Raw genomic sequence first — 56,100 nt, forward strand, 5'->3', positions numbered from 1 at the left:
CGTCGGCTCCGTCGTCGCCTCCCTCGTCGCCTCCCTGCGCGCCCAGGGCGACGGCGGCCTGGACCACTCCGCCCTCCTGCGCGGCGTGGAACGCCTCTCCGGTTACGACCTCAAGGGCTGAGACCCGATCATGGGGGCACGTCGCCTTCCCGCCGTACGGGCGGCCGTTGAGATCATGAAGGACGAGGGCGTCGACACCGTCTTCGGTTGCCCCGGCTCCGCGCTGCTGCCGCTGTACGCGGCGATGGAGCGGACCGGTGGCATCGCCCACCTGTCGGCGGGCCACGCCGAGGGCGCCACGCACATGGCCGACGGCTGGGCCCGGACGACCGGGAAGGTCGGCGTGGCCGCGGTGGCGGCCGGACCCGGGGCGGTCCGGTTGCTCAGCGGCCTGTACGCGGCGCAGCAGGACGCCGTCCCGCTGGTGTGCGTCACCGGTCGGGAGGCGTCCGCACCGCAGGCCCCCGCCGTACCGCTGCGGCACGCGGGGTACCGACCGCCGGACCTGGTCCGGCTGGCCGGTGCCGTCACCAAGCGTGCCGAGCGGATCGAGGACCCCGCGCGGATCCCGGGCGCTTTCCGTGAGGCGTTCCGCATCGCGCGGGAGGGCCGGCCCGGGCCCGTACTGATCGACATCCCGGCCGATCTGGCCGCGGCGGAGATCGTGTGCGGCCCCGTTCCGGTCCCCCCCTCCGCTCCCGGTGCCGGCCCGGCCCTGGTGGACGGCGTCGGGTCTCCGGCACCGGGAGCGGTGGTTCCCCTGGTCGTCCCGCCCGACCCGGCGGACGCCGGGACCCGCTGGGCCCTGGCGGAGCTCGCCGAGGTCTTCGCCGCCCGGCCGGCGGCGGACACCTACGTCGTGAGCGGTCTGCCGGAGGTCGGTGCGGTCGGCGGCGACGCCGCGCAGCGGCACCGCGTGCCCCGTCGCAGCGGCCCGCCGGGCTGGGAGGTGCCGACCGCGATCGGGGTCCGCACGGCCCTGGACTCCCGGGGCGAGCGGTCGGCGGAGGTCGTGGTGGTCGTGGACGGCAGCGGTTTCCCGCTGACGGCCGGCGAGCTGGCCGCGGCGGCACAGTACGAAGTGCCGTTCTTGGTGGTGCTGCTCGGGGACCCCGCGGAGGCCGATCCGTTCACCGACCCGGTGAAGCTCGCCGAGGCGTACGGCTGCGCGGGCCGGGACGTGCTGGACCCGGCGGAGTTCCGCTCGGCGGTCGAGTGGGCCCGCAAGGAGGCCGCCTCCACCCGCCGCCCGGTGCTGGTGGAGGTCCGCACCGCACACGCGGCGGACGCGTACGACCCAGTGCCGGTGGACCCGGTGCCGACTCGCGCGTACGGGACCTGAGCCCGTCGCCGCAGGGTTCTCCCGGGCCCGCGAAAACAAGCTTCCGGGCGGTGGTCGCGCTGACACCTGTCCTGTCGCGCCCAGGCGCGGCCGCCGTCCGGAATACCCGCACCTCAGCACCACAGATTGTTTCAACAAACTGTTGACGTTTGGTCGGAGCGCTTTCTACGCTCCGACATGCGGAAGCCAACTTCCGCGCTCTCGTACGGAAGGTCACCATGTCGAAGCCCACGCTGACGGCGCGCTTTCTCACTACGGAGGCTGGCGCCCCCGTCGCCGACAACCAGAACTCCGCCACCGCCGGCGTCGGCGGCCCGATCATCCTCCAGGACCAGCACCTGCTGGAGAAGCTCGCGCGCTTCAACCGCGAGCGCATCCCGGAGCGCGTCGTCCACGCCCGTGGCTCCGGCGCGTACGGCTACTTCGAGGTGACCGACGACGTCACCGGCTTCACCCGGGCCGACTTCCTCAACACCGTCGGCAAGCGGACCGAGCTCTTCATCCGCTTCTCGACCGTGGCCGACAGCCTCGGTGGCGCGGACGCCGTCCGGGACCCGCGCGGCTTCGCGGTGAAGTTCTACACCGAAGAGGGTAACTACGACCTCGTCGGCAACAACACCCCGGTGTTCTTCATCAAGGACCCGATCAAGTTCCCCGACTTCATCCACTCGCAGAAGCGCGACCCCTTCACGGGCAAGCAGGAGGCGGACAACGTCTGGGACTTCTGGGCGCACGCCCCCGAGGCCACCCACCAGGTCACCTGGCTCATGGGCGACCGCGGCATCCCGGCCTCCTACCGCCACATGAACGGCTACGGCTCCCACACCTACCAGTGGACCAACGCCGAGGGCGAGGCGTTCTTCGTCAAGTACCACTTCAAGACGAACCAGGGCGTCCGCAGCCTCTCCGCCGACCAGGGCGCCGAGCTCGTCGGCAAGGACGCCAACAGCCACCAGACCGACCTGCTGCAGTCCATCGAGCGGGGCGTGTACCCCTCCTGGACCCTGTACGTGCAGGTCATGCCGGCGGCCGAGGCGGCCAACTACCGCTTCAACCCGTTCGACCTGACGAAGGTGTGGCCGCACTCGGACTACCCGCTGCAGCGGGTCGGCCGGATGGTCCTGGACCGCAACCCCGACAACGTCTTCGCCGAGGTCGAGCAGTCCGCGTTCTCGCCGAACAACTTCGTCCCCGGCATCGGTCCCTCCCCGGACAAGATGCTCCAGGGCCGGCTGTTCGCCTACGCGGACGCGCACCGCTACCGCCTGGGCGTCAACCACACCCAGCTCGCGGTCAACGCCCCCAAGGCGACCACCGCCAACAACTACGGCCGGGACGGCCTCATGGCGTCGAACGCCTACGACCGCCACGCCAAGAACTACGAGCCCAACTCGTACGACGGTCCGGCCCAGACCGACCAGCCGCTGTCGGCCCCGCTGGCCGTCTCCGGCTACGTCGGCACCCACGAGGCCCCGGCGCACACCAAGGACGACGACTTCTTCCAGGCCGGTGAGCTCTACCGCCTGATGTCCGAGGACGAGAAGAAGCGCCTGGTGGAGAACATCGCCGGCGGTCTCTCGCAGGTCAGCCGCGACGACGTGATCGAGAAGAACCTCGCGCACTTCCACGCCGCCGACCAGGACTACGGCAAGCGCGTCGAGGCGCGCGTCCGCGAGCTGCGCGAGGACTGACGGGAGGTCAGTCACCTTGCGCACCCGTACCGGTCGGCCCGTTGAGGGGTGGTCGGCCGGTACGGGGAAGTAGCGCGGAGCTCCGCGGGATCCCGGGGAGATTCCAGTGCGGTGGCAGGCTCGCCCGTCAAGGAGGGCGAGCCGCCTCCCCGCCGCGGAGCCCGCCTGCTGCCCACCCCGCACCATCCACCCCTCCCACAGACTCCGTCCGACGGTGCGGGGGTATCTCCCAGCGGTAGCTGGGGGAATGTCCCGTCGCGCCCAGCTCCCGTACTGTCGGACGGGAACCACTCACAGGGCCCGGAACTCCGTACGGTCACGGATTCCGGGCCCTGTGGCATGTCCGCGCCCCCCACGCGCCCCCTCCCCCGCGCCCCACCGTGACCTCTCGGCGCATTCCCGCCCCCGGCAGGCGCCCGGGGCGAGACCATGGACGGCAAGCAGAGCCGACCGACAGCCTGCCCGACCTGCCTGGAGCCGACCATGGCCGACAGCGTGCCGGTGCGGTGCCCTACGTGCCGCCGCGAGAACGCCTTCACCCCGCCGACCTTCCCCTGCGCCTGCGGCGCCCCACTGACACTGCCGGTGCTGCGCGGTGGCGTGCCGGTCGAGATACTGCACCGCACCTGGGAAGCGTCCTGGGTGGACGTGCGGTGCGAGGTCTGCGGGCGCCAGGACGCCTGGCCGGCGCCGGAGAGCGGGTGCGCCTGCGGCACGGTCGTGCGGGTACCGGTCACCCCGACGCCCGTCGCACCGCTCCCGCCCGAACTGCCCGAGGCGGCCCCCGCCGCCGCGCCGCCGGCACGCCCCCGACCGGCCACCGGCCCGCCGCCGCAGCGCCCGGCGTTCCGCCCGGTGACCATCCGGACCGCGCGGGACTGCATCACCGCGGCCGCGCAGTACCTGAAGTGGCTGGGCTTCACCGACGTCGCCCGCGCCCAGGAGCGGACCGCCGCCGGCATCGACCTGCGGGGCAGCGGCGTGGTCGCCCAGGTCGATCCGACGACGCGGGCCACCGCCCTGCGCGAGATCGAGTGCGTCTGGCTCAACGGCCTGGCGGACTCCGCGGTCGCGGTCTTCTTCTCCCTGGCCGGCTACGCCCGCGACGCCCGCTCCCGCGCCGACGAGCTGCACGTCCCGCTGTTCGTCATGGACCTCACCGGCACCCCGCAGCCGGTCAACGACGCGGCCGACGAACTGATCACCCAGGGCGCCCGGCCGCCGGGCTGAGCCCGGCGTTCCGCCGCGGCGCCCCCGCGGCGGAAACCCGTTCGCCCCGGGCGCCGCGACCCGCGACACTGGCCTGATGATCATCCGTGTTCCGGACTCCGCCGACCTGCCCGCCCTGCGCGCCCTCGAACGCGCCGCCGGGGAGCCGTTCCGCGCACTCGGCATGGCGCGGATCGCGGACGACGAACCGCCGCCGCTGGACGTGCTGGCGCAGTACCAGCGGGCCGGTCGGGCCCTCGCCGCGTACGACGGCGCGGGGGCGGGCGAGGTGCCGCGCGGCTACCTCCTCTGGGACCCGGTCGACGGCTGCTGCCACGTCGAGCAGGTCTCCGTCCACCCGGAGCGGTCCCGGCGCGGCATCGGCCGGGCGCTGATCGACCGGGCCGAGCGGGACGGCGCCCTCCCCGCGCTGACCCTGACCACCTTCGCCGACGTGCCGTGGAACGCCCCGTACTACGCCCGGCTCGGGTTCCGCCGGCTCGCCGACGCCGCGTTGACGCCGGGCCTGCGGGCGATCCGCGCCCACGAGGCGGAGCTGGGGCTGGATCGCTGGCCGCGGGTCTGCATGCGCCGGGAAGCGGTCGCACCGGCCTGATATGACGCCCCGTCAACGATGTCGGTGGCCCGGGCCATAATGTGCCGGTGATCGATGCGAAAGCCCTCCGCGCCGCCTGTCTGGAGTTCAACGGCGCGACCGAGGAGAACCCCTTCCCCCGGCACCCCGAGGTCTCCACGTTCAAGGTCGGGGGCAAGGTCTTCGCGCTGACGTCACTGGACGCGGCGCCGCTGACCGTCAGCCTCAAGTGCGACCCGGAGCTGGCCCAGCGACTGCGGGCTGCACACCCCGAGGTGATCCCCGGCTACCACCTCAACAAGCGCCACTGGAACACCGTTTCGCTGACCGGAACGCTCCCGGACCGGATGGTGCGGGAGCTGATCGAGGACTCCTACGACCTGGTCGTCGCCTCGCTCCCGCGCGCCCAACGGCTCCTGCTGGACTGGCCGGGCGAGCGCCGCTGACCGGGCCGCGGCCCGCCAGGCGGCACGGTGCCCCGCGGTCACTCCTCCCACCGGGACCGGTCCGGCGCGGTCGCCCGCGCGGGCGGCCGTGCCGGACCGGTCAGAGGCGACCGCGGGGCACCACTGCGGACGGTCCGTCAGACCTGGGGCGGCAGGACGGCGCGGATGCCGCCCTGCGCGGTGGCCCGGGCGACGGTGTCATAGCCGCCGTTCACCGCACCGTTGCCGGCGTACTCGGCGGTGTAGCCGCCGCTGAGCACCTCGGCACCCGAGCGCGGCCGGTCGGCGTCACAGGACGCCCGACCGGCGACGTCCGTCTTCGCCACGCACAGCACCTTGCCGGTGGTGTCCTTGAAGGTGATGGTGGCGTTCCAGATCGCGTCCTGCGGGCCGGCGGCACGGGCCCGCACCAGGGTGGCGTGCAGTCCGATGACCTTCAGCGGCTTGGTGGACAGGGTGGCCTTGCCGGCGGTCAGCCGGGTCGCCATCTCGGGCACCGTGGCGGCCGGTTCGCACAGCCCCCGGTTCCAGTCGAAGAGACCGCCGGGCGCGCAGGTCGCGTGCCCGTCCTGGGCCGCCACCCGGTGCGTGACCGGGTCGCAGCGGTAGAAGCTGGCGGCACTGTCGGCGTCGACCACGGTCGGCGCCACGGTCGCCGCGTCCTCGCCGCTCGCGCAGCCGGCGGTGAGCACCTCGCGGGTGGGACCGTCCGGAGTGCCGGGCTGGACGACGTCGGCGTAGGCGGGGGCGGCGAAGCTCCCCAGGGCGGCGGCCACGGCGGCGGCAGTGGTCGCCCAACGTGCGATACGGGTCATGAATGTCCCCTCTTGACGGGAATCCCGCGGGATATCCGTCCTGGTGAACGGCCTTGAATTTTGGCCTGGTTGACGGCCTTTTGCCCCTCCCCGGAACCGGGAACGGGCCAGGTCAGGACCCTATCGGCCGGTCCGGCACGGGCCGACGGCGGCCCGGCCACCGCGGGCCGACGGCCGGATCTGGTCGAACTGCCCGTGGGACAGGGCGCGTTGGGTCCCGCACCGCTCAACGCGTCACACCGTGTCCAGGGTGTCCTGCCGGGCCGACGCGGCGGCGCTTCCCGGCACCGCCGGCGGGGGCGCCGTCCCCCACTTCGCCGCGAGCCTCTCCCGGAGTTCGACCTTGCGGACCTTGCCGCTGACGGTCATCGGGAAGGCGTCGGTGATCTCCAGGTAGCGCGGCACCTTGTAGTGCGCCAACCGGGAACGGCAGTAGCGGGCCAGTTCGTCGCGGGTGAGGGGGTCGGCGGGGTCGCGGAGGATGACGCAGGCCGCGATCTCCTCCCCGTACTTCTCGTCCGGGACACCGACGACCTGGACGTCGGCGATCTTGGGGTGGGAGTAGAGGAACTCCTCGATCTCCCGCGGGTAGACGTTCTCACCACCCCTGATGATCATGTCCTTGCTCCGGCCGACGATCCGGACGTAGCCGTCGTCGTTCATCACCGCCAGGTCCCCGGTGTGCATCCAACGCGCCCGGTCGATGACCTCGGCGGTGCGCTCGGGGTCCTCCCAGTAGCCGAGCATCACGCCGTAGCCGCGGGTGCACAGCTCGCCCGGGGTGCCGCGGGGTACCGTCGCCCCGCTCGTCGGGTCCACGACCTTGACCTCGATGTGCGGCAGCACCCGGCCGACGGTCGCGGTGCGGTGGACGAGGTCGTCGTCCCGCCGCGTCTGGGTGGAGACCGGGGAGGTCTCGGTCATGCCGTAACAGATCGACACCTCGGCCATGTGCATCTCGGAGACGACCCGCTTCATCACCTCCTCCGGGCAGGGCGAGCCGGCCATGATGCCGGTGCGCAGCGAGGAGAGGTCGTAGTCGGCGAAGTCCGGCAGGTTCAACTCGGCGATGAACATGGTGGGCACGCCGTAGAGCGAGGTGCAGCGCTCGTCCTGGACGGCGCGCAGGGTGGCGGCCGGCTCGAAGGAGGGCGCCGGGATGACGATGCAGGCCCCGTGCGTGGTGATGCCGAGATTGCCCATCACCATGCCGAAGCAGTGGTAGAAGGGCACCGGCAGGCAGACCCGGTCGTGCTCGGTGTAGCCGAGCGTCTCGGCGACCCAGTAGCCGTTGTTGAGGATGTTGTGGTGCGAGAGGGTCGCACCCTTGGGGAAGCCGGTGGTGCCCGAGGTGTACTGGATGTTGACCGGGTCGTCGGCGGTCAGCGTCTTCTCACAGGCGGCGAGCCGGGTGTGCGGGACCGCCGCACCGGCGGCCAGCAGCCCGCCCCAGGTCGGGTCGCCGAGGTAGACCACGTCGCGCAGCGCCGGGCAGTCGGCGCGCACCTGCTCGATCATCCGCCGGTAGTCGCTGGTCTTGTGCGTGACGGCGGAGACCAGCACGGTCACCCCGGCCTGCCGCAGGACGTACGCCAGCTCGTGGACCCGGTAGGCGGGGTTGACGTTGACCAGGATCGCGCCGATCCGGGCGGTGGCGTACTGGACGAGGACCCACTCGGCGCAGTTCGGTGCCCAGATGCCGACCCGGTCGCCCTTGCCGACGCCCTTGGCGAGCAGCCCGAGCGCCACCTCGTCGATCGCGCGGCCCAGTTCGGCGTAGGTCCAGCGGCGACCGCCGGCCACCTCGACCAGCGCCTCGCGAGCGCCGAAGCGGGCGATGGTGCGGGCCAGGTCGGCGCCGATGGTCCGGCCGAGCAGCGGCCGGTCCGCCGCCCCGCTCGCGTACGACAGCTCGCCGTGCGGGTGATCGGTCACCGGTGCTCCCCCTCCAGAACGGCACGGGTCTGCGGGGCGGGCGACGCGACGCCCTCACCGCCCCCACGGAACGTCAGCCGGGCCTCGCCGCGCCCCCTCGTCACCGAGGGAGCCGCCGACCCGCCGCCCTCCGGCGGCGCCTGCCCCGACAGATCCACCAACACCTTCATCAGCCGCTCCCAACGAGCCCGTCTTCAGCCATCGCTGCCGTCCACCCGCACGATGGCCCACGGCACGGGAGAACCACCCCGCGAGCCACCGGTGCGCGCCAGGTACAGCATGGCGTCGAACGGCCCCGCGTGACCCCCGGCCCGCCCACCCGTTCGCCGCACGAAGAAAGACGCGACGGGGAGGGCACGGAGACCGAAAAGGGTCTCGGTGCCCGGACCAGTGGCCCGGGCACCGAGACCCGTTGCGGTGACCTGCGCGGCTACCCGATGTGCTCAGTCGCCGTGACCACCACAAAAGGTGCCCATGGGACTGATCTGCGCGCCCGGGTTTCCCTGACCGTTGAGGGCGTTGCCCAGCAGCCCGTTGAGAATCCCGACCTGGCCGAGAATGTCGAGGTTCAGGTCCTGGCCGTAGCATCCATGGCCGCCCATTGCCGTAGCGCCCTGGGCATTGGCGGTGCCGACGCCGAGAAAACCGAGACTACCGAGGGCGGCCGCCACCACAGCAGCCTTGTGAAGCTTGCGCATTTCTCCTCCTTGGGTCGAGTGCCGCGAGCATCAAAAGATCCACATCGCGCTAATATCGGAGGTTAATCCGATATGCCGGACACCGCTCATCGGCGCTGGCATCCGTGACCCGAGACCGCCCGCCACCCCGCGCTCCGCAGGGCGAAGAGCGCAGCCCACAGGCGTTGCGGCCGGCGGCGGAGGGCCCGCCTCACGTTTGCAGTAGCCGAGGTGACGCCTCGTCGGCTCCGCCGGCCGAACGCCCGGGCCCGCCGCGCGAACCTTCCGAGACCGCTCCCCCGACCCCACTGCCGCACCGTCAGCGACACCGGGCGGACCGGGCCTTCCACCGCCTCACCCGTATGCCGCGCGACCGACCGGCCGAGGTCACCGGCCTGACGTCAGCGACCCGACGTCTCGGGCGGCGGCAGCCGGCGGACCGCGACCACCGCGGCGTCGTCGGCGAGGCGGCCACCGGCGTGGGCGAGGAGGTCCTCGCGCAGTCGGCGGAGCACGTACCGGGGGCTGCTGCCGCTCCAGGCGCCGGCCCGTTCGCTCAACGGATAGAAGTCACCGTTCGCGTTGCGCGCCTCGATCACCCCGTCCGTGTAGAGGAGCAGCAGGTCACCGGGGAGGAACGGGAAGGTGTCGACGTCGTAGTCCTGCGGGCCGTCGAAGGTCCCCAGCCCGAGGGGCAGGGCGCAGCGCCCGGGAGCAAGGCTGTGGGCCCGGCCGTCCCGCAGCAGCAGCGCGGGCGGGTGCCCACAGCTGATCGCACTCAGCTCGGGACGCCCGTCGGGAATGTCGAAGAGCGCGACCGTGGCGAACAGTTCCCCGACATCGCAGTCGGCATCGACATCGGCATCGACATCGGCATCGACATCGGCCGGGGCGGCATCCGACGTGCAACCGGCGGCCGGCCGCGCGGGAGCCGTGTCCCACTGACTGCTGTCCCAGCGGACCGCGCCGTCCAAATGGCGCGCGAGCCGGGGCAACGTGGCCTGACGGTGCGCCGCCGCCCGGAAGGCACCGAGGATCAGCGCCGTGTGACTGTACGCCGGGAGCCCCTTGCCACGGACGTCCCCGACGATCAACCGGGTGCTGACGGCCGTCCGCACCGCGGCGAACAGGTCGCCCCCCATCGCCGCCTCCTCCTCCGCCGCCACGTACAGCGAAGCGAACTCCAAGTCCCCACTGCGCACCGGCAACGGCCGCAACAGCACCTTCTGCGCCACCGCCGCCACCGAACGACTCCGCGACAGCCGCCGCTCGCTGCGCTCCCGCACCACCGTGAACAGGAACACCAACCCCGACACCACGATCAGGGCGCTGATCTGCGCGACGAAGTTCCCGGTGCCCAGGGCTCCCTGGCCCGCGGCGACGCCGAACTCGGCCGCCACCGCCAGACCGCCCATGAGTGCGGTCGGACCGGGACCGGCGAAGGCGGCGGTGAGGGCGGGGGCGGCGACCAGCAAGGGTCTGAGGTGGACTTCCGCCGGCGAAAGGGCATCCGCCACCAGGACCGCGGCGATCAGTCCGAGCGGAATCAGCATCAGCGCGCGCCCCGACTCAGGTCGTCGATGCAAGCGCGTCAGCCGTCGAATGGGCATGCATCATGCTCCCATTCGCCCGGACGATATCCGCGACACCACAAGGACGGCCCCCACCGGCCACGACACGGAACTCCCGGAAATTCCTCCCCGCCACCGCACCACCCGCACAACAACAGACTGAATTCCTTGGCCAGTTGGACAAGAACACCACACGAAAACCTGCACGAGCCCGGCTGATCATCCTCGGCTCCCCCGCCACACGCATCCGCCCGCAGCCAGCTCCGCGAGCACATCCGTGGCTTAGGATGACGGCGTTCTTTCAGGTGGGAGAACAGCGACGGTCAGCGTGTTGTCAGCCCTTCCACGCTGACCGTCACCTCCCCTGGCCGCACTCCCCGACCACCGCAATGCCGGGCCGGCCCCTCTCCATTCCTTCCCCGCGTCGAACACGACGGCTTCGGAACGTCATATAAACCATTCAGCCCACCCCTGCGGGTCGAGAACACCTCACCGCACGAAGGCAAGGGCGCCACCGCCTCGAAGGTCGCACACCGGTGGGCAAATGGGTGACCGTGCCGTGATTCCCGTTACCGGGAGCGGGGATTCACCGTTCCTCGCTGGGAGAGAACAGCGAATGGACCTCGTGGGTCCGCCGGCCGGGACGGCCCTTTCCTCCCCGGTGGTGGGCGTCCCGCGGAATCGATGTCGACAGGCGTTCGGCGCGAATCGAAGGAGTGGCGGTGGTCCGGTCCATCGACTCCTGGACCGCGTGGGCGACTTCACGATCGGCGTGGCCACGGTCCCTCGGGAGACTTCCCCCGTGGTTCACGCAGGGCACGCACACGTCGAATCCCGGGGAATTCACGTTCGCGCACTCAACACAGCGATAAATAATCAGTTTTCCATACAGGCAATGAAGGGCCGAGGGTTCCATGCGCAAGCTTCAGCAGATCGCGCTGGTCGTCGCAGCGGCTGGCGGTCTGTCCACCATCGGCGCCGGCGCCAGCCAGGCCGACGCGCCGGCCGGGTACAACGGCGCCGCGACGCCCACCGCTCCCCAACCGGACAGCCCCCAGGCCGCCGCCTGGACCGCCTCGGGCGCCACCGCCCACACCTACGGGACGCACGGCGGCCCGCAGCAGGCGGCCCCGCAGCAGCCCGCCGGTCCGCAGGCCGGCCCGCAGGTGTCGCCACAGCTCAACCCGCAGCTCAACCCGCAGCTTTCGCCGCAGGTGGCACGGCTGCTGCCGCAGTCCGGTCCGCAGGACCAGAACAACCTCTTCCGCCCGTACCAGGAGTGCAGCCCGCAGTCGTTGCTCGACGCCAACGTGCCGATCGGTCTGCTGGCCACGCCTGAGACCCACGGCTTCTCCTGCACCCAGAACAACACCCAGGCCAACGCCTTCGCGACTGCCAGGTAAGGCGGCGGCAGCGGCCCTGCCACCGTGGGCCCTTCGGGGGAATTTCCTCGAAGGGCCTTCGTGAACGACCGGCCATCCGCCCCCGCTCCTCACCAATAAAGAGGCAACACCGCCCGCGTCTCGGCCCGTTCCCGCTCAACCCCGGCCCTTAACTGCTCAGGTTCCGGGGCAACTTCCGTTTTTTCCGTCGCATATTCCGGCGCGTCGCTCAAGGTCGATTGGTATTTCGTATTAGCCTTCCCAACTGTACGAAGTCGGTACATCGCAGATCACATCTGCGGATCGCAGTCCACATCGGCTCAAACTTCCGGAGAAGAAATGCGCAAGCTTCACAAGGCCGCCGTCGTGGCTGCCGCTCTCGGTAGCATCAGCTTCCTCGGCGCCGGCAACGCGTTTGCCTTCGGCGGCCAGGGCGGCGGCCAGTTCGACATCAAGCAGGGTTCCCAGTGCCGGTCGCACGACCTGAACGTCGACGTCCTCGGCGAGGTCGGCGTCCTCAACGGCCTGCTGGGCAACGCGCTCAACGGCGAGGGCTCGCCGGGTGCGCAGTCGACTCACCTGGGCTCGACCATGGGCTGCAACAACAGCGCATTCTGAGCCGCTAGGTACCGCACAGGTCACCCATAGGGTTCTCGACGCCGAGCCGCAAGGCCGGCGTCGAGAACCTTTTTTGCGTTCTTTTTCCGAGTGTGCCGCCGCGCCACCCGTCGAGTAATTACCGATAAACATACCGATGTTGACGAGCGCACACCCCGCCGCCGTGATGGCTCGCTGCGCCGGCAGCGGCGCCGACACTCCAACTGATGTATGCCGGCGGGCAAATGGGTGACCATCCCTTGATTCCCGTTACTGGCGGCGACAATTCACCGTTCCTCGCTGGGAGAGAACAGCGAATGGACCCATGGGCCACCGACCGGTACCTCTTCGTCCGGGCGCCGGAGCGGCCTGCGGCAACCATGTCGACGAGGTCGTCCGACGCGATGCGGAGGAGAGGTGACGGGCTGCGCCGTCGCTGCCGAAGGCCGTTGGAGGGCCTCACGATTGGCGTTGTCACGGTCCGACGGAAGGCTTCCGTCCTGGATTTGCACGTGGTGCGCAAGGCGTGAAGTCCGGGATTACCTCTGTTCGCACACTCGCGTCAGCGATAAGTAATCAGTTTTCCATACAGGTAATGAAGGGCCGAGGGTTCCATGCGCAAGCTTCATCAGATCGCGCTCGTCGTCGCAGCGGCTGGCGGTCTGTCCACCATCGGCGCCGGCGTGAGTTATGCCGATGCTCCGGCCGGGTACAACGGCGCCACCACGCCCACCGTTCCGCAAGCCCCGGCTCCGCAGCAGTACGCCCCCGCACCACAGCCGGCGGCCCCCCAGCCCGCGCCGCAGTACGCCCAGCAGCCCGCCCCCCAGGCACCGGCCCCGCAGCAGTACGCCCCCGCACCACAGCCGGCGGCCCCGCAACCCGCGCCGCAGTACGCCCAGCAGCCCGCCCCCCAGGCACCGGCCCCGCAGCAGTACGCCCCCGCACCACAGCCGGCGGCCCCCCAGCCCGCGCCGCAGTACGCCCAGCAGCCCGCCCCCCAGGCACCCGCCTCACAGCAGTACGGACCGCAGTTCGGCGGCCCGCACGCCAGCGCCTGGGCCACGTCGCGCGGTGCCGCGGAGGCGTCCACCTCCCCGGGGGGCCCGCAGTCCGCCCCGCAGGCGGCTCCCCAGGCCGCACCGCAGGCCGCCCCGCAGGTCGCGCCCCAGGCGGCCCCCCAGGTGACGCCGCAGGTCGCGCCGCAGGTCGCCGTTCCGCAGGTCTTCTCACCGCAACCCGCTCCGCAGGTCAACCCGCAGATCAACCCCCAGGTCAATCCGCTGGTCAACCCGCTGGTTTCGCCGGACGTCCCGCAGGTGAACCCGGTCGGGCTCGGGCGACTGGCAGCTCCTCCGCTGGGTGCGCTCGACCTGCCCCGCATGGCCTGACCCGCCAGGACCACTCCAGGGCGCTTCCCCTTCCGGGCCACCGGCGTCGGGGCACGGCACTCCATGTGCGGCCCCGGAACCGGCCGAAGCCGCCCGCCCAACACCTCACAACCGCTCGATCACCGGAGAAGAAATGCGCAAGTTCCACAAGGCCGCCATCGTGGCTGCCGCCGCCCTCGGCAGCGTCGGCGCCTTCAGCGCAGGCACCGCCCAAGCCCACGGCGAGCCGGGGCACGACATCGGCCTCGGGCAGGGCACCGAGTGCCGGTCGCACGACATGAACGTCGACGTCCTGGGCGCCGCCGGCCTCCTCAACGGCACCCTGGGCAACGCCCTCAACGGCGAGGGCTCCCCCGGTTCGCAGCCGACCCACATGGGCGCGAACCTGCGGTGCGACAACAACGCCTTCTGACGCCCGCTCCCCCGCGCTGGCACTGATCCGGTCCCGGCACCGAGCCACCAACTCGGTTCCGGGGCCTTTGGCTTGCGCCGGCACATCCGCATCCCGCACGCGGCGCATGGCCGGACCTCGGGCAACTCGGTCCGGCCATGCGCCTTTTGACGGGGTGCGCCGCGCCGTCACCCCTCGTTCCGACGGGGTGGGAAGCAGACCGCCCTCCAACCGGCGCGACGCCGGCGCTCGCGCGCCGGACGCCGCCCCCGGCTCCTCGGCAGCAGCTCAGTCCATCGGGGCCATGTGGTCGCCGGCAGGCACCGGTGCCGAGTTGTTGCACGTGATGGCCGGGCCGACCTGCGTGGTCCCAGGGTTGAGCAGTCCGTGAGCCGGAAGCGTCACCGGCGACGTCGGCACGCAGCTCTGCTGCTGGTTGAGGGTGTAATTGCCGTCCTCATTGGTACCGGTGGTCCGCTGGAGGCAGGTGACGTTGCCTTGGATGTCACGGGTGCAGAGCCCGGTGGCATCGGCGTGCGCCTGGGGAACCACGAGGCCGGCCGCGGTGAGGCCGCCCATCAATGCCACGACGACTGCGGTCTTCTTCCGACTGAACATGAACTGCGTTCCTTTGTGATCGAGGCCAGGGCGCGATGCACCGCGAACGGGCCTGCGCCCGGGCCCTGGGATGCCGGAAGGGGTCTGGCGCCCGAGCCCGTGAGCCGGCCGCCAGACCCCCTCGGTTACTTGCCGGCGCTGTTGTTGCAGCCGATCCCCGAGCCGATCGGGGTGGCCTGCGCGCCGGGCGAGCCCTCTCCGTTGAGCGCGTTGGACAACACCCCGTTGAGGATGCCGACCTCGCCGAGGACGTCGACGTTCAGGTCGTGGGTCCGGCACTGGGAGCCCTGGCCGATACCCATGCCCGAACCACCCATGGCGTACGAGGTGCCGGCACCGAAGAAGCCAACGCTGCCCAGCGCGACGGCCACGACAGCAACCTTGTGAAGCTTGCGCATTTCTTCTCCATGTGAGCGGAAACGATCGGTTACCGATCGACTTCGTGCAGTTGCTGATAGTTAATACGAAAGACTCACAGTTGCTGGGCGACGCGCCGGATGATACGACCCGACGAAGCGGACTTGACCCTTGCAACCATGGCAAGTTCCGGACCACTTGGGCATTCAACGGGCCGGGCCGCACGCCAGCTCCTCGCGGCGAATCACCCATTCGGCCGCACCGGCCCGGGGCAATTGTTCCGCCACAAGCGAGCGGGCCCTTCGGGAAGGATTTCCCGAAGGGCCCGCGAGCGGTGCCGGGCGCGATCGCCCGACGCGCCTTACTTGGTGAAAGCGTGGTTGAACTGACCGCAGGTGGTGCCCAAGGTCTCGGGAACGGCGAGCACGCCGATCGGGAGATTGGCCTCGGCGAAGGTCTGCGGGCTGCACTCCTGGTACGGGCGGAAGAGATCGTTCTTGTGCATCCTGCCGCCATCGTGGGCGTAGGCGGTGCCAATTCCGGCACCGGCGGCCGACAGACCGCCGGCCGCAGCCGCGACGATCATGACCTGGTGAAGCTTGCGCATGGAACCCTCGACCCTTCGTACCTTTGCTTAAGCCCTAATTGCTGGCTGTGACTGCGCGCACACTAGCAGTCGCCAATCTGGGGGTTCCACTCCGTTGCGCGCCCTGTGTCGAAAGACGAAAAAAGGCGACAGAAGGCGCCTGGACCTGCGAGTTTTCCGCACCCCGTGCCGTCTTTATGGAACCCCGATAGTCACACCGGAGAGGGGTATCGAGCGTCGCGACCGCGCCCCACTTCGCATGACCGGCAATCCCGCCGGCATGACTTTTCCGCAGGCGCCGGCGGTGGTGACACTCACGGCAATCGGGTGAGTATCGATCCACTCCCGTGCCCCTATTGGGGGCCCACGTCGTTCACCTTCCGCAGAGCACAGAAGAGGGGTCCGGCGGCAATGCCGAGCGGGCCGTCACGCGAATCGACAGTCGGTTTTCCATTGCCCCGCTGCGACCTCAATTCGCGTGCTCAGCAAGCTCGTTGAGCACCTCCGGGCAATCGTCGGGAATGCCGCACGGGAGTTCGCCGCTCGCCATCCGGGACGGTGGAGCACGCCGGGTTCGACGCATCACGGACGCGAAGGGAGAGTTCCTCCTGTTGCGGGAACGACACGGGAAGTGTAGGGGCGAAATCCACGATTGATTACGTTGAGTGTGCATATCCTCACACTTAGCAGTCGCGGCATCATCCCCGTCCACGCAACCAAGGATCAAAGGTTCCATGCGCAAACTTGAGAGAGTCGCCATCGTCGTCGCAGCCATCGGCTGCCTCGCCACCGCCGGTGCCGGAGTCAGCTTCGCTGACGGGTACGGCCCGCAGGCCAACGCCTGGGCCGTCTCGGCCGCCGGGGCATCTTCGTCCGGCGGCGAGCGCGGTGACCAGGAGGCCGCTCCGCAGGCCGCCCCCCAGGCGGCCGCCCCGCAGGCTCCGGCTCCGCAGGCCGCCCCGCAGCCGGTCCAGCAGGCTCCTGCCCCGCAGGCCGCCCCGCAGGTTCCGGTGCAGCAGGCGCCGGTCCAGCAGGCGCCCGCCCCGCAGGCCGCCCCCCAGGCCCCGATGCAGCAGATCCCGGTCCAGCAGGCGCCCGCGCCGCAGGTCGCCCCCCAGGCGACCGTCCAGCAGGCGCCCGCCCAGCAGTCCGCCGAGAAGCGTCACGAGGACGTGAAGATCGGGCAGCACACCATGTGCCGGTCGCACGACATGAACCTCAACGTCCTCGGCCAGGTCGGGCTGCTGAACGGCGTGTTGGGCAACGCCCTCAACGGTGAGGGTTCCCCCGGCAAGCAGGGCACCCACCAGGGCTCGCGGATGGGCTGCAACAACTCCGCCCTCAACAAGTAACACCTCGGGGTTCTGGTGTCCGGCCTACGGGTCCGGGCACCGGAACCCCTTTCGGCATGTCCAGGGCCCGGGCGCGGGCCCGTTCGCGGTGCCCCGCGCCCAGCCTCGATCACAAAGGAACGCAGTACATGTTCAGTCGGAAGAAGATCGCCACCATCGTGGCACTGATGGGCGGCCTCACCGCGGCCAGCGTCATCGCCCCCCAGGCACACGCCGCGGACGGCGCCAACTGCGACCGTGGCGTCGCCGGCGACAGAACCTGCGTCCACAAGACCGAGGGGACCTACCGCACCAAGGACGGCGACCGCGTCGTCATCCGGCAGATGCAGCGTTGTTCGACGGCCGCCCGGCAGCGCGTGGTGTGGCCCGAGTCCGGCCTGGAGGGCCGGGAGCACACGGACATCGGTCCGCGCATGAACTGCTCCAACCACTTCCTGCTGCCCAAGGGCTTCGAGCGGCCGCGCGTCGACTTCTGAGGCACACGCGGTCGTTGACCGGGTGGCGGCGAGCCCGCGCCCGATGACGACTCGGCGGGGTCGGCACGCCGTTCGGCGACCGGCCCCGCTTCTGCGTGTCGGTGCCGTCCGTCATCCGTCGCCCGCCGGCTCGCCGCCTCTGGTCCGGGAGGCGGTGCACGCCGGGGTGACGGACACGCAACTTCCCTTCTTTCCGGGCCCGTTGGTCGGGCAGTGTCCGACGGCGCCGGGGCCACCGGGCGAACGGCGCCCGGACGGAAGCGAAAAGAAAAGAGGGGTCCCGGCGTCCGTGTGGACGCCGGGACCCCTCTTCGTTCCGGTTACTTGCTGAATGCGCCGTTGCTGCAGCCCATCGACGAACCCATGTGGGTGCTCTGCGCGCCCGGCGAGCCCTCGCCACCGAGGAGGTTGCCGCCCAGGCCGTTGGCGATCCCGACCTCGCCGAGGATGTCGACGTTGGTGTCGTGCGACCGACACGAGGCGCTCTGCTTGATGTCGAAGCGGGCCTTGCCGCCGCCCTCCTCGCCGTCGGCGTTGGCGGTGCTGGCGCCGAGGAAGCTGACGCTGCCGAGGACGGCGGCCACGACAACAGCCTTGTGAAGCTTGCGCATTTCTTCTCCGGTGAATTGAGCGGTTGAGGTCGTTATGTAACGACTTCGTACAGTTGAGGAGGCTAATACGAAATGTGCGTGAAGTCGTTGAACGACGCGCCGGATTGTATGATCGAGATTTCGTGATTTCCTTGGCGCGCACCGAATTTGCGGCACCGAGGGCCTTCAGGTGAAGTGGCCGCCCGCCGAAAATTCCCCTGTTCAGCCGAATTACCTCGGCCAAGTCCTCCGCGGCGCAGCGTCTTCCGGTTTTCCGTGCCGCACTGCTGTCAGGGTGGCCGGTGCCAGTTCACGCCACCACGACGAATGGAGCAGGAGCCGATATGCGCCGTGCCCTTGCCGCCCTGTTGGGGGCCCTCGCCCTCACCGGGGTCCTTTCCGCACCCGCTTACGCCGACGGGACCGGTCCGGGCGTCACCGGAGTCCTCGGCGACCCCCTGAAGGTCGCCAGCGACCTCGGCCCGCTGCACGTGGGTCGACTGCCGCTGCTCACCCGGAACTGACGTCCCCGAACCGGCCGGGGTGCCCCGAGGAGACCCGGGACACCGGCGGGACCGGGGACATTCCGGTTCAGGGCGCCCCGGCAGGGGCGGGACGTCGACGCCCGCCCCGGGCCGGGCAGCCGGATCCGTTCCGGCCGGCCCCGCACCCCGTCCTCCGGCGCCGTCGCGACGGCCGCGTCGAGCTCCGCTCCGCGGCCCACGGGCGGCGGATCACCGGCGGCTCGCCCCGTGGGGCTTTTGATTTACGCGGTTTCCCTAAAGCTCGCCGCTATTACGGCGGGCTTTTTTCGCGATTATTTTTCGGTGACCCACTCATCATGAGAAATGCATTGCCATACAAAAATATCTACCTGCGCATTCCACCGAGTAGGCATACACATCAAGCTGAAAGAGTGATCGAAATGGTGCATTCGGATCTTTCTGCGTTCAGCGTCGTTGTGTGGTGTGCGGTCCGCGGATGTGACCGCACTGTCAAGGAGGAGTCTCGTGATCAAAAAGGTCATTGCCGCTTCGGTTGCCACGGGCGGCCTGCTGCTCGCAGGAGCGGGAGCGTCCGCGGCCGACGCCGGATCGGAGGGCACCGCTGCCGGCTCTCCGGGTGTCCTTTCCGGCAACCAGATCCAGGTGCCCGTGCACGTCCCGGTGAACGTGTGCGGCAACACGGTGGACGTGGTCGGAGCGCTCAACCCGGCCTTCGGCAACCGCTGCGCCAACGTGTCGAAGGTCCACGTGCGGCACCACCGGCACAGGATGCAGGAGAGCAAGCCGCAGGTGCACCACGAGGCCCCCGTGGCCCGGCACCACCTGCCGGCCGCCCCGATCGCGGCGCCTGAGCACCGGCAGCACCGCAACGTCCCGGTTCGCCCGCAGCTGGCGAAGACCGGTGGGGCGGAGACCGGGCTGGCCATCGCGACCAGCGCCGGGCTGTTGATGGGTGGCGTCCTGCTGTACCGGCGGGGTCGTCGCACCGCTCACAACTGAGCGGGAAACTGCGGGGCGGCGCGCGTCCGGGAACCGGGATGCGCGCTTCGCGCCCGAACGTTTCGAAGTTCGCACCGCAGCCCGGGTCTTCGCGGCCCGGGCTACGGCTGGTGCTCCTCGGCAGTTCACCGCCGACGGTGGTGAACTGCCGGTCAGCGGTCGGGCGAGGGATCCCCGGCCCGCCCCTCCGGAGCAGGTCACCGGCGTGCCGTCAGTTGACGCCCCGGTCGAATCCGGCCCAGTAGGGCTGGCGCAGCTTGAACTTCTGGATCTTGCCGGTGGCGGTGCGCGGGATGGCGTCCCGGAACTCCACCGAGGTCGGGGCCTTGTAGCCGGCCAGGTGCTGCTTGCAGTGGGCGATGATGTCGGCCTCCTCCGCCGTCGCCCCTTCGGCGAGGACGACCAGGGCCTTGATCGTCTCGCCCCACTTCTCGTGCGGTACGCCGATGACCGCGACCTCGGCGACGGCCGGGTGGCTGAAGATGGTGTCCTCCACCTCGATGGACGACACGTTCTCACCGCCGGTGATGATGACGTCCTTCTTCCGGTCGGAGATCGTCAGATGGCTGTCGGCCTCGTCGAAGGTGCCGCCGTCGCCGGTGTGGAACCAACCGTCCGCCAGCGCCTCCACGGTCTCCTCCGGCTTCTCCCAGTACCCCTTGAGCACGGTGTTCGAGCGGGCCAGGACCTCGCCGGCGTCCGAGAGCGCGAGCTTGACGCCCAGGGCGGGCAGGCCCGCCCTGGAGAGCTTGCGGGCCCGCTCCTCGGCGGGGAGGCCGAGGTCGGCGGGCCGGGTGCGGTTGAAGGTGAGGAACGGCGAGGTCTCGGTGAGGCCGTAGAGCTGGGTGAACTCCCAGCCCAGTTCCTCCTCCACGCGCTGGATGGTCCGGCTGGGCGGCGGGGCGCCGGCGCACACGATGCGGACGCGGTCCCGGCCGGGTACGGCGCCCTGCCAGGTGACCGCCGCGTCCAGCACCATGTTCCAGACCGTCGGGGCGCCGCACATGAGGGTGACGCCGTGTTCCTCGACGCGGCGGAGGATCTCGGTGCCGTCGACCTTGCGCAGCACCACCTGCTTGGCGCCCAGGCCGGCCATCACGTAGGGCATGCCCCAGCCGTTGCAGTGGAACATCGGCAGCGTGTGCAGGTAGACGTCGCGCTCCCAGGCGCGGGTGTGCAGGCCGAAGGTCATGCCGTTCACCCAGATGTTGCGGTGGGTCAGCTCCACACCCTTGGGGCGGGCGGTGGTGCCCGAGGTGTAGTTGATCGTCGCGGTGGCGTCCTCGTCCGGGCGCGACCAGGGACGCGGTGCCACGCCGAACCGCATCAGCTCGGTCTCGGTCTGCTCGCCGAGGACGAAGCGGTGGCGCGCCTTGACGTGGGCGAGGGCGGCGTCCAGTTCCGGGTCGACGAGGAGGACCGTGGAGCCGCTCTGTTCGACCACGTAGGCGACTTCCTCGGGCTTGAGGCGGAAGTTCACCGGGACGCAGATCCGGCCGCTCATCGGGACCGCGAACAGCAGTTCCAGCAGCCGGGCGGAGTTGTGGCTGGCCACCGCGACGCGTTCGCCCTCGCCGACGCCGAGGGCGTCCAGGCCCGCTTGCCAGGCGCGGACGCGTTCGGCGAACCGCCCGTAGGTGGAGGTGGGCACCGGCGGAGCGGGCTGCTGCGGCTCGTCGATCACGCCCGGGCCGGTGCGGAACCCCAACTCGGCCCGGTCGAGGAAGTCCGCGATCGTCATCGGTGTCCGCATGCTCTCTCCTGTGCTCGGTGTGCCCGGTGCGGGGGACGCCCCCGAGGACGTCCGCAAGGTGGCATGGAGTCTGGCAGTCGAGACCCCCATCAGGGGTTCAAGCAGCGGTTTTGCGTCAGCAACGGTCATCCTGGCGGACGGCCGGGACGGCGACGGACGGCGCCGGACCGACGGGCCGGGCGGTCAGCGATGGGCCGCCGGTGCGCCGGTCTCCCCCGCCGCCGCGCAGGCCCGCAGCAACGCGTCGACGCCGTCGGGCGGGTTGGCGCGACGGACCACCAGGGAGGTGGTCAACTCCATGCCCGGGTTGCGGAACGGCAGGTAGCGCACGCCGGGCGCGGACAGCCGGCGGGCGTAGGTGTCGTAGACGACGGTCCACAGCCCCGCGGCCGTGGCACCGGCGCCGATCGCGGCCAAGGTGGCCTCCAGCGAGCCGTGCCGGGGGCCCGGCAGGGGTGTGAATCCGACGTCGTGGAAGGCGGCGGTGACCAGGTCGACCAGCGGCGGGTTGGCGTCGCGGTCGGTGAGGACCAGGGGCACGCCGGCGAGTTCGGCGAGGCTGATGGTGCCCGGCGAGGCGGCCAGCGGGTGGCGGGCGGGGACGGCGGCGACCAGGGGGTCCTGCCAGAGGGGGACGTGGCGGAGCCCGTCCCGGGCGGGTCCGGGGGCCGGGCCGCGGACGAAGGCGGCGTCCAGCGCTCCGGACGCGACCAGCGCCGGCCGCTCCGGGGCCGGTGCGGTGACCGGCTCGACGGCGAGCTGCGGGGCGATCCTGGCGAGCGCGTCGAGCACCCGGTCCAGGTGCCCGGCCAGGCCCGGGCTGGTGCCCAGGCGCAGGGTGCGCGGCGGGGCGCCCGACGGCGCGGCGACGGTGCGGTGCGCGAGTACGGCGCGGGCGCGTTCCTCGGCGGCGAGCAGCATCCGGGCCTCCGGGAGGAAGCGGTCTCCGGCGGCGGTCAGCCGCGGCTCCGGCAGTGCGGGGTCGAACAGCTCGGTCCGCAGCTCGCGTTCCAGTTCGCGGATGCGGTGCGCCACGGCCGACCGCGGCAGGCCCAGGCGCTCGGCGGCCCGCCTGAGGTGCCCTTCCTCCGCGACCACGACGAAACAGTGCACCTGTTGGAGTTCCACGCGCGCCCCTCCCCGGCCCCTCGGGCCACGGCCCCCGTAGGCCACTGGCGTCAACGGCGTCGCCCGCGAGTCAATTCCCTTGCCGCGCCTGCCGCGACCCGGCCATCATCCACCCATGATCGACGCCAGCGCACTCGCCGCGAAGCCCGTCCTCGAAGGCGGCCGGATCCGGCTGGTGCCGCTCGCCGAGCGGCACGCGGACGCCTTCCACGCCGCCTTTCAAGATCCGGAGACCAGGCGCCTGACCGGCACCCACCGCGACTGGAGCCGGGCGGAGCTCGGGGCGTGGATCGCTACCTGCGCGGAGCGCACCGACCGGCTGGATCTGGCCATCGAGGACCGGGAGACCGGCGCCTACCTGGGCGACCTGGCGCTGAGTCAGATCGACCGGGACAACGCCCACGGCTCCTTCCGGATCGCCCTGGTCCCCGGCGCCACCGGCCGCGGCCTGGGGCCGGAGGCGATCCGGCTGCTGCTCGACCACGCCTTCGACCATGTGGGCCTGCACCGCGTCCAGTTGGAGGTCTTCACCTACAACGAGCGGGCCCGGCGCGCCTACGAGGCGTGCGGTTTCGTGGTGGAGGGCCGGCTGCGCGAGGCCCTGTACTGGGACGGGGCCCGGCACGACGTGCTGCTGATGGCGGCGCTCCGGCCGGCGCGGTAGTACGGCGGGCGGCTCAGTAGTCCTCTCCGGTGAACGGCAGCCGTTCGGTCTCCAACGCGGCGTCCAGGCGGCGGACCGCGCCCGGGGTGCGTTCGCGGGCCAACCCCGCCTGGACGAGTCGGCGCAACGGCACCCCGCCCAGGTAGCAGGCCCCCAACTCCCGCACGTCCAGGGCGACATCGGCGGCATCGGTGGTCGGCGTCCAGGAGGCGGCGGTGCCGGGTCGGCCGGCGGTCAGGCGGAAGCGTCCGTCGTTGGCGGGCAGGGCGGCGTCGCGGACGTCGAGGACGACGTCCACCGGGGCGGCCCAGGAGCGGGCGGTCAGGGCGGCACCCACGTCCACCAGCCGCAGCCACAGGCAGGGTTCCTGTCGGGTGACCCGCACCTGGTCCCGGTCGGCGGCGAACTGCAGCAGGGGGTCGTCGACGGGCCGGGTGGAGGCGTGGACGGCGCTGGTCAGGTCGATGCCGGCGAGGTACGTCCACAATGCGGCGGCGGCCGGGGCGGAGGCGGCGGCCAGTTCCTGGACGTCGACCGCGCCGGGGGCGTGGCCGTCGGCGCCGCGGGTGCGGTAGAGGGCGTAGCCGGCGGGGTGCTCGCCGGCGGCTCCCAGCACCACCACCCGCAGGGGGCCGTAGTCGTCCTCGTCGTCGTCGGCGTGCTCCAGGCCCAGGACGTGCCGGCGCCACCATGCGGGGTCGCGGCTGAACCGCCCGGCGCCCGCGGTCAGTTGCTCCTCGTGGAACGCGCCGAGCACGGCCGGGGCGTCGGCCGGGTCGAGCAGGCGCAGTGGACGGTCGTCGGGGGCGATGCGGAGCGCCAGGGGGCGGCCGGAGTCGATTTCCAGGCGGTACGCCTCGGTGGCGGCGCCGAAGCCGAACCTGCCGTAGATCGCGCTCTCGGAGGCCCAGAGGCAGGCCAGCGGGAGCCGTTCGGTCGCGCAGTGCCGCCACAGTTCGGTGAGCAGTCCGGTCAGGGCGCCGCGCCGCCGGTGGGTGGCCGCGACGGAGACGAAGTCCAGTGCGGCAACGGGGAGTTGGCCGCCCGGGACGGCGATCCTCAGGCGGTGGGCGGCGGCCATGCCGGCCAGTGTGCCGTCGTCGTAGGCACCGATCCGGAGGGCGTCGCGCAGCACCTCGCTCTGGTGGGCGCGGCCCTTGCCGTCGAGCTTCAGGTGGAAGGCGAGGGCGGTGAGGTCGACGGCCTGGTCGAGGTCGGCGTCCGGGATGGTGCGGAGGGTCAGGTCGGTACGGTGGCTCGTGGTCACACGGGCGACGCTAACCGGGCGGGTGCGTCGTGCTCATCCCGTTTTCTCCGCCGGGGGCGGGATTCAGCCCGTCGGCCGCACGGCCCGCGTCCGGCTCGGCGTCGCCCACCAGTAGGTCGCCGCGTTCGGTGCGCCGGTACACCACCCGCCGGCCGACCCGGATGCCGACGACGAGGCCGGCGTCTCGCAGGACCGCCAGGTGGCCGCCGACGGTGCCCAGGGACTGCTGGAGCCGGGCGGCGAGTTCGGTGCTGGTGGCGGGCTGTCGGAGGGCGTGCAGGAGGCCGGCGCGACCGGTGCCCACCAGGCGGGCGAGGGCCCCTCCGGGGGTGGTGGTGTGTTGCGGGAGGGCGTGCACGGTGGCGGCGCCGCGGGCCGGGTAGACCTGGGCGTGGTGGCCGGGTGGGCCCTCGCAGAGCCAGGTGCCGGTGGCCAGGCTCACCGGGACGAAGAGCATGCCGGCGTCGCCGATGACGCGGTCCGGGCCGGGGCGCCGCCCGAAGCGGATGGCGTCCGGGCCCTCCCAGGTGCTGTGGCGGCTCATCTGGTCGAGGGCGCCGGGCCAGCCGCGGGTGGCGAGCAGTCCGGCCCGGTGGGCGACGTCGCGTTCCAGGAGGGTGCAGCGGCGGGTCCAGTCCGGGGCGACGTGCGTGCGCCACAGGCACTGGAGCAGGTCGGCGGTGCGGTCGGCCCAGGCGTGCCCGGTGAGCCAGGACAGGTCGCGGTGGCGGTGGTGGCGGGCCGCGTGGCGGGGGTGCGGGTGGGCCGCGGAGGTCTCCAGCGCGGCGCGGAAGGCGGCGTCGGGGAGGGTGCGGACCGCGGCCAACTCGTCGGCGAGGGTGGTGCGCAGGCCGTTCGGCGGGGGGATCGCCACGCAGCGGGGCAGCCAGGTCGTCGAGCTGACCAGTCCGATCAGGCCGCGGGCGAACGGGTCGGCGGCCCCGACGGCGGTAAGGGCCGGCAGGTGGCGGGCGTGCCAGGCCGCGAACCAGGGGGCGGGGCCCGGCCGGGCGAGGGCGATCACCGTGCCGAGGGTTTCGGCGAGCGGTGAGAGCGCGAAGCGGGAGCGGGCGAGGGCGAGCGGGCTCAGGCGCAGTACTGCCATCGGTTGCGGCCTCCCTCCGGGGTAGGGGTCCGCCGGCCCGGCGTCCGCGGTGCTCGGGGTCGCGGTGCGGGCGGACGCGGTGGGTGCGGACGCGGGGTGTGCGGACGCGGCGTCCGCCGGTTCGCCGGGCCCGGACCTTTCGCCCGAGGCCGAAAGCATAGGTCTCCGCGCCGGGCCCCGCAGACTCCGGCTCATGGACCCCGACCCCCACGCCGCCTCCGGCCCCGCCCGCGTGCCCGCTCCCGCCGCCCGGCCGGGGCCGCCCGCCCGGAGCGCTGTGTCCCCGCCGTCGTCCCCGCTCTCGTACCCGGGCTTCCGCTGGTTCCTGACCGGGCAGGCGGTGTCGCTGCTGGGCAGTGCGATGGCGCCGGTGGCCCTGGCCTTCGCGGTGCTGGACGGCTCGGGCGGCCGCCCCGGCGACCTCGGGGTGGTGCTGGCCGCCCGGATGCTGCCGATGCTGGCGTTCTTGGTGGTGGGCGGGGTGACCGCGGACCGGTTCCGGCGCCGGACCGTGCTGGTGGCGGCGAACCTGGGGTCGGCGGCCGCCCAAGGAGCGGTCGCCGGGCTGCTGTTGACCGGGCGCTACGCGCTGCCGTCGGTGGCCGGACTGGAGGTGCTGGGCGGGGTGTGCGCGGCGTTCACCACGCCGGCGCTGCGCGGCCTGGTTCCGGAGGTGGTCGGCGCCGCGGCGCTGCGGCCGGCGAATGCGCTGTTGAGCACGGTCCGCAACGCCGCCAAGGTGCTGGGGCCGAGCCTGTCGGGCGGGCTGGTGGTGGCGGTCGGCAGCGGGCCGGCGATCGTCTGCGACGCGGTGAGCTTCGCGGTCGCCGCCGGGTGTCTGGCCCGACTGCCGGGTGACGGGGCGCGGCCGGCGCGGGCGGTGGGGCCGGTGTGGGCGGCGGTGCGCGGCGGCTGGCGCGAGTTCGGGCGGGTCCGGTGGGCGGGGCCGGCGACGCTCTCGTTCTTCGTGATCAATCTGGTGCAGACCGGGACCTGGCAGATCCTGGGCCCGGCACTGACCGAGCGGACCGCCGGCCGGGCTGTCTGGGGGCTGGTGCTCAGTGCCCGGGGCGTCGGGCTGCTGGTGAGCGGGGCGGTGCTGTACCGGCTGGTGGTCGGCCGGCTGCTGGCGTGGGGGCTGGCGGCGGGTGCGCTGGGGGCGGTGCCGCTGCTGGTGCTCGGCGCGCGGTGGGACGCGCCCTGGCTGGTCGCGGGTGGCTTCGCCGCCGGGCTCGGGGTCTGCGTGACGGGCATCGCCTGGGACACCTCGCTCCAGGAGCACGTCCCGGCGCACGCGCTGTCCCGGGTCGCGGCCACCGGCGATCTGCTGGCGTACGCGGCGATCCCGGTGGGGCAGTTGTGGGTGGGGCCGCTGGCCCGGGCGTACGGCGGGTTCCGGGTGGTGGCGGTCGCCGGGGTGGTGTCCGCGTTCGCCGCGGTGCTGCCGCTGGCGTCGCGGGCGGTGCGGGGGCTGCGGCACGCCCGGCCGCCGGGGGACGGGGAGGCCCCGTGCCCGTGACGCCCGGCCGGTAGGGCCGGACGCCGCGGGCACGGGGCCCCGCGAGGGCTCAGAGCCACTCGCCGAACCGGCGGATGTACCATCCCTTGACCCCCTGCGTGAGCAGGCAGTACGCCGCCAACGTCGCGGCCAGCCACGGGAAGTAGGCCAGCGGCAGTGCCTGCATGCCCAGCGCCCCGGCCAGCGGCGAGAACGGCAGCCACAGGCCGACGCCCATCACCAGTGCGGTCATCAGCAGCACCGGCCAGGTGGCGCGGGACTGGACGAACGGGATCCGGCGGGTCCGCAGCATGTGCACGACGAGGGTCTGGGTGAGCAGGCCCTCGACGAACCAGCCGGACTGGAACAGCGCCTGGTGGACCTCGCTGTTGGCGCCGAAGACGTACCACATCAGGGCGAAGGTGGTGACGTCGAAGACGGAGCTGGTCGGGCCGAGGACGAGCATGAAGCGGCGGATGCCCCGGGCGTCCCACTTGCGCGGGGTGCGCAGGTAGTCTGCGTCCATCCGGTCCCAGGGCGTGGCCAGTTGGGAGACGTCGTAGCAGAGGTTCTGCACGAGCAGTTGGAGCGCGAGCATCGGCTGGAACGGGATGAACGCCGAGGCGACGAGCACCGAGAAGACGTTGCCGAAGTTCGACGAGGCGGTCAGCTTCAGGTACTTGATGGTGTTGCCGAAGGTCAGCCGGCCGCGCAGCACGCCCTGGCCGAGGACGGTGAGGTCCTTCTCCAGCAGGATGATGTCGGCGGACTCCTTGGCGATGTCGACGGCGGTGTCGACGGAGATGCCGACGTCGGCGTCGCGCAGTGCGGCGGCGTCGTTGATGCCGTCGCCGAGGAACCCGACGGTGTGCCCGTCCGCCTGCAGAGCGCGCACGATCCGGGCCTTCTGCACCGGGTTGACCTTCGCGAACAGGGTCGCCGTGCGGGCCCGGTCGAGGAGTTCGAGGTCGTCGAGGGCGTCGATCTCGGCGCCGGTGACCGGGGTGCCGGGGTCGATGCCGACCTGCTCGCAGACCCGGGCGGCGACCAGTTCCCCGTCGCCGGTGACGACCTTGACCGCGACGCCGTTGTCGGCGAGCGCCCGCAGCGCCTCGGCGGCGTCCTGCTTCGGCGGGTCGAGGAAGGCGAGGAAGCCGATCAGGGTGAGCCCGGCCTCGTCCGCGACGGTGTAGGTGGCGGCGTCGTCCGCCGCGGCGTCGGGGTCGACGGGCAGCGTGCGGGTCGCCACCGCCAGCACCCGCAGGCCCTGCCGGCCGTGGTCCTCGGCGGTGCGCAGCACGGTGTCCCGCAGGGCGTCGGTGAGTTCGACGGCGTCGCCGGCGTACGCCACCCTCTCGCAGCGGTCGAGGACCTCCTCCACGGCCCCCTTGGTGATCAGCAGGTGCTCGGCGGCGGGGCCGTCGAGGTCGTTGCGGCGCAGCACGACCGACATCCGGCGGCGCGCGAAGTCGAAGGGGATCTCGTCGACCAGCGTGAAGCGGGCGTCGACGACAACCTCCTCGGCCTCGTGCATCCGGTCGATGACGGCCTGGTCCATCAGGTTGCGCAGCCCGGTCTGGAAGTGGCTGTTGAGGTAGGCGAGTTCGAGGACCTCGCCGTCGGACCGGCCGTGCACGTCGAGGTAGCGGTCCAGCACGATCCGGTCCTCGGTGAGGGTGCCGGTCTTGTCGGTGCACAGCACGTCCATGGCACCGAGGTTCTGGATGGCGTTGAGGTGCTTGACGACGACCTTGCGGCGGGAGAGCGCGACGGCGCCGCGCGCCAGGTTGGTGGTGACGACCATCGGCAGCATCTCGGGGGTGAGGCCGACCGCGACCGCCACCGCGAAGGTGAACGCCTCCGCCCAGTCGCCCTTGGTGAGCCCGTTGATGAGGAACACCACCGGGACCATCACCATCATGAAGCGGATCAGCAGGAAGCTGACCTTCTTCACGCCGGTGTCGAAGCTGGTCTCCGGGCGCTCGCCGGCCAGCGCACCGGCCATGGAGCCGAGGTAGGTGTCCGCGCCGATGGCGATGACGACGCCGGTGGCGCTGCCGGAGGTGACGGAGGTGCCGGTCAGGACGAGGTTGTCGGCCTCGACCGGGTCGCCGGTGGCGTCCTGGCCGCGGTCGGTGGCCGGTCGGGTGTCGGCCTTGGCGACCGGCAACGACTCGCCGGACAGGGCGGCCTGACTGACCATCAGGTCCTTGGCGGTGAGCAGGCGCAGGTCGGCCGGGACGAGGTCGCCGGCGGCCAGCTTGACGACGTCGCCGGTGGCCACGTCGGCCATGGGGATCTCAAGGGTGGCCGGCAGCCGGCCGCGGCCGGCCCGGCGCTGCACCGCGGTGGTCGTGGTGACCAGGGCCCGCAGCGCGGCGGCCGCGCTGCCGGACCGGTACTCCTGCCAGAACCGCAGTCCGGCGCTGATCAGCACCATCGCGCCGAGGATGGCGATCTTCGGGTCGAACGGCTCGGTGTCGGCGACCTGGAGCCACTGGCCGTACATCACGGCGACCAGGACGGCGAGCACCAGGATGAACGGGTTCCAGAACGCCCTGGCGAGCTGTGCGTACCAGCGCGGCGGGCGCTCCTGCGCGATGGCGTTGGCGCCGTCGCGCTCCCGCCGCAGCGCGGCCTCGCGGTGGGTGAGGCCGCTCGGGGTGCTGCCGAGGTCGCACAGGACCTGCTCGGCGGGGCGGGCGCTGAACTCCGCGAGCCGGGCGGCGACGCGCCGGGTGCGCGTCTGAAGCTCGGCGGCCCGGCGCTCGCGGCGGGAGCCCCGGCCCGGCGGAGCGAGCGTCCCTCGGGTGGGCGGCGTGGTCATCGTGGTCATGGCGAAACCTCCTGACGCGCATGCGGGCAGGCCGGACCGACCGCCGTCGAACCACGGAATTCGAAGAACTCGGAGTTCCGGCGGAATTGTTTCCGGGCAGGCCGAAATGGCCGGTGCGCGCGGGCGCTGAGAATTACGGAAAAATACCGGGGAAAAGGCGTGCACCGGCAAAAAGGCAGCACGGAAGGGCCGTGGTGGAAATACGGTTCAGCCCGGTCCGACGGGCAGCACGAAGCGCCCGGGAATCACCGGTGAGTGCACACAGCAGTGCGGGGAACAGCCGCGATCACGCGGCGAACGGCGCGATCAGCAGAGAGCAGCGCTGCGGCAAGGACTTCCTTCGGGACTCATCCCGATCACCTCCTCGCTCGCGCGGACATCGCCGGACGCCCTCGACGAAGGCGGCCTCGGTGGCCCATCTTGCCATACGTTCCCGGATTTCCCGTCATCCTTTCGGCCGAGGCGGTCAATGCGGGGCGCGAGGTGCGTCGCGCGACTCCCGTCCGGGCCGTTCTCGATAAGCGGCGCGGGCCGCGGCAATTCCCTTTTCGCGTGCCGCGTTCCGGGCGGCCGGGAGAGCAATCGCGCGACGGGGCGGACGGGCACACCCGGCGGCGGGGACGGCGCCGGGCGGCGCGGCCCCGGGCGGATCCGATGGGCGGGCGGACGGGCACCCGGGCGGACGGGCGGAAAACGAACCGGCACGGGCGCGGCCCCCACACAGCGCCGCGCCCGTGCCGTTGCGAACCACAGGTTCGCCCTCCCCCGGGTCCGGCGCCGTCAGGTACGCCGGTCCCGTAGGTCTCGTGCGTCCCGCGGGCGCCGCGTGTTCGGTCGGCGCCGCCCGTGCGGGACGGGGTGTCGTGCACCAACGGGCTTGGTACACAACACTTCTGACGTTACGTCAGGCAACTTCTCCGATCCGGCCCACGGTACGGGGGGCCTCGTGGTGGATCGGGGTGTGCGCGCCGGTCAGCGGGGAGCCGGTGCCGCCGCGCCGGTTGGCGACGATCTCGGCGGCGATGGAGAGCGCGGTCTCCTCGGGCGTCCGGGCGCCCAGGTCCAGCCCTATCGGCGAGCGCAGGCGGTTCAGTTCGAGCTCGGTGAGTCCGACGTCCCGCAGCCGCTGCTGGCGGTCCAGGTGGGTGCGGCGGGAGCCCATCGCCCCGACGTAGGCGACCGGGAGCTTGAGCGCCCGTTCCAGCAGGGGGACGTCGAACTTGGCGTCGTGGGTGAGGACGCAGAGCACCGCGCGGGAGTCGAGGTCCTGGGAGTCGAGGTAGCGGTGCGGCCAGTCGACGACGATCTCGTCCGCGTCCGGGAAGCGGGTCCGGGTGGCGAAGACGGGGCGGGCGTCGCAGACGGTGACGTGGTAGTTGAGGAACTTGCCGACCCGCACCAGCGCGGACGCGAAGTCGATCGCCCCGAAGACGATCATGCGCGGGGCGGGCACGGAGGACTCGACGAGGAGGACCACCGGCTGACCGCACTGGGAGCCGTCCGCGCCGATCTCCAGCGTCGTGGTCCGGCCGGCGTCCAGCAGGGCTCGGGTCTCCTCGACCGCGGTGCGGTCCAGGGCGGGGTGGCCGCCGAGGCTGCCGGTGTGGCTGCCGTCGGGGCGCACGAGCAGGGCGCGGCCCAGCAGGTCGGCCGGCCCCTCGATGATCCGCGCGACCGCCGCCGCCTCACCCGAGGAGGCGGCGGCCAGCGCGGCGGCGAGCGGTGCGGCGTTGCTGTCCACCACGTCCCCCGCGGGGCCGCTGTCGGCGGCGCCGGGGGCGCTCGCCCGTACCGGTGTGATGAAGATGTCGATGATCCCGCCGCAGGTCAGGCCCACGGCGAAGGCATCCTCATCGCTGTAGCCGAAGCGCTCCAGGACCGACTGGCCGGTCTGCAACGCCTCCTGGCACAACTCGTAAACGGCTCCCTCCACGCATCCACCGGAGACCGACCCGATCGCCGTGCCGTCACTGTCGACGGCGAGCGCGGCGCCGGGCTGGCGGGGGGCGCTGCCGTTGGTGGCCACCACGGTGGCCACCGCGAACGTGCGTCCCTGCTCGACCCACCGGTTCAGCTCGTCGGCGATGTCCAGCATGTCGGTCTCCTTACGGGAGGGAGCCGGCGGGCGTTATTTGACGCCCAGCCACTGCTCGATCGGATGGAGCGAGAAGTAGACGAGGAAGATGCCGGTCAGCACCCACATGAAGGCACCGATCTCGCGCCACTTGCCCTGGGCCGCCTTGATGGCGGTGTAGGCGATGACGCCGGCACCGACGCCGGTGGTGATCTGGTAAGTGAACGGCATCAGGGCAACGGTAAGGAACACCGGGATCGAGGTCGCCCGGTCACTCCAGTCCACGTGGCCGGCCACACTCATCATCATCGACCCGATGACGACCAGTGCCGCGGCGGCGACCTGGGCCGGCACGAGCTGGGTCACCGGCGTGAAGAACAGGCAGGCCGCGAAGAGCAGACCGGTGATCACGGAGGACAGACCGGTCCGGGCGCCCTCACCGACGCCACTGGCCGACTCGATGAAGACCGTCTGGCCGGAACCACCGGTCAGACCGCCGATCGCACCGCCCGCACCGTCGACGAACAGCGCCTTGGACAGGCCCGGCATCCGGCCCTTGTCGTCGGCGAGCTTCGCCTCGGTGCCGACACCGATGATCGTGGCCATGGCGTCGAAGAAGCCGGCCAGCACCAGGGTGAAGACGATCATGGTGACGCTGAGTGCCCCGATGGATCCCCAACCGCCGAACTCCACGTGCCCGAAGAGTCCGAAGTCCGGCATGGAGACGGCACTGCCGTCCATCGTGGGGGACGTACCGCCCCAGTCCTTGGCGGTCAGCCCGCCGAACTTGGTGGCGCCGATGGAGAGCGCGGAGCCGACGACGATGCCGATGAGGATGGCGCCGGGGATCTTGCGGGCCTGCAGCATGAAGATCAGCAGCAGGGTGATGCAGAAGAACAGGACCGGCCAGCCGGCCAGCTTGCCGTCGATGCCCAGGGTGACCGGGCTGCCCGGGTGTCCTATCCCCACGAACCCGGCCTTCACCAGGCCCAGGAGCGCGACGAACATGCCGATGCCCATGGTGATCGCGTGCTTCAGGGCGAGCGGGATGGCGTTCATGACCATCTCGCGGAGCCCGGTGACGACCAGGAGGCAGATGACGACGCCGTACATCACGCACATGCCCATGGCCTGCGGCCAGGTCATGTGCGGGACCACCTGCGTGGTCAGTGCCGCCGAGACGTTGAGGCCGGCGGCGAGGGCCAGCGGGACCTTGCCGACGAAGCCCATCAGCAGGGTGCAGACCGCGGCGCCCAACGCGGTGGCGGTGACCAGCGCGCCGTGGGCCAGGGTGTTGTTCTTGACGTCCTGAACCGAGCCCAGGATCACGGGGTTCAGCAGGAGGATGTAACACATCGCCATGAAGGTGGTGATGCCGCCGCGCGTCTCCCGCGCGAGGGACGTCCCTCTTTCGGAGATGTGGAAGTACCGGTCGAGCCAGGAACGGCCGGCGGGCTGGCGTGAGCCGTCACCCGCGTCTTCCGCCGTGGTCCTCGGCTCCGTGGACTGCTGGGTCATGGTGCCTTACTCCCAAGGTTCATAGGGGCCCCCGCCGAGGCGGCGAGATTTGGGATGGATATTCGGCTGCACGACCCGGGGGACGGCCCGAGACGAACGGGTACTGACTGCATCGAGCTGTCGCAGGTCAGTCGGGGTGTGGTGCGACGTGGTGCTGGGTGATGCGGTGGTGCCGTGTGGTGCGGTGGTGCGGTGGTGCTGGGTGATGCGGTGGTGCCGTGTGGTGCGGGGAAGACTCCGGGCGGTGCGCTGAGGAGGACGGACAGGACACCCCTTGTTCGCGCACCGCCCGGAGGGTTTGGGGGCCTGGGGAGGCGGCCCCCAGGCGGTGCTCCGTTACGTGCCCGTCAGGTGCTCGGGACGTACCGGGGTCTTGTTGAGCTCCAACCCGGTCGCGTTCCGGATCGCCGCGAGGACGGCCGGAGTGGACGACAGGGTGGGGGCCTCGCCGATGCCGCGCAGCCCGTACGGGGCGTGCTCGTCGGCGAGTTCGAGCACGTCGACCGGGATGGTCGGGGTGTCGAGGATGGTGGGGATCAGGTAGTCCGTGAAGGAGGGGTTGCGCACCTTCGCCGTCTTGGGGTCGACGATGATCTCCTCCATCACCGCCACGCCCAGGCCCTGGGTGGTGCCACCCTGGATCTGGCCGACGACGGAGAGCGGGTTGAGCGCCTTGCCGACGTCCTGGGCGCAGGCCAGTTCGATGACCTTGACCAGGCCCAGCTCGGTGTCCACCTCGACCACCGCGCGGTGCGCGGCGAAGGAGTACTGGACGTGGCCGAAGCCCTGGCCGGTGGTGAGGTCGAACGCCTCGGTGGGCCGGTGCCGGAACTCCAGCTCCAGGTCGATCGCCTCGGCCTCCAGGACGTCGACGAGGTCGGCCAGGACCTCGCCGCCGTCGGTGACGACCTTGCCGCTCTCCAGGAGCAGTTCGGCGGTGGCCCACGCGGGGTGGTACGTGCCGAACTTGCGGCGGCCGAGCTCCAGGGCCTTCTCCCGGACGGCCTCGCAGGTGTTCTTCACCGCGCCGCCGGTCATGTACGTCTGCCGGGAGGCGGAGGTGGAACCTGCGGAGCCGACCTGGGTGTCGGCCGGGTGGATGGTGACCTGCTGGACGCCGAGCTCGGTGCGGGCGATCTGGGCGTGCACGGTGACGCCGCCCTGACCGACCTCCGCCATCGCGGTGTGCACGGTGGCCACCGCCTCGCCGGCGATGACCTCCAGGCGCACCCGGGCGGTGGAGTAGTCGTCGAAGCCCTCGGAGAAGCCGACGTTCTTGATGCCGACGGCGTAGCCGACGCCGCGGACGACGCCCTCGCCATGGGTGGTGTTGGACAGACCGCCGGGCAGCGCCCGGACGTCGGCACCCTCGCCGGCCGCCAGCCACTGCTGCTCGGGCGGCAGCGGCATCGCCTTGATCCGGCGCAGGAGTTCGGCGACCGGAGCGGGCGAGTCGACCTCCTGCCCGGTGGGCATGAGCGTGCCCTGCTCCATGGCGTTGAGCTGCCGGAACTCGACCGGGTCCAGGCCGAGCTTGGCGGCGAGCTTGTCCATCTGCGCCTCGTAGGCGAAGCACGCCTGGACCGCGCCGAAGCCGCGCATCGCGCCGCACGGCGGGTTGTTGGAGTAGAGGGCGATCGCCTCGATCTCCACGTCGTCGATGACGTACGGGCCGGCCGCGAGCGAGGAGGCGTTGCCGACGACGGCCGGGGAGGCCGACGCGTAGGCGCCGCCGTCCAGCACGATCCGGCACTTCATGTGGGTGAGCTTGCCGTCCTTGGTGGCGCCGTGCTCGTACCAGAGCTTGGCCGGGTGCCGGTGGACGTGCCCGAAGAACGACTCGAACCGGTTGTAGACGATCTTGACCGGCTTGTCGGTGCGCAGGGCCAGCAGGCAGGCGTGGACCTGCATCGACAGGTCCTCGCGGCCGCCGAAGGCGCCGCCGACGCCGGACAGCGTCATCCGCACCTTCTCCTCGGGCAGGCCGAGGACCGGGGCGATCTGGCGGAGGTCGGAGTGCAGCCACTGGGTGGCGACGTAGAGGTCGACGCCGCCGTCCTCACCGGGCACCGCGAGGCCGGACTCCGGGCCGAGGAATGCCTGGTCCTGCATGCCGAAGACGTACTCGCCGGAGACGATGACGTCGGCCTTCTTGGCGGCCTCGGTGGCGTCGCCGCGGACGATCGGCTGGCGGTGGACGATGTTGGGGTGCGGGACGTGCCCGATGTGGTGGTCGTCGCGCCCCTCGTGGATCAGCGGCGCGTCCGCGGCGAGCGCACTGGCCTCGTCGGTGACCAGCGGCAGCTGCTTGTACTCGATCTTGATCTTGGCGGCCGCGCGGCGCGCGGTCTCCGGGTGGTCGGCGGCGACCAGCGCCACCGGCTCGCCGTGGTGCCGCACCTTGCCGTGCGCGAGAACCGGCGTGTCCTGGATCTCCAGGCCGTAGTTCTTCACCTCGGTGGGCAGGTCGTCGTAGGTGAGGACGGCGTAGACGCCGGAGGTCGCGAGCGCCTCGGCGGTGTCGATGGAGACGATCTCGGCGTGCGCCTCGGTGGAGCGGAGCGTGAAGCCCCACAGCATGTCCTCGTGCCACATGTCCGAGGAGTAGGCGAACTCGCCGGTCACCTTCAAGGTGCCGTCCGGGCGGAGCGTGGACGCGCCGATACCGGCGTCGGTCTTGCCGCCCTGGGTGAGGTTGGTGGGTGTACGGGTGGCACCAGCCATGATCAGGCCCCCTGTCCCGCGGTCTGGTTCTCGCCGCGGGCGGCCGCCAGCCGGACCGCGTCGAGGATCTTCTCGTAACCCGTGCAGCGGCACAGGTTGCCCGACAGCGCCTCGCGGATGTCGGAGTCCGACGGCGAGGCGTTGCGCTCCAACAACTCGTCGGCGGCGACCAGCAGGCCCGGGGTGCAGAATCCGCACTGGACCGCGCCGGCGTCGATGAACGCCTGCTGGATCGGCGCGAGTTCGCCGTTCTCGCCGGTCCGCGAGGCGGCCGGCTTGGACTGCCACTGCTGGGCGTCCTGCAGGCTCGTCCCGCAGGCCCCGGAGGCGCAGCCGCCGTGCTCGGCGCGCTGCTTGGCGAAGTCGGCCAGGCCCTCGACGGTCACCACCTCACGGCCCTCGACCTGCCCGGCCGCGACCAGGCAGGAGCACACCGGCACCCCGTCCAGACGGACCGTGCAGGAGCCGCACTCGCCCTGCTCGCAGGCGTTCTTCGAGCCCGGCAGGCCCATCCGCTCGCGGAGGACGTACAGCAGGCTCTCGCCTTCCCAGACGTCGTCGGCCTCTTGCTTGCGGCCGTTGACGGTGAAGTTCACGCGCACTGTGCGCCTCCCTTGGTGCCATGGGCGTTGCCCCGGTAGGACTCCCAGGTCCAGCCGAGGGTGCGGCGCGCCATGATGCCCACCGCGTGCCGGCGGTACTTGGCGCTGCCGCGCACGTCGTCGATCGGGTTGCAGGCCCCCGAGGCGAGCTGCGCGAACTGCTTGGCGACGGACGGCGGGATCGGGGCCCCCGACTCCCAGAAGCCGCCCTCGTCCAGCGCCGCGCCGAGGAACTGCTCGGCCTCCTTGGCCCGAATGGGGGTGGGTGCGGCCGAACCGATGCCGGTGCGGACCGTGCGGGTCTCGGGGTGCAGCGCGATGCCGAAGGCGCACACCGCGATGACCATCGCGTTGCGGGTGCCGACCTTGGAGAACTGCTGCGGGCCGTCGGCCTTGGGCAGGTGCACGGCGCGGATCAGCTCGTCCTGCTGGAGGGCGTTCCGCTTGACGCCGAGGTAGAACTCGTCGATCGGGATCATGCGGACCCCGCGCGCGGCGGACTCGACCTCGACCTCGCAGCCGGCGGAGAGCAGTGCGGGGTGGGCGTCACCGGCCGGCGAGGCACAGCCGAGGTTGCCGCCGACGCCGCCTCGGTTGCGGATCTGCGGGGAGGCGACGGTGTGCGACGCCAGGGCCAGGCCCGGCAGCTCGGCCCGCAGGTTCTCCATGATCTTGGTGTACGGGACGGACGCGCCCAGGCGTACGGTCTTCTCCCCGACCTCCCACTCACCCAGATCGGCGATCCGGTTCAGGTCGAGCAGGTACTCCGGGCGGCGGTGGTCGAAATTGATCTCGACCATCACGTCCGTACCGCCCGCGATGGGCACAGCGGTAGGGTGCTCTGCCTTGGCGGCGAGCGCCTCCTCCCAGCTGGCGGGGCGAAGGAAGTCCATGGTTGGCCTCTTCTACGAAATGGGGTCGTTCGCTGCTCATGGTCGGGACCTTCGGCCCTCGGCGCCATGGCGTCGTTCATGTCTTGTTAACGCGGTTGGGCTTAGTGAACGCGCTGTGGCCCCACCCGGTGCAGTCACCGAAACCATGAAGCGGTTGGCTGGCCACGCTGCCCGTCTTGTAGATTCGAACGAAAGACGAGGGATCAAAACCTCGCGGCATTCCACCGGCAACACGAGACAGCACAGAACGGCGGGCGAGGTCATGCGGCTCCGCGCACTCCTGGACACACATTCCCTGGGCCTCCAACTCCTGGGGGGCGAGGAAGAGCTGGACCGCACCGTCCGTGGCGTGATGACCACCGACCTGCGGGACCCCAGCCGGTACCTCTCCGGCGGCGAGCTGGTGCTCACCGGCCTGGCCTGGCGCCGGGAAGCCGAGGATTCCGAGCGGTTCGTCCGCATCCTGGCCTCCGCCGGCGTCGCCGGCCTCGCGGCCGGCGAGGCCGAGCTGGGCGCCATCCCCGACGACCTGGTGACGGCCTGCACCCGGCACCGGCTGCCGCTCTTCTCGGTGAACGAGACGGTCTCGTTCGCCTCGATCACCGAGCACGTGGTCCGCCAGGTCTCCAGCGAGCGGGCCGGCGACCTGGCCGCCGTGGTGGACCGGCACCGGCGGATGATGACCGCCGGCCCGGCCGGCGGCGGCCCCGAGGTGGTCCTGGACCTGCTCGGATCCGACCTGGACCTGCGCGCCTGGGTGCTCTCCCCCATCGGCCGGCAGATCGCCGGCTCCAGCCTGGCCGGCGCCGGGCCGGAGCTGCCGGCGGAGCTCGCCGCACGACTGGCCGGCGAGCACCTGGCGGCCGCCCGCAGCGGCCGCCGCGGCCCGCACCGGATCGGCCTGGCCGGCGCCACCTACTCGCTCTTCCCGATCCGCTACGAGAGCCGTGACCTGCGGCAGACCCTGCTCAGCGACTGGCTGCTGGCCGTCGAGGCGGACGCCGGCGACTGGTCCGAGGAGCGGCTGGACCTGCTGCACGGCGTCACCCAGCTGATCGCCGTCGAGCGGGACCGCCGGGACGCCGCCCGCACGGTCCGCCGCCGGCTCGCCCAGGAGGTCCTGGAGCTGGTCCAGACGGGCGCGCCGCCGGCCGAGATCGCCGCCCGGCTGCGGGTGGCCGCGCCGGTGCTGCTGCCCGGCCTGGGTGCCGCCCCGCACTGGCAGATCGTGGTGGCCCGGGTCGAGTGGGAGGGCGGCGACGTGCCCGGCGGCCCGGTGGCACAGAGCCTGCTGGAGGAGGTGCTGGTCGACCCCGGCACCTTCGGGCCCGAGCCGTCGGACCGGATCGCGGTGGCGCACACCGGCGACGAGGCGGTCGCGCTGGTGCCGCTGCCCGCCGTCGCGGAGGACTCCACCGAGGCCGCCATGACGGACGGCCTGCACGCCGACCACCTGCTGCGCGTCATCCAGGAGCCGCTGGGCCGCGGCCTGGACGGCGACGGCCGGCTCACCATCGGCGTCAGCGCCTCCGTGCACTCCGCCGAGGGGCTGCGCGGCGCCCTGGAGGAGGCCCGGCACGCCCGGCGGGTCGCCGCCGCCCGCCCCGGCCGGGTCTGCGCCGCCGGTCACGAGGAGCTGGCCTCGCACGTCCTGCTGCTGCCGTTCGTCCCCGACGACGTCCGCCGGGCCTTCACCGCCCGGCTCCTGGACCCGCTGCGGGACTACGACCGCCGCCACCGCGCCGAGCTGATCCCCACGCTGGAGGCGTTCCTCGACTGCGACGGCTCCTGGACGCGCTGCGCGACCCGCCTGCACCTGCACGTCAACACCCTGCGCTACCGCGTGGGCCGGATCGAGCAGCTGACCGGCCGTGACCTCTCGCGCCTGGAGGACAAGTTGGACTTCTTCCTGGCGTTGCGGATGAGCTGACGCCTCCTCAAGGCGGCGACTTGTCGGGCCCGGTGCGACGTGCGCGCCGGGCCCGACGCACGCCGCGCGACCGCCGCCGGCGGTACGCCGTCCGGGGTCCCCCGATCGGGCGGCGTCGCGTCAACGGCGTTGCCGCACCGGGCCGTCGCCCCGGCCCGCACCACGGCCGAACCACCGCATACCGGCCACCGATCCCACCCCGCGCGATTGTGAAATCTTTCACCCGCCCCCTTGGCCCGGCGACGGAATTCGTGCTGAGATGCGCCCACAGCATCCTGCATTCCCGTCTCAATGGCGCGCTCGGGGAGGGCACTGTGGCGGATACCGCCATGTCCGGATCCGCGGATCCCGCGGATTCCATGAGGTCCGTGGATCAGGTACCGGTCCCGGCACCACGGCCGGCATCCGCACCGTCGGCGGCCGCCCCCGCCGGCGACGACCCCCTCGACCGCGCCGTGTGGCGGCTGCGCTCCCGCGGCTGCTGGCTCGACGCCGCCGCCCTCCTGGAGCCGCTCGCGGCCCGGCAGGCGCCCGCCGCCCTGCGCCGCGCCGCCCTGCTGGTCGAGCGCTGCATGTTCACCGCCACCGGCTGGGCCGAGGCGGAGGACGCCCTGCGCACCGCGGAGGCCCTGGCCGGCGACGACGACGAACGCGGCGGCGCCGCCTGCGAACGCGGCCAACTCGCCTACACATCCACGGTGTTGGGGGTCCGCGACCGCGCCGACGAGGCCCGCTCGGCGCTGGGTCGGGCCGCCGCGCTGCTCGCCCCCGGCACCGCCGGCCGCCCGCTGCTGGACTTCCGCCGCGGCCTGATGGCCGAGCACGTCGCCGACAGTCCCGACTCCGCCCGCGCCGCCTACCGCCGCGCGCACGCCGGCGCCACCGCCCACGGCGACGCCCTGCTGCTCTCCTTCACCTGGCGGCACCTGGCAGGACTGGCCCTGCGCGACGGGGAGTTGGCGGAGGCCCGGCACGGCTTCGCGGAGTCCCTGCGGATCCGCGAGGAGCTGGGCTTCCTGGTCGGCACCGCACCGGCGCTGGCGGCACTGGCCGACGCCGCCCCGGAGGACGAGGCGGTCCGCCTGCGCACCGAGGCCGCCCGGCTGTTCCGGCTCATGGGCGGCGTCCCCACCTGGCTCGCCGGCCAGCTCCCGCCGCCCCCGCCGGAGGAGGCGGAGCCCCCGCTGGGGAGCACGGGGAGCTAGCGCCCGTCCGTCGGATCCGCTCCGCGGCCACGGCCACGGAGCGGCCCGGCTCCCGGGGCCGGACCGGCTCCGTCCGTCGGATGGCCGTCAACCACCCGACCTCGGCCATGCCGCGCCCCGGATCGAATGGCCGGATCCGGGCCCTGCCGGCGGCGGATCGGCCGGACCCCGGTGGCTGCCGGTCGACGGCCGGGCGCCGAGCGGTCGGTAGCGCCGCGTCCCACCTGCCCCGAGAATGGCCACAAGTCGCACTGCGGCGCGGCGGCGCGGCCTGGATGCTGGTCCGCGTCCAGCTTCCCTCTGGCAGAGCCTTCAGGAGGCCCACCGTGGCAGGAGTGGCCCACACCGGCACCGGAACCGACTGGGGCAAGGCGCATTTCGAGGCGATCTACAACTGCCCCGATCCGCGCCGGTACTACAGCACGCTGCAACCCTTGGAGTACCAGATCCCGCAGCACGGCCAGGCGGTGTTCCGCGCCCTGGCCGACGCCCTGCAGCGCCGCCGCGGCGACACCGCAGGGCTTCCGCCGCTGCGCGTCGTCGACCTGTGCTGCTCGTACGGGGTCAACGCGGCGCTGTTCAACCACGAGCTGACCCTCGACGACCTCTACCGGCGCTACGCCGGCACCGGCCCGGACACCCCCGGGGGCGACCGGCTGGCCCAGGCGGACCGGGCCTTCTACGCGGCCCGGCGCCGGCCCGGAGCGGCCCGGATCACCGGCATCGACGCGGCGGAGCACGCGGTCGGCTACGCGGTGGCGGCCGGGCTGCTCGACCGCGGCTTCGCGGCGAACCTGGAGGACGAGGCCGCGTCCCCGGAGCTGTGCCGGGCGCTGGACGGCACCGAGCTGATCACCGTCACCGGCGGCGTCGGCTACATCACCGCACGCACCTTCGCCCGGCTCTTCGACTGCGTCTCGACACCGCCCTGGGTCGCCGCGTTCGTGCTGCGCACGGTGTCCTACCGGCCGGTCTCGACGCTGCTGGCGCGGGCCGGGCTGGTCACCGAGCGGCTCACCACCCGGACGTTCCGGCAGCGGCGGTTCGCCGACGAGGCCGAGCGGCGGGCGGCCGTCGAGGCACTGGCGCGCCGCGGACTGACCGTCGGCGGCAAGGAGGCCGACGGCTTCTACCACGCCGAGCTGTACGTCTCCCGGCCCGCCGCCGACGTCTCGGCGCTGCCCCTGGCGGAGCTGCTGCCCGCCTTCTGAGGCCGCCCCGCCCCGGCGAGCCGCCGGGCCGCGCCCGCCTCAGTGCCGGTGCCGGGCCGCCGACAGGTGCGCGCGGGCGATCCGCTCGACGACCCCGTGCTCCTGGGCGAGCAGCGCGTCGAGCAGGGCGGTGTGCTCGGAGGCGTCGGCCAGCAGGGCGGCCGTGCCGGGCCGTCCCCCGCCGCCCGCCGCCCACTGCGCGCGGCGCAGCAGGTCACCGGTGACCTGGGTGAGCCGGCGGTTCCCGGTGAGCGCGATCAATGCCTGGTGGAAGGCGTGGTCGGCCTCGGCGTACCCGGCCCGGTCGCCGCGGGCGGCGGCCGCCACCCCGTCCTCGGCCAGCGGACGCAGTTCCTCCCAGCGCTCCGGGGGCACCGCCCTGGCCAGTCGGACGATGGCCGGCAGCTCCAGCATCGTGCGGACCTCGGAGAGCTCGGCGAGGTCGCGGGAGCTGCGCTCGCAGACCCGGAAGCCGCGGTTGGGCACGACCTCGACGGCGCCCTCCCCCGCGAGCTGCTGCATGGCCTCCCGGACCGGGGTCGCGGAGACGCCGTAGCGTTCGGCGAGGACCGGGGCGGAGTAGACCTCGCCGGGCAGCAGTTCCCCGGCGGTCAGCGCCCGGCGCAGCGCCGCCAGGACCTGGCCGCGCACCGAGTGCCGGCGCGGCCGCGGGCCGGGCGGCACCGTGCCGGACCCGCCGGTCCCGGGGCCGGCAGCCCGGTCCCGCACGCCGGTCGGCCCGCCGGAGACGGCCTGCGCGGGCAACCACACCCGGGTCTCCGGCTGCGGCTCCGCTGTGCCCTGCTCCATGACGGTTCCTCCTGCTGACGGCTGCCAGCACCATAAGCGTCCGTCGCTCGGGTTCACACCTCAGCGGGCACGGGTAGAGATGTCGGATAAGGTAAGCCTTACCTGCCAACGATCGCGATTCGGTGGTCCCCCGCATGTCCCCTGCCGTTGCTGCCGCGCCCGCCGCCCCGCCCACCGCCCACCCCGTGGCGGACGCCTACGCCCGGCTCGCCGAGGTGTTCCCGGACCTGCGGGTGACGCTCGCGGCCGGGCCCGCGCTGGACGTCTTCCTCGCCGACGAGGCGGCCCGGATCACGCGGGACTACGGCCGGTCCGCCCGCCCCGACGTGGTCGCGAGCTTCGCGCTGCACCGCTACGCCTGGCCGGCCTGCCTGCTGATCACCGTCCCGTGGTTCCTGCACCGCCGGGTGCCGCACCTGTCCGCGGGCGATGTCCGCTTCCACCGCGAGCTGGGCCGGATGGCCGTACGCGCGGGCTCTTTCGGATGTCTCCCGGACGACCCGGCGGCGACCCTGCCCGGCGCCCGGGTGGTGCCGGACGAGGAGGCCCTGCGCGCCGAGCTCCGTGCCGCGGTCGCCGCCCACCTGGGGCCCGTGCTGGACGGTTTCCGCACCCGGATGCGGCGCGGCCCGCGGGCCCTGTGGGGCATGGCCTCCGACGAGATCGTCGAAGGCCTCTGGTACGTCGGGCACCTGCTGGGCGAGGAGCGGCGGGCCGTCAGCGAGCTGGCGCGGCTGCTGCCGGGGGCCACCGCCCCGTACGCGGCCGGCGCCGGCTTCCGCGAGCTGACCGGGCCGGACGGCGCGGCGCTGTCCACCCGCGACCGGGCCAGTTGCTGCATGTACTACACGCTGCGGCCCGAGGACACCTGCGTCACCTGCCCGCGCACCTGCGATGCGGAGCGCATCAGCCGCCTCACCGCAACCTCCTGACCCACCCACCACCCGCAGGAGTGACCGCACTTCGCACGGAACTCCCCTGCCGGGGACGGTAGTTCGAACCCCCGGTCGCTCAACTGACCGCTCCGGCACCCCTTGGCGTTCTCTTGCTCGGAAATCCCGTGCGGCCGGGTCCGGTTCCGCCAGGATGGCGCGCGCCTCGCGAATCCGCGTAAGCGCCGCAACCTGAGCAAGGGGTCCCGGAATGAGAATGACCGACATATCGCTGAATTGGCTGATTCCGGCTCTTCTGCTGCTCGCCGGCGTCATGACCGCCGCCGTCCTCCTGCTGCGCGGGCGCCGCGCGGACCGGCGGGCCGGTACCGACGACTCCTGGGAACGCAGCGAGGAGCGCCGCCGCCGCAAGGAGACCGTCTTCGCCTCCGCCTCCTACGTGCTGCTGTTCTGCTGCGCCGCGGTGGCCGCGGCACTGTCCTTCCACGGCCTGGTCGGCTTCGGCGTGCAGAACCTCGGGCTGACCGGCGGCTGGGAGTACCTGGTCCCGTTCGGGCTCGACGGTGCGGCGATGTTCTGCTCCGTCCTGGCGGTGCGCGAGGCCAGCCACGGCGATGCGGCGCTCGGCTCGCGGTTGCTGGTGTGGACGTTCGCCGGCGCCGCCGCGTGGTTCAACTGGGTGCACGCCCCGCGCGGCCTGGACCACGCCGGCGCACCGCAGTTCTTCGCCGGCATGTCCCTGTCCGCGGCGGTCCTCTTCGACCGGGCGCTGAAGCAGACCCGCCGGGCGGCGCTGCGCGAGCAGGGCCTGGTGCCCCGGCCGCTGCCGCAGATCCGCATCGTGCGCTGGCTGCGGGCGCCCCGCGAGACCTTCGCGGCCTGGTCGCTGATGCTGCTGGAGGGTGTGCGCACCCTGGACGAGGCGGTCGAGGAGGTCCGCGAGGACAAGCGGGAGAAGGTGCAGGGCCGGCTGCGCAGGCGGGAGCAGGACAGGCTCGAACGGGCCCGCATCAAGGCCCTCAACCGGCAGCACCGGTCGTGGGGCAGGGGCGGGGCGCGTCAGGTCGCCGTCACGGTGGGCGCACCGGCGGTGCCCGCGGCGCCCGCCACGGAGAAAACCCCGTCGGCCGGTCCGGACCCCGCCGGGCCCGCCGACCCGGCACCCCGGAACCCCGGCGAACCGGTCAAGCGGCCGCGCCCGGCCCTCAAGGCCGTGTCCGGCGCCGACGCGGACGGATCCGCGCCCGGTCAACGCGGCGCCGTGGACCTCACCACGGAGGACGAGACCCAGACGATCCCGCGGCTGGACTCCCTGGAGGAGAAACTCGCCGAGATCGAGAGGCAGTTCGGCTGAACGCCGGCGGACCGCGCCGACCCCACTCCCGGCTCCGCGTCAGGCCGGTCCGCCGCCCAACTCGAACCACACGCACTTGCCGCCCCCCTCGGACCGGATGCCCCACGCGTCCGACAGGGCCCGCACCAGCATCAGCCCCCGCCCGGACGTCCCGTCGGCCGACGGCTCCCGCGGCTCGGGGCGACGCTCGGCACAGTCCCGCACCTCCACCCGCAGCCGGTCGGTGACCCACGCCGTGACCACCGCACCGCCCTCGGTGTGCAGCAGGGCGTTGGTGATCAATTCGCTGGTCAGCAGCGCCGCCACCTCGGGGTCCGCCGGGGCCTCGCCGTCCGGCGGCACCCAGCGGCACAGTAACTCCCGCAGCTCCCTGCGGACTTCGCCGACGGCCTGGAGATCGGCCTGTCGCACCTTCCGTTCCAGCGCGCGGGTCGGCCGCTCCGCGACCGCCGCGCCCCCGCTCCCCCCGTCCGCTCGCCGCCGTCTGTTCCGGTCCTCGCGTCGCACAGGCTGACGCATGCTCTCCCCCGCCCCCAACGAACCACCAGCGCTCTGCCTCGAACAGCCTCACGGTCAGCATTCCCATCGGGCCCGCCGCCATGCTTCCGCTTGGCCGCCGCCGGCGCACGCCCGGCGCACGGGCCCCGGCGGGGCGGTCTGCGGCGCGCGCGCGGAACGCGCCCTCATCACGCGTGGCGGGAAGGCGTTCCGCGACCGGCCGGAGCGCGCCGGTCCGCGGACCGGTCGGCCGGCTGCCGGGGCGGTGCGCCGCACCGAAGTGCCGGGCGCCGAACGGGAGTCCGGAGCCGCGCCGGCACCGACGGGCCGAGCTCCCCGTGCGCCACGGTGCTCGGTCCCTCGGGTGCTCACACCCGCGGGACGTTCCGGAGGTTGGACCGCGCCAGCTGCACCATCCGGCCCACCCCGCCCGCCAGCACGATCTTCCCGGCGGAGAGCGCGAAGCCCGACACCATCTCGGCGCTGATCTTCGGCGGGATGGACAGCGCGTTGGGGTCGGTGACGACGTCGACCAGCGCCGGCCCCTCGTGCCGGAACGCGTCGCGCAGCGCCCCGCGCACCTGCTTGGGCTTCTCCACCCGCACGCCGTACGCCCCGGCCGCCCGCGCGATCGCCGCGAAGTCGGGGTTGCGGTTGGTGGTGCCGTACGCCGGCATTCCCGACACCATCATCTCCAACTCCACCATTCCCAAAGAGGAGTTGTTGAAGAGCACCACCTTCACCGGCAGGTCGTACTGGACCAGCGTCAGGAAGTCGCCCATCAGCATCGAGAAGCCGCCGTCCCCCGACATGGAGACGACCTGCCGGCCGCGGTCCATGAACTGCGCGCCGATCGCCTGCGGCAGCGCGTTGGCCATCGAGCCGTGGCTGAACGAACCGATCACCCGCCGGCTGCCGTTCGGCGTGAGGTACCGGGCCGCCCAGACGTTGCACATCCCGGTGTCCACGGTGAAGACCGCATCGGCGGCGGCCTCCTCGTCGAGCACCGAGGCCACGTACTCCGGGTGGATCGGCACGTGCTTCTCCACCTTGCGGGTGTACGCCTTGACCACCCCCTCCAGCGCGTCCGCGTGCTTCTTCAGCATCCGGTCCAGGAACGTGCGGTTGCCCTTCTCCCGCACCTTGGGGATCAGGCACCGCAGCGTCTCCCGGACGTCGCCCCACACGGCGAGGTCCAGTGCGGTGCGGCGGCCCAGGTGCTCGGGCCGCACGTCCACCTGGACGATCCGCACGTCGTCGGGGAGGAAGGCGCTGTACGGGAAGTCCGTGCCGAGCAGGATCAGCAGGTCGCACTCGTGGGTCGCCTCGTAGGCCGCGCCGTAGCCCAGCAGTCCGCTCATCCCGACGTCGTGCGGGTTGTCGTACTGGATCCACTCCTTGCCGCGCAGCGCGTGGCCCACGGGCGCCTTCACCCGCTCGGCGAACTCCATCACCTCGGCGTGCGCGCCCGCCGTCCCGCTGCCGCAGAACAGCGTGACCTTGTCGGCCTCGTCGACCATCCGGGCCAGGGCGTCGATCTCGTCGTCCCCGGGCCGCACCGACGGCCGGGAGGTGACCAAGGCGTGCTCGACGGCGCGTTCGGGCGCGGCTTCGGCGGCGACGTCCCCGGGCAGCGAGACGACCGCGACGCCGCCCTGCCCCACGGCGTGCTGGATCGCGGTCTGCACCACCCGCGGCATCTGCCGGGGGTTGGAGATCAGCTCGCTGTAGTGGCTGCACTCGGCGAACAGCCGGTCCGGGTGCGTCTCCTGGAAGTAGCTGGTGCCGATCTCGCTGGACGGGATGTGCGAGGCCAGCGCGAGCACCGGGGCCATCGAGCGGTGCGCGTCGTAGAGCCCGTTGATCAGGTGGAGGTTCCCGGGCCCGCAGGATCCGGCGCAGGCCGCGAGCTTCCCGGTGAGCTGCGCCTCCGCACCCGCGGCGAAGGCGGCGGCCTCCTCGTGCCGGACCTGGATCCAGTCGATGGCGGAGTTGCGGCGGATGGCGTCCACCACCGGGTTCAGGCTGTCCCCGACGACCCCGTAGAGCCGCCGGACCCCGGCCCGGACCAGGATGTCGATGAACTGCTCGGCTACGGTCTGCTTGGCCACGGGAGGAGCCTCCTCGATCGGCGGGGCGAACGGTCGTGCGGAGCGGACTGCGGGCGGGCGCGTGCGGCGGGAGCGGACGGGACGGCGGGGCGCACAGGCGAACGGCCGCCCGGTACCCGGCCGCCTGGTTGCTCCTTCCCATCAACCCATGGGGGGACGCGGGGCGCCTCCGGGGGATCGGGGCCCGTCGGTGCCCCTGGGGCGCGGACCGTGGCGGGTCGGGCGGGCGGGTGCGGGAGGGAGTCCGCCGGCCGCTACCGCTCCCACACCGCGACGGCCGTGCGGTCCTCGGCGTCGCCCGCGCCGCGGGGTTGGACGGCGGTGAAGAAGTCGGCCAGGTCCGGCGGTCCGGGCACGGACCAGGCGGCGGCGAGTCGGGCGGCGAAGTCCGGGTCACCGCTCAGCGGTCCCGCCAGCCCCGCGCCGCACAGCAGCAACACGTCTCCCGGGCAGCCCGTCACGACGCGGAACCGGAACGGCGCGGGGCGGGGCGCCGCACCACCGGGTGCCTGCGGCGCGGGCGAGGTGGGTGGTGCGTCCGCCGGTGCGGTGACGGTGGGTTCCAGATCCTCCCAGCCGCCGTCGCGCAGCCGGAAGAGGCCACCGGCGCCGACGCCGAAGAACACCCGGGTCCGACAGTCCGGGTCGGCGGGCACCAACAGGCAGCGCAGCGCAGCCGCCTGGCCGTCGGACGCCGCCGCCAGGTCCGCGGCACGCGCGCGCAGCCTGCCGTAGCCGCGGTCCGTGAGGCGCTGGAGCCCCGCCTTGAGCGCGTCGCGCCGACCCGCACGCAGGTCCTGCGCCAGTTGGGTGGAGCAGCCGCCGACGGCGCCGGACGCCCAGGCCCAGACGTCGCGGGCGGCACGGTGCGCGACCGCCCCCGTCGTGCTCGGGCCGGTGGCGACGGCCAGCAGGAGCAGCGCGTCCCGGCCCGTCCCGAACCGGGCGGTGAGGAACGCCTCGCCGCGCACGTCACCCCGCCCACGGGGGGCCGCGCCGCGCTGCGCCACGGCACGGACCGCGACGGCGCCGCACCGGACGCCGTCCAGAACGGTGTCGGGCACCCAGTCGTCGAGGGCTTCCGGGGCGGTCCGCGGGCAGGTGCCGGGGGCCGCCCCCGAGTCGGCCGCGGGCGAGGGCGAGTTGGTCGGGAACGCGGGCGCGCCGGTCGGCGGTGAGGAGGGGGCGACGGGCGACGGGGCGGCGGGCTCCACGTCGCCGTCCTGTGCGCCCCTGCCCTCCGTCGCCCTGCCCTGCGCGTCGCTGTCCTGCGTGCCCCCGTCCGCCGCGGCTCTCGGCTCGGTGGCCGTCGCCTCGGCGTCCGCCCCCGCGCCGTCGCCCACCTCGACGTCCGGCGCCTCGACGGGCGGTGCGGCCGGCCACGTGGCGCGCCACGCGAGCGGGGGCGGAGGTGGTTCTGCCGGGCCGGCCGGGTACGGCGCCGCACTGCCCGGGAGCTCCCAGGGCCGCGGCTCCCATCCACTCGGCTCCCACGGCCGGGGCTCGAATCCGCTGGGGACGAAGCCCCCGGACGGCGACGCCGCGGGTGCGGCGCCTTCCCCGGCGCGCGGTTCCCCGGCCGCGGGCGCGACAGGCGGGTCCGGCCGTCCCGGCCCGGCGGGTGGCTCCGGCGCCTCCCACCCGACGCGCGGGTCCGGGACCCGCGGTGCGTCGGGCGAGCGCCGCAGGTCCGGGCCGGTCTGCGGCGGGCCGGCGGCGGCCGACGGGCCCGCGGCCCGGCGCCGGCCCACCGTCCGCAACGCCGACTCGATCCGCTCGTCGAGGGTGTCGGAGGCGGCGGTCGGCGGGCCCGCGGCGTGCTCGCCGCCCGCCTCGGGGGCGTCGCCGTACAGCTCCCGCCACCACCAGTCGTCCTCCCTGCCACGGCCCGGCCCCTGCTGCCTCATGGGCCGCATTGTCCCGTGGCGCGGGCCGCCGAAACAGGGCGCGAAAAGGGCATTCCAGGAAGCGCGGGCCGGCCGGTTCCGGCAGGCTTGGGCCATGCCGGCCGGGAAAGAGCCCAGCGCGCGAACCGGCGCCGTGCATGCGCCGTGCGGGGCACGACCGCGCGCCGGCGTCGCCGGGGCGGGCGCATGAACGCCTGGCAGCTGATCGGCGTCGGCCTCGTCCTGCTGCTCGGGGTGCTCGGGGTGCTGGTCCCCGGTCTCCCGGGGCCGCTGGTGGTCTGGGCCGGGCTGCTGTGGTGGGCGACGGCGGAACGGTCCTCCCTCGCCTGGGCGGTGTTGACGGCCGGCACCGCCGTCCTCCTCCTCAACCAGGTGCTCAAGTGGCTGCTGCCGGCGCGCGACCTGCGCGCGGCGGGCGCGCCCTACCGCACGCTGCTCCTCGCCGGCGTGACCGGCGTCGCGGGGTTCTTCCTGGTGCCCGTCATCGGGTGCCCGCTGGGCGCGCTCGGCGGCCTCTACGTCCTCGAACGCGTCCGCCTCGGCGGCCACGGCGACGCCTGGGCCTCGACGCGCACGGTCCTGCGCGCCATCGGCCTGAGCGTGCTGGTGGAACTGTTCGCCTGCCTCCTGGTGATGGGCGCCTGGATGGGAGCGGTGTTCGCGCGCTGAAGGCCGGAACCCCCGCGGCCCCCGCGGCCCCGGGAGCGCGCCCGCAACGGCGGGACACCACGCCGCCGCGCGGGACGTCGGCGCGTGGCGCGCGCTCGTCCGGGGTACGCGGCGGCGCCCCGTAACGGCGTTACAGGACGCCACGGCGAACCGGGAGCCGGGCCGCGACGCGGGCCGGGGCGACGCGCCACGGCCCTACCGCGCCCCGGCGCGCCCGCCCCGTCCCGCCGCGTCCCGCCGCGCCCCTAGCCCAGGCCCGATCCTCGCTTCCGTTCCATCATGTGGCGGCCCAGTGCCTGCTTGCGCTTCCAGTCGCGTCGGATCTCGGCGCGCAGGCGGACGTCGGTCTTGGCCACGATCCGCTGGTTCTCCCGCTGGAGCTTGCGGTAGCTCTCCAGCCGACGGGTCGCCAACTCGCCGTTCTCCACGGCGTCTAGGACCGCGCAGTCCGGCTCCGCCTCGTGGGCGCAGTCGTGGAACCGGCACTGCCGGGCCAGCTCCTCCACGTCAGAGAACGTCCGGGCCAGCCCGTCCGCCGCGTCCCACATGCCGACGCCGCGCAGCCCCGGCGTGTCGATGAGGACGCCACCGCCGGGCAGCACCAGCAGGTCACGGGTCGTGGTGGTGTGCCGCCCCTTGCCGTCCTGGTCGCGGACCGCCCGCACGTCCTGCACGTCCGCTCCGTGGAGCGCGTTGGCCAGGGTGGACTTGCCGGCGCCGGACCGGCCCAGGAGGACGGCGGTGGCCCCGGCGAGCGCGGCGGTCAGCTCCTCGACGCCGGCGCCGGTCGCCGCGCTGACCGCCAGCACCCGCACACCGGGGGCGGCGCCCGAGGCGTCCGCGACGAGGTGGCCCAGCGCTGCCGGGTCCGCCACCAGGTCCGCCTTGGTGAGCGCCACCAGGGGCTGCGCCCCGCTCTCCCACACCAGGGAGACGAACCGCTCGACGCGGTCGAGGTCCAGCGCCTCGGCCAGGGAGACCGCGACGACGGCGTGCGCGACGTTCGCGGCGAGGACCTGCCCCTCGGAACGCTTGGTCGAGGCCGAACGCAGGATCGCCGTGCGGCGGGGCAGCAACGCCCGCAGCACGCCGTCGAGATGGTCGCCGACGCGACCGTTGTGGAGGTCGACGACGGCCCAGTCGCCGGTGCACGGCACCCGCGTCGGATCGCCGGTCGCCACCAGGGCGGTGTCCAACAGGACGGTGCGGACGCCGGTGCCGTCCGGCACGACGGCGTCCACGCGGCCGCGGTCGACGCGGACCACGCGGCCGGGCACGAAACCCTGCCCGGCATGGGGGAGGAAACTCTCCGCGAAGCCTTCGTCCCAGCCATAGGCGGTCAGCGGACGGGCAGCGGGGAAGTCGAGGTCGAACAACGGGAAGGCCCTTCGAGAAGGAGCGGTCCCGGCCGTGCGCGCAACGCGCGGGAAACGGAAGGTCGAGTCAGCCGGAGACCACGGAAAGGGGAATGATGATCTTCTGCATGCGGGCAACGCCCTTCGTGGCGACAGTCATCAGTACCCACCTCCCGAATCCTCGACGGCTGAGCGACGGCGGCCCTGGGCCGTCGTCCGAACGCGCCCACCCTAGAACGGGCCCGCACGAGGACGCCAAGGGTTTTCCCACCGGGAGGTGCCTCTCCGGTGGCCGCGACGCCGACGCGGCGGTGCTGCGCGCCGTGGCGCCCGGTGCGCAACACTGGAGCGATGACGAGTGAATCCCCCGGTGGTTCCCCTGATTCCCCCGAGGAGGAACCGACCATCATCTGGGAGGGCGCCGACCGGGCCGGTCCCGACGGGCTCACCGTCGGACGCACGGCCGCGCTCGTCGGGGTCAGCGTGAAGACGCTGCACCACTGGGACGCGATCGGTCTGGCCCGCCCGAGCGGCCGCACCTGGGCCGGGTACCGGGTGTACTCCGGCGACGACGTCGCCCGGATCCACCGGATCCTGGTCTACAAGGAGCTCGGGTTCCCGCTGGCCCAGATCGGCCGCCTCCTCGACGACCCGGACGCCGATGCACGCGCGCACCTGCACCGGCAGCGGTCCCAGCTCGTGGCGCGCATCGCCCGCCTGGAGAAGATGGTCGGCGCGGTCGACCGGATGCTGGAGGCGTCGAAGACCGGCATGCGGCTGACCCCGGAGGAGCAGGTCGAGATCTTCGGTGCCGACTGGCAGCCGACCTGGGTGGACGAGGCCGAGCAGCGCTGGGGCGACACCGCGCAGTGGGGCCAGTACGCGGAACGGGCCGCGCGGATGACGCCGGAGGACTGGCAGGAGGTCGCGGCCTCGACCGAGGCGCTCAACGCCGACCTCGCGGCTGCGCTGCGCGCCGGCGTGACCCCGGGCTCCGACGCGGCGAACGCCCTCGCCGAGCGGCACCGCGCCCTGCTCTCGCGGTACTTCGACACCACCCACGCGATGCACGCCTGCATCGGGCGGATGTTCGTCGACGACCCCGGCTACGCGGAGTACTTCGACGCCCTGGCGCCGGACCTCACCCGGTGGCTGCGGGACGTGATCTTCGCCAACGCCCGGGCGCACGGCGTCGATCCGGACTCCGCGACCTGGGGGTGACGGCGCCGGGCGCGGTGCCGCACCCGTCCCGGCACGGGCCTCAGCGCCCCGCGGGCTCCTCGTGGCCGGCGCGCTCCCGGTCGGTGCCCGGCGCCCCCGGACCGGTCCCGGGGCCGCCGTCGTAGGAGAGGACCGCGTCGAGGTACGCGCCGATGGCGTCGCGGTTGCGGATCAGGCAGGCGATGCGGTCGGTCATCCGGTCGCGTTCGTGCTCCAGGGTGGAGATCATCTCCGGGGTGGCGTCGGGGAAGTAGATGGTCCGGGGCTTGTCCAGGCAAGGCAGGATCTGCTTGATGATGCGGGTCGGCAGGCCGGCGTCGAGCAGGCCCCTGATCTGGAGCACCCGGTCCACGAAACGGTCGTCGTAGTCGCGGTAGCCGTTCGAGGTGCGGGCGGCGACGATCAGGCCCTGCTCCTCGTAGTAGCGCAGCAGCCGGCGCGGCGTTCCGGTGCGTTCCGACAGTTCCCCGATCCGCATGACGGCCCCTCCCGTGGTGCGTGCTCCCGCCGCGGTCAGGATACGGGCGGGCCGGCGCGGGGTCGGGTCACGGCCTCAACTGCTGGTCACGGGGGTCGGGTTGAGCGGTCGGTGGAGCGGGGCTCTCCCCCAGTGCCCCGGCCCGCCGGGGCAGGGCGCGGGCTCAGTCGTGCGGCGGCAGGTGGCGGATCTGGTGGTCGGCGGCGCCGAGGGCCTCGTCGACCAGGCGGCGCAGGTGGCCGTGGCGCAGCGCGTAGACGGCCCGGCGGCCGTCCTTGCGGGTGGTGACCAGTCCGGCCAGCCGGAGGCGGGCGAGGTGCTGGCTGACGGAGGTGCGGGAGGCGCCGCACGCCTCGGTGAGGGTGGTGACGTCGGCCTCGCCGGCGCCGAGGCGCCACAGCAGGGTCAGTCGGGTGCGGTCGGCGAGGAGCCCGAGGATCTCCACGGCGACGGCCAGCCGCGTGCCGTCGCCGGGCTCCTGCACACCGTGCGCATCTGATAGGTGCATGCGTGCGCTCATACGCACATAATGGGGGGACGAGGGCGCCCGGCACAAGCCGCGCCCCGGACGTCGGGAAGGTGCGATGCCCGTGAACGCGCAGCTGCCGGTTTCCGAGCCCCACTCCCACGGCGACGGTCAACCTCACCACCACCACGACCACGAGCCGCACCGGCCCGCCGGCCCCTCCCGCGCCTCCCGCGCCGCCCGGCTGCGGCACCGGCTGGCGCACACCGTCACCCCCCACAGCCACGAGGCCCGGGACAAGGTCGATCCGGCGCTGGAGGGCTCCCGGGAGGGCCTGCGCACGCTGTGGCTCTCGCTCGCGGTCCTCGGGCTGACCACCGTGGTCCAGGCCGCCGTCTTCGCCCTGTCCGGTTCGGTGGCGCTGCTCGGCGACGCCCTGCACAACGCCGCCGACACACTCACCGCGGTCCCCCTCGGCGTCGCCTTCCTCCTCGGCCGGCGGGCCGCCACCCGCCGCTACACCTACGGCTACGGCCGGGCCGAGGACCTGGCCGGGGTGGTCATCGTGCTCACCATCGCGGCGTCCGCCGTGCCCGCGCTCTACGCGGCCGTCGACCGGCTGCTGCATCCGCGGGACGTATCGCACCTGTGGGCGGTCGCGGCCGCCGCCCTGGTCGGCTTCCTCGGCAACGAGTGGGTGGCCCGCTACCGCATCCGCACCGGCCGCCGGATCGGCTCGGCCGCGCTGGTCGCGGACGGGCTGCACGCGCGCACCGACGGCTTCACGTCGCTCGCGGTGCTGCTGGGCGCGGGCGGTTCGGCGGTGGGCTGGCGGGCCGCGGACCCGGTCGTCGGTCTGCTGATCACCGTCGCGATCGTGCTGGTGCTCAAGGACGCGGCACGGGAGGTGTTCCGGCGGCTGATGGACTCGGTGGACCCGGCGCTCGTGGCGGCGGGCGAGGCGGCGCTGCGGGGCGTGCCCGGCGTCCGCGGCGTGGGACAGGTGCGGATGCGCTGGATCGGCCACGCGCTGCGGGCCGAGGCGGACATCGTCCTCGACCCGCAGCTCACCCTGGCCCGGGGGCACCGGATCGCGGTGGCGGCCGAGCACGCGCTGATCCACGGCGTACCGCGACTGACCGCGGCCACCGTCCACCTCGACCACACCCCGGAGGACGGCGGGGCAGACCCGCACGCGGCGCTGGCCCACCACGCCCCGGCCCGCTGACCGCCGGCCGCTCACCGCAGGATCGGGATCAGCCCCAGTCCGAACACCACGTAGAACCCGGCCGCCGCGGCCAGCCGGCCGGGGGTGAGCCGGTGCGCGCGCATGGTCAGCAGGAGGTAGCCGATCGCCGCGATGGTGATCAGGCCGGACCACAGCAGTGCGGTGTCGAACTGCCAGCGGGTGAAGAGCAGGCCGAGGCCACTGGGGACGGTGGCCTGGATCATCATGGCGCCGGAGATGTTGGCCAGCGCCAGCTTGGTCTTGCCCTGGCGCACCCAGATCACGGCGTTCATGATCTCCGGCAGTTCGGTGGCGACCGGCGAGAGCAGCAGCGCGGTGACCGAGGCGGAGAGTCCGAGCATCGGGCCGATGGCGTCCAGTTGGTGGACGAAGAGCTGCGAGGCGAAGAAGATCACCACGAGGGTCGCCTGGGTCTGGGCGACCACCGCCCAGGTCGCCGGGGACGCCGCCTTGGGCTGGAACTTCAGCGGCTCCAGCTCGACGCCCTCCGCATCCTCCTCGTGGCCGCCGCGGATCTCGCGCCAGAAGTAGACCGCGTACACGGCGAAGAACGCGAGGCCGAGCACCGGCTTGAAGGCGAAGGCGACCAGGCCGAGCGCGACCTTGACGACGAACACCGGCAGGAACCAGCTCTGGTCCTTGGCCAGCCGCCGCAGCTCCCGCTCCGAGCCCAGCGCCTGTTCCGGCCGTGGGTCGGCGGCCGTCCCGTCCGGCTCTGCGGCGGGCGCACCCGTCGCGGCGGCGGCGCGCCGCTTGCGCCGCTGGAGCAGCAGCATGGTGCCGGTCACGCCGTAGGCGACGGTGGCCAGCGCCAGCGGGCCGCCCATCGCGGCGCCCACGCCGATGTCCTTGGCCTCGGGGGTGGCGCCGGTGGTCACCGCGACCAGGGTCACCACGGACTCGGGCAGTGCGGTGCCGAAGGCGGCGAGGATGGTGCCCACCGCCATCCGGCCCACGTTGAGCCGCTCCCCCAGCCACTCCACGGCGTTGACGAACCACTCGCAGGAAAGGTAGATCGCCACCGCGCACGCGATGAGCAGAACGAAGTGCAACACGCTGATCGTCAGCCTTTCCGCTCCGGCGGGCCTCGACGACGACCGGCGTGGGAGCGGCGGCACGACTTCGACCCCGCCGACGCGTTCTCAGTCGTCGACA

The 56,100-nt window shown here is 72.9% G+C and carries 49 protein-coding genes and 2 pseudogenes; 24 read left to right on the forward strand and 27 right to left on the reverse strand.

Going from position 1 to position 56,100, the window contains the following annotated elements:
* From ACLJT4_RS21795 to ACLJT4_RS21820, 6 genes and pseudogenes are all read left to right on the forward strand, one after another.
* A pseudogene (locus ACLJT4_RS21795) lies at nt 1–121 on the forward strand (2-hydroxy-3-oxopropionate reductase); the annotation flags it as partial.
* Nucleotides 122–130: 9 nt separating this feature from the next.
* Entirely contained in the window at nt 131–1,342 is a 1,212-nt protein-coding gene (locus ACLJT4_RS21800) for a thiamine pyrophosphate-binding protein (RefSeq protein WP_411124297.1), read from the forward strand.
* Between the two features lie 233 nt (nt 1,343–1,575).
* Nucleotides 1,576–3,033: a catalase gene (locus tag ACLJT4_RS21805; RefSeq protein WP_411124643.1), complete on the forward strand. Its 1,458-nt coding sequence runs from the start codon at nt 1,576–1,578 to the stop codon at nt 3,031–3,033.
* A gap of 483 nt (nt 3,034–3,516) precedes the next feature.
* Nucleotides 3,517–4,263 carry a hypothetical protein gene (locus ACLJT4_RS21810; protein ID WP_411124645.1) on the forward strand — a complete coding sequence of 249 codons (747 nt, stop codon included), beginning with the start codon at nt 3,517–3,519 and terminating at the stop codon, nt 4,261–4,263.
* A 76-nt stretch (nt 4,264–4,339) separates the two neighbouring features.
* Nucleotides 4,340–4,858 carry a GNAT family N-acetyltransferase gene (locus tag ACLJT4_RS21815; protein ID WP_411124299.1) on the forward strand — a complete coding sequence of 173 codons (519 nt, stop codon included), beginning with the start codon at nt 4,340–4,342 and terminating at the stop codon, nt 4,856–4,858.
* 47 nt (nt 4,859–4,905) lie between these two features.
* Nucleotides 4,906–5,283, forward strand: coding sequence for an MmcQ/YjbR family DNA-binding protein (locus ACLJT4_RS21820; RefSeq protein ID WP_016574273.1), 378 nt, complete (start codon nt 4,906–4,908; stop codon nt 5,281–5,283).
* Nucleotides 5,284–5,420: 137 nt separating this feature from the next.
* On the opposite strand, the gene ACLJT4_RS21825 is transcribed toward ACLJT4_RS21820, so the two are convergent.
* From ACLJT4_RS21825 to ACLJT4_RS21845, 5 genes are all read right to left on the reverse strand, one after another.
* Nucleotides 5,421–6,098: a hypothetical protein gene (locus ACLJT4_RS21825; protein ID WP_016574274.1), complete on the reverse strand. Its 678-nt coding sequence runs from the start codon at nt 6,096–6,098 to the stop codon at nt 5,421–5,423.
* 234 nt (nt 6,099–6,332) lie between these two features.
* Complete coding sequence (locus ACLJT4_RS21830; RefSeq protein ID WP_411124302.1) at nt 6,333–8,033, reverse strand: AMP-binding protein; 1,701 nt, start codon at nt 8,031–8,033, stop codon at nt 6,333–6,335.
* A complete protein-coding gene (locus ACLJT4_RS21835; protein WP_411124304.1) occupies nt 8,030–8,203 on the reverse strand; it encodes a hypothetical protein in 174 nt (57 codons plus the stop codon). Before ACLJT4_RS21835 ends, ACLJT4_RS21830 begins: the two co-directional genes overlap by 4 nt.
* A gap of 273 nt (nt 8,204–8,476) precedes the next feature.
* The gene (locus ACLJT4_RS21840) at nt 8,477–8,731 is read right to left on the reverse strand and encodes a hypothetical protein (RefSeq protein ID WP_411124306.1); all 255 of its coding nucleotides are present in this window, start codon (nt 8,729–8,731) and stop codon (nt 8,477–8,479) included.
* Between the two features lie 380 nt (nt 8,732–9,111).
* Nucleotides 9,112–10,263, reverse strand: coding sequence for a PP2C family protein-serine/threonine phosphatase (locus tag ACLJT4_RS21845; protein WP_411124308.1), 1,152 nt, complete (start codon nt 10,261–10,263; stop codon nt 9,112–9,114).
* A 932-nt stretch (nt 10,264–11,195) separates the two neighbouring features.
* On the opposite strand from ACLJT4_RS21845, the gene ACLJT4_RS21850 reads away from it, so the two are divergent.
* From ACLJT4_RS21850 to ACLJT4_RS21865, 4 genes are all read left to right on the forward strand, one after another.
* A complete protein-coding gene (locus tag ACLJT4_RS21850; RefSeq protein WP_233657932.1) occupies nt 11,196–11,684 on the forward strand; it encodes a hypothetical protein in 489 nt (162 codons plus the stop codon).
* Nucleotides 11,685–12,002: 318 nt separating this feature from the next.
* Entirely contained in the window at nt 12,003–12,281 is a 279-nt protein-coding gene (locus ACLJT4_RS21855) for a hypothetical protein (RefSeq protein WP_411124310.1), read from the forward strand.
* Nucleotides 12,282–12,874: 593 nt separating this feature from the next.
* Nucleotides 12,875–13,651, forward strand: coding sequence for a hypothetical protein (locus ACLJT4_RS21860; RefSeq protein WP_411124312.1), 777 nt, complete (start codon nt 12,875–12,877; stop codon nt 13,649–13,651).
* 133 nt (nt 13,652–13,784) lie between these two features.
* Nucleotides 13,785–14,063, forward strand: a complete 279-nt coding sequence (locus ACLJT4_RS21865) for a hypothetical protein (RefSeq protein WP_411124314.1) — start codon at nt 13,785–13,787, stop codon at nt 14,061–14,063.
* 267 nt (nt 14,064–14,330) lie between these two features.
* Here ACLJT4_RS21865 and ACLJT4_RS21870 read toward each other — a convergent pair whose 3' ends face one another.
* The 3 genes from ACLJT4_RS21870 to ACLJT4_RS21880 form a co-directional block, all read right to left on the reverse strand.
* Entirely contained in the window at nt 14,331–14,660 is a 330-nt protein-coding gene (locus ACLJT4_RS21870) for a hypothetical protein (protein WP_411124316.1), read from the reverse strand.
* 125 nt (nt 14,661–14,785) lie between these two features.
* A complete protein-coding gene (locus ACLJT4_RS21875; RefSeq protein ID WP_411124318.1) occupies nt 14,786–15,058 on the reverse strand; it encodes a hypothetical protein in 273 nt (90 codons plus the stop codon).
* A gap of 320 nt (nt 15,059–15,378) precedes the next feature.
* Complete coding sequence (locus ACLJT4_RS21880) at nt 15,379–15,624, reverse strand: hypothetical protein (protein ID WP_016575039.1); 246 nt, start codon at nt 15,622–15,624, stop codon at nt 15,379–15,381.
* Nucleotides 15,625–16,670: 1,046 nt separating this feature from the next.
* Here ACLJT4_RS21880 and ACLJT4_RS21885 point away from each other — a divergent pair.
* Together ACLJT4_RS21885 and ACLJT4_RS21890 are read left to right on the forward strand one after the other, a co-directional pair.
* The gene (locus ACLJT4_RS21885) at nt 16,671–16,955 is read left to right on the forward strand and encodes a hypothetical protein (protein WP_411124647.1); all 285 of its coding nucleotides are present in this window, start codon (nt 16,671–16,673) and stop codon (nt 16,953–16,955) included.
* Nucleotides 16,956–17,083: 128 nt separating this feature from the next.
* Entirely contained in the window at nt 17,084–17,431 is a 348-nt protein-coding gene (locus ACLJT4_RS21890; RefSeq protein ID WP_411124320.1) for a hypothetical protein, read from the forward strand.
* 320 nt (nt 17,432–17,751) lie between these two features.
* Here ACLJT4_RS21890 and ACLJT4_RS21895 read toward each other — a convergent pair whose 3' ends face one another.
* Entirely contained in the window at nt 17,752–18,042 is a 291-nt protein-coding gene (locus ACLJT4_RS21895; RefSeq protein ID WP_038522813.1) for a hypothetical protein, read from the reverse strand.
* A gap of 323 nt (nt 18,043–18,365) precedes the next feature.
* Here ACLJT4_RS21895 and ACLJT4_RS21900 point away from each other — a divergent pair, with 323 nt between their 5' ends.
* Both ACLJT4_RS21900 and ACLJT4_RS21905 read left to right on the forward strand, forming a co-directional pair.
* Nucleotides 18,366–18,545, forward strand: a complete 180-nt coding sequence (locus ACLJT4_RS21900) for a hypothetical protein (protein ID WP_233657927.1) — start codon at nt 18,366–18,368, stop codon at nt 18,543–18,545.
* A 486-nt stretch (nt 18,546–19,031) separates the two neighbouring features.
* A pseudogene (locus tag ACLJT4_RS21905) lies at nt 19,032–19,259 on the forward strand (chaplin); the annotation flags it as partial.
* Nucleotides 19,260–19,737: 478 nt separating this feature from the next.
* Here ACLJT4_RS21905 and ACLJT4_RS21910 read toward each other — a convergent pair.
* Together ACLJT4_RS21910 and ACLJT4_RS21915 are read right to left on the reverse strand one after the other, a co-directional pair.
* On the reverse strand, nt 19,738–21,279 hold the full coding sequence (locus tag ACLJT4_RS21910) for an AMP-binding protein (RefSeq protein ID WP_411124323.1): 1,542 nt from the start codon (nt 21,277–21,279) through the stop codon (nt 19,738–19,740).
* A gap of 183 nt (nt 21,280–21,462) precedes the next feature.
* Complete coding sequence (locus ACLJT4_RS21915; protein WP_411124325.1) at nt 21,463–22,407, reverse strand: LysR substrate-binding domain-containing protein; 945 nt, start codon at nt 22,405–22,407, stop codon at nt 21,463–21,465.
* Between the two features lie 115 nt (nt 22,408–22,522).
* Here ACLJT4_RS21915 and ACLJT4_RS21920 point away from each other — a divergent pair, with 115 nt between their 5' ends.
* Nucleotides 22,523–23,071, forward strand: coding sequence for a GNAT family N-acetyltransferase (locus ACLJT4_RS21920; RefSeq protein WP_411124327.1), 549 nt, complete (start codon nt 22,523–22,525; stop codon nt 23,069–23,071).
* Nucleotides 23,072–23,084: 13 nt separating this feature from the next.
* On the opposite strand, the gene ACLJT4_RS21925 is transcribed toward ACLJT4_RS21920, so the two are convergent.
* On the reverse strand, nt 23,085–24,338 hold the full coding sequence (locus tag ACLJT4_RS21925) for a GNAT family N-acetyltransferase (protein WP_411124329.1): 1,254 nt from the start codon (nt 24,336–24,338) through the stop codon (nt 23,085–23,087).
* Between the two features lie 10 nt (nt 24,339–24,348).
* Nucleotides 24,349–25,443 carry a helix-turn-helix domain-containing protein gene (locus ACLJT4_RS21930; protein WP_411124331.1) on the reverse strand — a complete coding sequence of 365 codons (1,095 nt, stop codon included), beginning with the start codon at nt 25,441–25,443 and terminating at the stop codon, nt 24,349–24,351.
* Between the two features lie 193 nt (nt 25,444–25,636).
* Between ACLJT4_RS21930 and ACLJT4_RS21935 the strand changes: the two genes are divergently transcribed.
* Nucleotides 25,637–26,962 (forward strand): MFS transporter, encoded by a 1,326-nt coding sequence (locus ACLJT4_RS21935; protein ID WP_411124333.1) that lies wholly within the window; start codon nt 25,637–25,639, stop codon nt 26,960–26,962.
* A 49-nt stretch (nt 26,963–27,011) separates the two neighbouring features.
* On the opposite strand, the gene mgtA is transcribed toward ACLJT4_RS21935, so the two are convergent.
* From mgtA to ACLJT4_RS21965, 6 genes are all read right to left on the reverse strand, one after another.
* Entirely contained in the window at nt 27,012–29,777 is a 2,766-nt protein-coding gene (gene mgtA, locus ACLJT4_RS21940) for a magnesium-translocating P-type ATPase (protein ID WP_411124335.1), read from the reverse strand.
* Nucleotides 29,778–30,681: 904 nt separating this feature from the next.
* Nucleotides 30,682–31,872 (reverse strand): XdhC family protein, encoded by a 1,191-nt coding sequence (locus tag ACLJT4_RS21945; protein WP_411124337.1) that lies wholly within the window; start codon nt 31,870–31,872, stop codon nt 30,682–30,684.
* A gap of 33 nt (nt 31,873–31,905) precedes the next feature.
* Entirely contained in the window at nt 31,906–33,369 is a 1,464-nt protein-coding gene (locus ACLJT4_RS21950; protein WP_411124339.1) for an NCS2 family permease, read from the reverse strand.
* 336 nt (nt 33,370–33,705) lie between these two features.
* Complete coding sequence (locus ACLJT4_RS21955) at nt 33,706–36,093, reverse strand: xanthine dehydrogenase family protein molybdopterin-binding subunit (protein ID WP_411124341.1); 2,388 nt, start codon at nt 36,091–36,093, stop codon at nt 33,706–33,708.
* 2 nt (nt 36,094–36,095) lie between these two features.
* Nucleotides 36,096–36,695, reverse strand: a complete 600-nt coding sequence (locus tag ACLJT4_RS21960; RefSeq protein WP_016574247.1) for a (2Fe-2S)-binding protein — start codon at nt 36,693–36,695, stop codon at nt 36,096–36,098.
* Nucleotides 36,686–37,588, reverse strand: a complete 903-nt coding sequence (locus ACLJT4_RS21965) for an FAD binding domain-containing protein (protein WP_411124343.1) — start codon at nt 37,586–37,588, stop codon at nt 36,686–36,688. The genes ACLJT4_RS21960 and ACLJT4_RS21965 overlap by 10 nt, the downstream gene beginning before the upstream one ends.
* Nucleotides 37,589–37,850: 262 nt before the next feature.
* On the opposite strand from ACLJT4_RS21965, the gene ACLJT4_RS21970 reads away from it, so the two are divergent.
* The 3 genes from ACLJT4_RS21970 to ACLJT4_RS21980 all read left to right on the forward strand — a co-directional run bounded on the left by ACLJT4_RS21970 (nt 37,851) and on the right by ACLJT4_RS21980 (nt 41,934).
* A complete protein-coding gene (locus ACLJT4_RS21970; protein ID WP_411124345.1) occupies nt 37,851–39,518 on the forward strand; it encodes a PucR family transcriptional regulator in 1,668 nt (555 codons plus the stop codon).
* A gap of 359 nt (nt 39,519–39,877) precedes the next feature.
* A complete protein-coding gene (locus ACLJT4_RS21975) occupies nt 39,878–40,723 on the forward strand; it encodes a hypothetical protein (protein WP_411124347.1) in 846 nt (281 codons plus the stop codon).
* A gap of 335 nt (nt 40,724–41,058) precedes the next feature.
* Entirely contained in the window at nt 41,059–41,934 is an 876-nt protein-coding gene (locus tag ACLJT4_RS21980) for a hypothetical protein (protein ID WP_411124649.1), read from the forward strand.
* A gap of 39 nt (nt 41,935–41,973) precedes the next feature.
* On the opposite strand, the gene ACLJT4_RS21985 is transcribed toward ACLJT4_RS21980, so the two are convergent.
* On the reverse strand, nt 41,974–42,744 hold the full coding sequence (locus ACLJT4_RS21985) for a GntR family transcriptional regulator (protein WP_411124349.1): 771 nt from the start codon (nt 42,742–42,744) through the stop codon (nt 41,974–41,976).
* Between the two features lie 134 nt (nt 42,745–42,878).
* Between ACLJT4_RS21985 and ACLJT4_RS21990 the strand changes: the two genes are divergently transcribed.
* Nucleotides 42,879–43,676, forward strand: a complete 798-nt coding sequence (locus tag ACLJT4_RS21990; RefSeq protein ID WP_411124351.1) for a (2Fe-2S)-binding protein — start codon at nt 42,879–42,881, stop codon at nt 43,674–43,676.
* Nucleotides 43,677–43,887: 211 nt separating this feature from the next.
* Nucleotides 43,888–44,991 carry a DUF2637 domain-containing protein gene (locus ACLJT4_RS21995; RefSeq protein ID WP_411124353.1) on the forward strand — a complete coding sequence of 368 codons (1,104 nt, stop codon included), beginning with the start codon at nt 43,888–43,890 and terminating at the stop codon, nt 44,989–44,991.
* 39 nt (nt 44,992–45,030) lie between these two features.
* Here the strand turns inward: ACLJT4_RS21995 and ACLJT4_RS22000 are convergent, their stop codons facing one another.
* The 3 genes from ACLJT4_RS22000 to ACLJT4_RS22010 all read right to left on the reverse strand — a co-directional run bounded on the left by ACLJT4_RS22000 (nt 45,031) and on the right by ACLJT4_RS22010 (nt 49,507).
* Nucleotides 45,031–45,402, reverse strand: coding sequence for an ATP-binding protein (locus ACLJT4_RS22000; protein WP_331246734.1), 372 nt, complete (start codon nt 45,400–45,402; stop codon nt 45,031–45,033).
* Between the two features lie 455 nt (nt 45,403–45,857).
* Nucleotides 45,858–47,600 carry a pyruvate dehydrogenase gene (locus ACLJT4_RS22005; RefSeq protein ID WP_411124355.1) on the reverse strand — a complete coding sequence of 581 codons (1,743 nt, stop codon included), beginning with the start codon at nt 47,598–47,600 and terminating at the stop codon, nt 45,858–45,860.
* Between the two features lie 254 nt (nt 47,601–47,854).
* A complete protein-coding gene (locus ACLJT4_RS22010; protein WP_411124357.1) occupies nt 47,855–49,507 on the reverse strand; it encodes a hypothetical protein in 1,653 nt (550 codons plus the stop codon).
* 186 nt (nt 49,508–49,693) lie between these two features.
* Between ACLJT4_RS22010 and ACLJT4_RS22015 the strand changes: the two genes are divergently transcribed.
* Entirely contained in the window at nt 49,694–50,176 is a 483-nt protein-coding gene (locus ACLJT4_RS22015; RefSeq protein ID WP_038522788.1) for a DUF456 domain-containing protein, read from the forward strand.
* A gap of 245 nt (nt 50,177–50,421) precedes the next feature.
* Here ACLJT4_RS22015 and rsgA read toward each other — a convergent pair whose 3' ends face one another.
* Entirely contained in the window at nt 50,422–51,552 is a 1,131-nt protein-coding gene (gene rsgA, locus ACLJT4_RS22020; protein ID WP_411124359.1) for a ribosome small subunit-dependent GTPase A, read from the reverse strand.
* Between the two features lie 330 nt (nt 51,553–51,882).
* Between rsgA and ACLJT4_RS22025 the strand changes: the two genes are divergently transcribed.
* Nucleotides 51,883–52,752: a MerR family transcriptional regulator gene (locus ACLJT4_RS22025; protein ID WP_411124361.1), complete on the forward strand. Its 870-nt coding sequence runs from the start codon at nt 51,883–51,885 to the stop codon at nt 52,750–52,752.
* Nucleotides 52,753–52,792: 40 nt separating this feature from the next.
* On the opposite strand, the gene ACLJT4_RS22030 is transcribed toward ACLJT4_RS22025, so the two are convergent.
* Together ACLJT4_RS22030 and ACLJT4_RS22035 are read right to left on the reverse strand one after the other, a co-directional pair.
* A complete protein-coding gene (locus ACLJT4_RS22030) occupies nt 52,793–53,230 on the reverse strand; it encodes a MerR family transcriptional regulator (protein WP_411124363.1) in 438 nt (145 codons plus the stop codon).
* Between the two features lie 163 nt (nt 53,231–53,393).
* The gene (locus ACLJT4_RS22035; protein ID WP_411124365.1) at nt 53,394–53,750 is read right to left on the reverse strand and encodes an ArsR/SmtB family transcription factor; all 357 of its coding nucleotides are present in this window, start codon (nt 53,748–53,750) and stop codon (nt 53,394–53,396) included.
* A gap of 64 nt (nt 53,751–53,814) precedes the next feature.
* Here ACLJT4_RS22035 and ACLJT4_RS22040 point away from each other — a divergent pair, with 64 nt between their 5' ends.
* Nucleotides 53,815–54,924: a cation diffusion facilitator family transporter gene (locus ACLJT4_RS22040; protein ID WP_411124367.1), complete on the forward strand. Its 1,110-nt coding sequence runs from the start codon at nt 53,815–53,817 to the stop codon at nt 54,922–54,924.
* A gap of 11 nt (nt 54,925–54,935) precedes the next feature.
* Here ACLJT4_RS22040 and ACLJT4_RS22045 read toward each other — a convergent pair whose 3' ends face one another.
* On the reverse strand, nt 54,936–56,000 hold the full coding sequence (locus ACLJT4_RS22045) for a sodium:calcium antiporter (RefSeq protein WP_411124369.1): 1,065 nt from the start codon (nt 55,998–56,000) through the stop codon (nt 54,936–54,938).
* Nucleotides 56,001–56,100 lie beyond the last annotated feature (100 nt).

Source organism: Streptomyces sp. x-19, from assembly GCF_046549115.1.
Taxonomy (GTDB): domain Bacteria; phylum Actinomycetota; class Actinomycetes; order Streptomycetales; family Streptomycetaceae; genus Streptomyces; species Streptomyces albulus_C.

Bases quoted from the DNA above. Each gene is read 5' to 3' on its own strand.
- ACLJT4_RS21950 (WP_411124339.1), bottom strand. From the start codon at position 33,369: ATGACCCAGCAGTCCACGGAGCCGAGGACCACGGCGGAAGACGCGGGT.
- ACLJT4_RS21890 (WP_411124320.1), top strand. From the start codon at position 17,084: ATGTTCAGTCGGAAGAAGATCGCCACCATCGTGGCACTGATGGGCGGC.
- ACLJT4_RS21800 (WP_411124297.1), top strand. From the start codon at position 131: ATGGGGGCACGTCGCCTTCCCGCCGTACGGGCGGCCGTTGAGATCATG.
- ACLJT4_RS21865 (WP_411124314.1), top strand. From the start codon at position 13,785: ATGCGCAAGTTCCACAAGGCCGCCATCGTGGCTGCCGCCGCCCTCGGC.
- ACLJT4_RS21920 (WP_411124327.1), top strand. From the start codon at position 22,523: ATGATCGACGCCAGCGCACTCGCCGCGAAGCCCGTCCTCGAAGGCGGC.
- ACLJT4_RS21965 (WP_411124343.1), bottom strand. From the start codon at position 37,588: ATGGACTTCCTTCGCCCCGCCAGCTGGGAGGAGGCGCTCGCCGCCAAG.
- ACLJT4_RS21845 (WP_411124308.1), bottom strand. From the start codon at position 10,263: ATGCTGATTCCGCTCGGACTGATCGCCGCGGTCCTGGTGGCGGATGCC.
- ACLJT4_RS22025 (WP_411124361.1), top strand. From the start codon at position 51,883: ATGACGAGTGAATCCCCCGGTGGTTCCCCTGATTCCCCCGAGGAGGAA.
- ACLJT4_RS21835 (WP_411124304.1), bottom strand. From the start codon at position 8,203: ATGAAGGTGTTGGTGGATCTGTCGGGGCAGGCGCCGCCGGAGGGCGGC.
- ACLJT4_RS21900 (WP_233657927.1), top strand. From the start codon at position 18,366: ATGCGCCGTGCCCTTGCCGCCCTGTTGGGGGCCCTCGCCCTCACCGGG.
- ACLJT4_RS22010 (WP_411124357.1), bottom strand. From the start codon at position 49,507: ATGAGGCAGCAGGGGCCGGGCCGTGGCAGGGAGGACGACTGGTGGTGG.
- ACLJT4_RS21855 (WP_411124310.1), top strand. From the start codon at position 12,003: ATGCGCAAGCTTCACAAGGCCGCCGTCGTGGCTGCCGCTCTCGGTAGC.
- ACLJT4_RS21975 (WP_411124347.1), top strand. From the start codon at position 39,878: ATGAGGTCCGTGGATCAGGTACCGGTCCCGGCACCACGGCCGGCATCC.
- ACLJT4_RS21955 (WP_411124341.1), bottom strand. From the start codon at position 36,093: ATGGCTGGTGCCACCCGTACACCCACCAACCTCACCCAGGGCGGCAAG.
- ACLJT4_RS21895 (WP_038522813.1), bottom strand. From the start codon at position 18,042: ATGCGCAAGCTTCACAAGGCTGTTGTCGTGGCCGCCGTCCTCGGCAGC.
- ACLJT4_RS21880 (WP_016575039.1), bottom strand. From the start codon at position 15,624: ATGCGCAAGCTTCACCAGGTCATGATCGTCGCGGCTGCGGCCGGCGGT.
- ACLJT4_RS21875 (WP_411124318.1), bottom strand. From the start codon at position 15,058: ATGCGCAAGCTTCACAAGGTTGCTGTCGTGGCCGTCGCGCTGGGCAGC.
- ACLJT4_RS21850 (WP_233657932.1), top strand. From the start codon at position 11,196: ATGCGCAAGCTTCAGCAGATCGCGCTGGTCGTCGCAGCGGCTGGCGGT.
- ACLJT4_RS21840 (WP_411124306.1), bottom strand. From the start codon at position 8,731: ATGCGCAAGCTTCACAAGGCTGCTGTGGTGGCGGCCGCCCTCGGTAGT.
- ACLJT4_RS21885 (WP_411124647.1), top strand. From the start codon at position 16,671: ATGCAGCAGATCCCGGTCCAGCAGGCGCCCGCGCCGCAGGTCGCCCCC.
- mgtA (WP_411124335.1), bottom strand. From the start codon at position 29,777: ATGACCACGATGACCACGCCGCCCACCCGAGGGACGCTCGCTCCGCCG.
- ACLJT4_RS21910 (WP_411124323.1), bottom strand. From the start codon at position 21,279: ATGCGGACACCGATGACGATCGCGGACTTCCTCGACCGGGCCGAGTTG.
- ACLJT4_RS21930 (WP_411124331.1), bottom strand. From the start codon at position 25,443: ATGGCAGTACTGCGCCTGAGCCCGCTCGCCCTCGCCCGCTCCCGCTTC.
- ACLJT4_RS21860 (WP_411124312.1), top strand. From the start codon at position 12,875: ATGCGCAAGCTTCATCAGATCGCGCTCGTCGTCGCAGCGGCTGGCGGT.
- ACLJT4_RS21995 (WP_411124353.1), top strand. From the start codon at position 43,888: ATGAGAATGACCGACATATCGCTGAATTGGCTGATTCCGGCTCTTCTG.
- ACLJT4_RS21990 (WP_411124351.1), top strand. From the start codon at position 42,879: ATGTCCCCTGCCGTTGCTGCCGCGCCCGCCGCCCCGCCCACCGCCCAC.
- ACLJT4_RS21815 (WP_411124299.1), top strand. From the start codon at position 4,340: ATGATCATCCGTGTTCCGGACTCCGCCGACCTGCCCGCCCTGCGCGCC.
- ACLJT4_RS21810 (WP_411124645.1), top strand. From the start codon at position 3,517: ATGGCCGACAGCGTGCCGGTGCGGTGCCCTACGTGCCGCCGCGAGAAC.
- ACLJT4_RS21870 (WP_411124316.1), bottom strand. From the start codon at position 14,660: ATGTTCAGTCGGAAGAAGACCGCAGTCGTCGTGGCATTGATGGGCGGC.
- ACLJT4_RS21935 (WP_411124333.1), top strand. From the start codon at position 25,637: ATGGACCCCGACCCCCACGCCGCCTCCGGCCCCGCCCGCGTGCCCGCT.
- ACLJT4_RS22030 (WP_411124363.1), bottom strand. From the start codon at position 53,230: ATGCGGATCGGGGAACTGTCGGAACGCACCGGAACGCCGCGCCGGCTG.
- ACLJT4_RS22015 (WP_038522788.1), top strand. From the start codon at position 49,694: ATGAACGCCTGGCAGCTGATCGGCGTCGGCCTCGTCCTGCTGCTCGGG.
- ACLJT4_RS21945 (WP_411124337.1), bottom strand. From the start codon at position 31,872: ATGCTGGACATCGCCGACGAGCTGAACCGGTGGGTCGAGCAGGGACGC.
- ACLJT4_RS22035 (WP_411124365.1), bottom strand. From the start codon at position 53,750: ATGAGCGCACGCATGCACCTATCAGATGCGCACGGTGTGCAGGAGCCC.
- ACLJT4_RS22040 (WP_411124367.1), top strand. From the start codon at position 53,815: ATGCCCGTGAACGCGCAGCTGCCGGTTTCCGAGCCCCACTCCCACGGC.
- ACLJT4_RS21825 (WP_016574274.1), bottom strand. From the start codon at position 6,098: ATGACCCGTATCGCACGTTGGGCGACCACTGCCGCCGCCGTGGCCGCC.
- ACLJT4_RS21985 (WP_411124349.1), bottom strand. From the start codon at position 42,744: ATGGAGCAGGGCACAGCGGAGCCGCAGCCGGAGACCCGGGTGTGGTTG.
- ACLJT4_RS21970 (WP_411124345.1), top strand. From the start codon at position 37,851: ATGCGGCTCCGCGCACTCCTGGACACACATTCCCTGGGCCTCCAACTC.